Origin of the sequence: Streptomyces sp. F63 (assembly GCF_018070345.1) — a bacterium.
Classification (GTDB): domain Bacteria; phylum Actinomycetota; class Actinomycetes; order Streptomycetales; family Streptomycetaceae; genus Streptomyces.
This window is the reverse complement of the sequence record NZ_JAGPXX010000004.1, coordinates 287138-330102: the sequence shown is the minus strand read 5'-3', so window position 1 is coordinate 330102 and position 42965 is coordinate 287138. Positions and strand designations below refer to the sequence as shown.

Sequence of the window (42965 nt, the reverse complement as noted above, 5' to 3'; positions counted from 1 at the left end):
CTCCGGCCCCACGTCTCGTTCGCGGTGCCGCTGTCAGCTGATGTCGCAGACCGACTTGATGTCGCAGGACTCGAAACCGGTCTGGACGACGTACGGGTCGTGGTCGAGCAGGCGGATCTCGGTGGTGAACCGTCCGAGGTCGCCACCGGCATCCGTGTTCTGCCTGGCCGGGACCGCGGCACGGCCGCAGATCTCGTTCCACGTCGGATACGGATAGTTGTTGTCGAGCTTCAGCATCCAGCTCCCACTGGACTGCTTTTCCGCGTAGAACTGGGCGCAGTACTTGCCCGAGGACAGCGTCATCCCGCCGCTCTCACGGGATTTGGCGAACGGGTACTCGTCGCAACTGGTGCCGTCCGCGTTCGGATGCGGTTTCCATTCCGCGACCGCGAGCCTGCACATCTTTCCCCGGTTCTCCTTGGCCTTCGCATCGTCCGCCAGGCGGTGCAGTGGCTTGTTGTGCCGCTCGCTGCCGGGGTGCGAGGTCAGCTTCTCCATGAGCACCCAGTAGTACGCGGCGGCGGCCGGGTACTTCTTGGTGTTCAGCTGAAGCTTCGGCGTGTACCGGGGGAACACGCATCCGGTGTTGCCGCCCACCTTGTTGTCGCAGCGGACGTCGAAGGCGTTGTTGGTCCACTTCGGGACGGCCTGGACACCGGCGCTCGGTGTGGACCAGGCGGTGTTCCACGTGAAGTCCAGTTTCGATTCGCCCCCGGTGGTCTTCTTCCAGGTGTAGGTGTTGGTCCGGGTGGCGGTGTGCGTGTCACCGGGGGTCCACGTCGTGCTGCCGATCCAGGGCCCGGTGCTTTCGGTGCAGTCGCCCGTCGGCCAGCAGTCCTCCGCGAACGACGTCAGCGTGGTGGAGGTGAGCCCCGTCATGCTGACGAGCGACAGTTGGGTCCACGTGGTGAACTCGTTCGACTTGTGATTGAGGTCGATCTCCTGGATGACCTTCATGGTCGCGTTGCCGACAGGGACGCCGTCGCGGGTCGCCGTCAGCGGAAGCAGACCGCGCAGACAACCCTGCGTCCTGGTCTGCATGGCCGCGCCGTTGACGTTCGCGCACCAGCCGACGGGGCCCGCGGCCACGGAGGCGCGCTCCTCCTTCTCCAGGGACGCCGCCCTCTTCTCCGGGGACGCCGCCCTCTTCCCGTCCAGCGGCACGTAGGAGCCGCACCAGCGGATCCCGTCGTGGCCGTTCGCGCACCGCGGGCTCTCCGGCTCCGCGGCCGCCGAGGACTTCAGAGCGGCGCCCGCGGGGACTTCCTCGGCGTCCTGAGCGGCCACGAAGTCGATGTCGGGCGCGTTCGGGTCCGCCTCGGGGAAGACGATCTCGTTGAGACCGTCGTAGTCCCCGGGCACGAAGGCGATGGCATCGTAGGCGATGTCCTTGGAGCCGTCGCCGCCGTTGAAGTTGTCGAGACTGACCTGGGGCACGGTGTCGTTGAACCGGTACGCCCCCAGGTCGACCCACTTGTTGGACTGGTTGGCGTCCTGGGAGACCGCCGTGACGGTGGTGCCGTGCGCGTGCGTGATGCGGTACTCGGCCTTGGAGGTCTGCGCCCCGTGGTCGGGTATGTGCGCGTACACCTTGGCCTGGCCGTCGTGGGAGGTGATCCGGCTCCCGAGCGTCCAGGTGCCCGTCACCTTCATGCGGTCACCGGGCTCCGGATACGTCTCGGGGGAGCGGGTGTGGGTGAACCAGAAGTGGTTGCCGTAGGCCGCGCCGATCTGGTGCGTGTCGATCTTCCCCGGATAGGTGGTGATCGTCTCCCCGGTGTCGGCGTCGGTGATGTCGGAGGGCCGGTAGCTGAAGCTGAACGTACCGTCCGACTTCACCGCCCCGCATCCGCGCGCGTCCGATCCGGCCGGCGTGGTGCCGTCGGGCAGCTCGTCCACGACCAGCGCGTTCGAGGGCAGGCCGCTGGAGCAGCGCGGCGGATAGGAGTTGGCGTCCGGCTGTTCCGGATACGAGGTGTTGAAGCGGTGCACCTGGTGCCCGCACTCGGCCCCGGTGTCGCAGTTCTTCCACTCGGCCGGCTTGTCCCACCAGCAGTGCAGCCAGTGCGGGTTGCTCCCGGAGTCGCCCGCGTCGAGCTCGCAGGCGCCCAGGCCGGGATCGTTGGAGTCGTTGTCACCGATCTTGGACGGGTCGCAGTCGTTGGAGGCGTCGCAGAAGAGATCGAGCGGCGGCTTGACGGTGCTGCGGTCCGCGTTGCTGTTCCACCAGGCGGCAAGGTAGCCGGGCCGGAAGTCGCCGGGAGCGAACATCGCCGAGATCGGGCGCGCCGCCCAGCCGAGGACCTTCTCCTGGTACGGCCAGTCCTGCGGGTGCGCGGCATGGCTGTAGTCGTCCCGGGCCGGGTCCGTGGCGCTCTGCAGGAAGGGTACGCGGTTGGCCTTCCACAGCGGGTTGGCCGGGTTGTTGGTCCAGCCCAGCCCCTTGTGCCCGCCGGCGTCGGCGTTCGGGTAGAAGCCGGAGTTGTACGCCCACAGGGCGAAGAACCAGTTCTCGATCCACTGCGGGTGGCCGTCGTTGACCTTCATGCCGGCCCGGTAGGTCTGGTTCCACTTGTCCGAGAGGATCCGCACGCCGTAGGCGATGTTGGCGGTGTAGTCCAGCGCGACGGCCTCCTGGGTGTACGTGGACAGCGCCGTCTCACCGTCCTTCTCCTTGCCGGACAGCCGCATGCCGTCGGTGGCCTGGGTGATGCCGTAGCCGCAGTCGGCCTCGGAGAAGTTGATCCGCCACGGGTCGGCCTGCGTGCCGTCGGAGGTGTACTGGGTGCCGTAGTAGTTGCCGATGAGGCTGTTGGCGGTCACACCGGGGACGGCGAACCGCGTGGCCTGCCACATGTTGGACTCCTGCGCGGTGACGCCGAGCATCACCTGCGAGGGTATGTGCCAGCGGTCGGTGACGTCGGGGTCCTCGTTGTCGAGGGTGCCGTTGGGGTCACCGGCCAGCACCGTCGCCGGGAACAGACCGCCCTGGGGCTGATAGCCGCCCATGCCGGTGTTCTTCCAGTTCGGCGAGCGGTAGAAGTTCAGTTCACCGACAACGGCCTGGTCCACGGCCCATTCCACCTGCCGGGGAGTGGGCTGGAACGCCTGCTTCCTGACATCGTTGCGGGCGACACCGCAGTAACGCTCGTCCGTGCCCTCGGACGGGCTGTCCGCCCGTCCGGCGAGGGGCTGGGTGCGCACCGTCTGCGCGGACATGCCGCCTGCGGCGAGCGGCGCGGCGCCTCCCTGCGGCTTCGGCCCGCCCGGCTGCCCCGGCTCGCGCTGTGGTGCCGTCGTCAGTCCCAGGGCCGGTGAAGGGTCCCGCCCGGTGCGGGCGTTGCCGCCGGCGGCCTTCGGGGTGACGTCCAGGGTGACGGTCTTCCCGGTGGCGAGCACGCGCAGCGTGGTGCGGGCGTCGCGGACCGCGTCGGCCTCGCTGGGGGTGATCAGGCTGGTCTTTCCGTCCGCCCAGGTGGTGGAGACGGCGGCGTGACCGAGGCTGGACATGCGGGCGCCCTTGGCGAGACGGCCCGGGTTCCGCACCTTGTCCGGCAGACCGCCCTTCCCGGCCGCCTTGCCGGTGATGAAGACCTGCCCCGACGGGGTGCCCGTCAAGTCCCAGTCCCGGAGCCGCCCGGAGGCGACGGTGACCGGCGTGGCTGTCCTGCCGGCCTCTACCTGGCGGCTGGTCAGGTGCTTCGCCCAACTGACCGTCTCGGCGTCCGTCTTCTCCGGCTGCCGGTCGATGAAGGTGACGCCGCCGTCGCCGTCGGCCGTGATCTGGAACGGCACCGCCGTGGCCGCGGCCAGCACCCGCTCCCTGCTGCCGTTGATCCGCACCAGCTTGTTGCCGTGCGCCGCGACGATGCCGTCCCGGGTGGGGACGGCGGAGGTGACCTGCCCGGGGAACGACACCGCCCGGGAGGCTTTGCCCGTGGCCGCGTCAACGCTGATCAGCCGGGTCTTCTGTGCGGCGTCGCCGTCCCAGGAGAGCTGCGTGAACACCGCGTCCCGGCCGGTGCCGCAGCCGGGGGAGAAGTGGGCCAGGGACGCGGTGAACGGCAGCTTGGTGACCTCGCCGCTGCCGAGATCGACGACGGCGGTGAACGCTCCCCGCACCATCAGCTCGGGCTTGTTGGTGAAGGCGCGGGGCGCGTAGGCGACGGCCGCGTACTTCCCGGACCCGGTCCGACAGGCGTTGCCGATCCAGGTGTCGGCGTCGAAGCCGTCCTCGGACAGGGTCGCGGCGGCCTTCCACGCGTAGCCGTCGCGCTCGTCGGCGACGAGGAGATGGAAGCCGGTGCCGTCCCCGGACGTGGTGAACGCGGTGTCCTGTGACGCCGAGTGGCCGGGGCCGAGCACCGCCGTGCGGTCGCCCTTGGCGACGGAACGCGGCTTCGGCTCCGGCTTCTCGTCCGGTTTCCGGTGCGGTTCGGCATCGGCTTGGCCGGCCCAGCCTTGGGCCGCGTCGTCCGGCGGCGTGGGGGCGGCTGCCTGCGCGGGCAGGCTCAGGGGTAACGCCAGCGCGATCGCCATCACGGTGGTGATGGGAACACGCCAACGCGTGTGCGGGTGTCTCACAGGCATCCTTTGTCGTCGACTGAGCGTCATTCACTGCGCGTCGTCCTGCGTGCCGTCTCTGCGCGCTGTCCGGCAGCGCGTCGTCCGCAGCGTCGTCTACCGCGCGTCGGCCTTGGCGAGCACGGCCTTCTTCGACGCCTTCGCCGCGTCCAGCCTCGCCTTGTTGTCGTTGATCTGCCGGCGCTGGATCTTCGACTCCTCGTCGAACCAGACCTTCACCAGACCGGTCTTCTCCTTGCAGGCGATGTCGTCCAGGGCCATCCGGATGGACTCGGCGGTCGCCTTGCCGTCCTTGTCGAGGGCAAGTCCCGCGTCCATCGCCTTGTACGGGTCGGCCAGACCCGCGTGCCCCTTCGTCTTCATGCACGCCGACCAGTCCTCGATGACGGTCCGGACCGGCTCGGACTGCTGGGTCGCCACCAGGCTGTCACCGTTCAGGTCGCTCACCGTGAACGCGTCGGCCTCCTGCTGGGACACACCGAGCTGCTCGTCGCTCCATCCCGCGCAGCCTCCCTCGCGGAGCTTCTTGCCGTTGTGCTCGGCCCGCGCGGGCTTCGTCCTGGGCGGCGCGACGAAGTACGACCCGCCCGCCTCGGCGCCCTCCGGCAGCGCGGCCTCCTCCGGCTTGGTGTGCCCGGTGAGCACCTCGACCTCGACGTCCGACAGCTCCTGCTGGGGCTGGTCGACGTGGTGCGTCAGCTCCTCGGGGATGCCGTAGCCGTACGTCTTGGCCACCGTCTCGTCGGTGATGCCGTAGCGGCGCTCGATGTTGGCGTCGTTGTTGCTGGGCGGCGGATTCGCGCCGGGCTTGGGGAAGTCGACGGTGAACCCGTACTCGGCCATGCACTGTTTCTGGAGGGCGTTCTTGGCCTCATCGATGGCGACGGTGTCGGCGTAGGAGAGCATGTACTCCTCCAGCGGCAGCTTCAGACCCTTCGTCAGTCCCGTGACGGGGATCTCCTCGGGCCAGATGCTCTTGTCGACGATCTGCCGGTCCGCGCTCGCCGGCGACGCGTCCGCGGCCGTGCTGGAGGAACAGGCGGTCATCAGGCCGGTCGTGGCGACGGCCATAAGAACGAGCGCCTTCCTGCGGGGATTCATGCTGCCTCTTTCCAGGCGGGTTCAGGCGGGTTCAGGCGGGTTCCCGGACGATCTTCCGGGCCGGTTTCCGGCCGATGGCTAGGCGAAGTGCTGGGACGCGTTGTTGTTCTTCAGGGCGGAGATCAGATCGGTGTGGTTGCAATCCCCGTACGGGCCGTTCTTGCCGAAGTACTGCGATGTGCCGCCGTAGCCGGAGTTGTAGTAGACGCGGTAGTTGTCGTCGGGCGCGCAGTTCATGACGGACGCCGCGTTGTTCTTCATGTACTGCCAGGAGCCGCTGCCGTTCTCGTTGAAGACGTAGCGGTAGGTGCTCAGGCTGGAGCCCTGGTACCGGCTGGTGCCCCAGTAGTCGCTGACGTTGCCGTAGAACTTCGACCAGCTCGTCACGTATCTCGAGCCGTCCGCGTTGTACGAGTACGCCTTCGAGTTGTAGAAGAGGAAGATGTCCCCTTCGGTGCAGTTGATCCATGGGACACCGCAGTTGTCCGTCACTTTGTACTCCGCGGCCTGCGCGGGGACCGCTGCCGCCACCACGGCGGCGGCGGAAACGAGGGCGGCGCATGAAGTCCTGAGCACGGGGCGCAGGGAAAGGTTCTGCACCGGCTTCTCCTCATCAGTAGGTCGAGATTCTGTCGATGTAGATCTTCGGTCGCTGCGGAATGGGCCCGAGATGAGTTCCTCCCACGCTCTCGGATTCGCTCTTGCCGCCGTGGGCGGGGACGCCGTAGAGGCGGAAGGTGCTGGTCGCGACCCAGTCGACGCCGTTCCCGATGCTGACAACGATGTCGTAATTCACGGATTCGTCCGTGTCGTTGTGCACGGTGACCGTGGTGAAGACGCCGTTCTCCCTGGGGGTGGCCTTCACTTCCACATCGCCGTAGCGCAGAATGCGCGTCGTGCCGTCCTGGGAGAACGACGGCACCGGGTCCGACTCCTGCGGCGGAGTGCTGGGGCCGGGTGTCTTCTCCGGCGGCGTGGCAGTGGCCCCGGCGGACTCGGCCACCGTGGGAGGGGCGTCGGCGGTGCCGTCGTTCCCGCTCTCCGTGCCGCACCCTGCCGTCAGCAGGGCCAGGACGGCAGCGGTGGCCTGAAGCACGGTGCGTAAATGCACGGATCCCCCGTCAATGAAAGCGTTGAGCAGTCCATGCCAATTCGCACGACCTCCGCACTCTAACCACGGGCCGACACGACTTCAACACAGTATTCGGCGCGGGGGGAATCCCGACAAGGCGCCCTATTCGGGACGCCTTCGAGCCGGGGGCTGACCTCCCCGGCGCGCTGTCGGCAGATGTCCGGTGAGCGGCATCCTCGTACAGTTCGCGGTCCGTGGTTGATCCGCCCGTACCCGGCTCCCGGGCGCCGTGCCCGACCCAACGGCCGCTTTCCCAGCGCCGTTTGGCCGGTGTCCGGTGGATCAGGGGGCGAGGCTGAGGTAGGAGATGACGCGGAGCGGGCCGGCGATCAGGAGGCCGGGGACGAGCGCGGCGGTCACATAGCACCACGGGCGCAGGAACTCGGGCGCACCGAGGAGCGGCAGCAGCGGATGGACCGCCAGCGCCGCGCCCAGAGCGGCGAGGACGGCCGCCACCAGGCGCAGCGACTCCTTGAGGTGCTCCCGGGTGACGGACAGCGGGGCGGCGAGCGGTATCCCGGAGATCCCGGCTTCGCCGGTCTCCGGGGCCGCGTGCGGAGCCGCGTCAGGCCGGGTTCCGCCGGCGGTGTGCGAGGGCGTTGGCCGCGGACCGGCGGTGTTCGGCGACGGCGAGCAGGGCAAGCGTCACCGCGATCACCGCGATCACCGCGATCACCGCACAGACCGTCATCACCGGCGTGACATAGCCCGGTACGGCCGCCCGATAGGAACCGCCGGACGACGTACGGCAGGTGAGGGCAGGCGGCAGGTAGGACACGCTGTGGCCGCTGACCTGCCCGTACAGCGACGGGTTCGCGTTCTGGCAGGCTTGGGCGGTGCCGCTCTCGTCCAGGACGAGCGACAGCAGGCCCCAGGCGCAGGCGAGTGCGGCGGTGGCTCCGGAGAGCGCGGCGCCACCGCGCGCCACGGCCCCCCGGCCGATCGCCGGAAGGCCGTACCCGATGAGACCGAAGGCGGTCACAGCGGCGGCGACGATGCCGAGCAGCAGGGGCAGGGCGGCGGGATACGAGGACGTCATGGCGGGCCGTCAGCGGCTTCCCGGGGAGCCGGTCACGTGGAGTGCCATGGCCCAGAATACGGAGAGGGCAGCCAACCCCACCCACGCGCCGTGCATGCCCTGGAAGATCATCAGGAAGACGAGGAACAGCGCGAAGAGGAAAGAGGCGACGAGCCACATCCTCGGGAACCTGTTGTTCTCACCGGAGAACCTCATCATTCTCCACCCCTTTCCAGGAGAGCTGAGGGGACCGGCAACCGATCCGTCAGTCCCCGATAGAGCTTCCTTCTTGCCACACTGGGCCGGCCGGCTGCGCACTGACGGCATGTTGCCGGCGATTCGGCCTGTCAGCCGAAGATGTCCAGGAAGTCCGGCGAGGAGCCCGCGTCGCCGGAGGGACGGGGCCGGATCGGGCGCGGCTCCGGGTAGGTCTCCGTTGCGGCCCGCGCGCGGACGTTGTCGGGCCCTCCGCACGCCGCGACTGCGAAGGCGCCGAAAACCTTGGCGAACGCGGCGGGGTCGCGGAACTCCACGCCGAACGCCTGGCCGTCCCGCAGCGGCACCCAGACCACCCGGTCGAACCGTTTCCATTCCCCCACCGGCTGATCGTCACCAAGATCCTGCCGCTCCTGGAGGAGTACCACTACGGCGAGGGGATCGACGTCGCCGCCCGCTACGGCCTCGACGCCCTGCGCGAGCAGCACCCGTGACGGCACCCGGGGCGGAGGCGGGGGAGACACCGCGCGAGGCTGCCCCGCGCGAGGCGGTGCAGCCCGTCAGCACGCGGCCCGGCGGCGCGCAGCCCGGCGGCGCGATGCCCGGCGAGGCCGTGCGGCATGAGGCCGCGCCCCGCGAGGTGACGCCCCGCGAGGTGACGCTGCCCGGGCCCGCGCCCCGCGAGGTCACGCTGCGCGAATACGGCCCCGCCGTCTCCGTCCCGCTGGGCGCGGACGCCGGGCGGGCCCTGGCCGCCTCCGGCATCCTGCGGAGCGTCACCCCCGATCCCGGCCCCGGCCGGGACGGGCACTGGCTGCTGCGCGCGGGCCACCGGGTCGGCGCCGTGCGCGCGCCGGGCGGCGGCCCGGTCGTACGGATCATGCCCAAGACGCCCGTGCGCCGGCTGTTCTTCCTCCTCGGCTTCGGTCTCGACCCGGCCCGCGCCTGGCGCGACAGCCGGGAAGGCACCGTCGACACCGGGGCGTACGACGACGTCGTCCCCGCGCTCGCGCACGCCGTGGAGCGGCAGACCGACGCGGCGCTGCGGCAGGGCGTCCTCCACGGCTACCGGGAAGCCGAGGAATCCGCACGGGTGGTGCGCGGGCGGCTGCGCGAGGCCGAGCAGATCCGCCGGCACTTCGGGCGCACGCCGCCCGTGGAGATCGCCTACGACGCGTACACCGCCGACACCGCCGAGAACCGCATCCTGCGCGCCGCCGCCGAGCGGCTGCTGCGGCTGCCGGGCGTCCCCGGCCCCGTCCGGCGGCGCCTCGCCCGGCAGCGCGTCCTGCTCGCCGACGCCCTGCCGCTGGTACGGGGGCAGGAGCTGCCCCGCTGGCAGCCGTCCCGCCTCAACTCCCGCTACCGGCCCGCCCTGCGGCTCGCGGTGGACGGCTTCCTGCTCGACATGAACCAGCTGTTCGAGGACTTCGTCACCGTCGCCCTGCGCGAGGCCCTCCGGGAGCGCGGCCTGACCGCGCGCCTCCAGGACCCCCACCACCTCGACACGGCGGGCCTCGTACGGATGCGCCCCGACCTCGTCGTCCGCACCGGCGACGGCCGCACCCCGCTCGCGGTCGCCGACGCCAAGTACAAGACCGGCGAGGCCGGGGCGCTCCCCAACGACGACCTGTACCAGGCCCTCGCCTACGCCACCGCGCTCGGCCTGCGCGAGGCGCACCTGGTGTACGCGGCCGGACGGCGGCCCGAACGCCTCCACGAGATACGGGGCACGGCGGTGGGGCCGGGCGGACGCGGTCTGCGCGTTTACCAGCACAGCCTCGACCTCGACCGGGAACCCGCCCAGCTCCTGGCCTCCGTCCGGGAGATCGCCGCCCGGCTGGCCGCGGCCGCCCCGCGGCCGTGACCGCCGCGGCCCTTGGCGGAACCCCGCCGGTCCCCGCGGAGAGGAAGGAACCGGGTCCGGGCGCTGCTCGCCAAAGGGCTCGCCCCGCACGGGATCGGCGTCTGCGCGTGCTTCAACCTCTCCCTGGACGTGGCCGAGGAGAAGCCGGGTGTTTGTTCTGAGCTGGGCATGACATGGCCGGCTGGGGGTTTGCCCAGCTCAGAATTCGAACGGCGGTGTTGGGGGTGGCGGGGGCGGCTGGTCGACTGCTGCTTGGCGCCGCACCCGGCTCATATGCGGCGCGGTACGGCTCCGTCCTGCCAGCGGTAGAGGTCGCGCAGCAGAGAAATCTCGGCGCCGTGATGGATCAGCTCCCTGTTGACGTGCAGAACCCTGTTCTCCATGGGAAACCGCTCGGGACCCACCGTGGGCGGATCGTCCAGGTCGGCGTCCGAGAGCTCGCGGACCCCCGCGTTCCATCTCCCATACATCTCATCGAGCTGTTTCAGTGCCTCGTCAGCGGTCCCCGCGTAGGCGAATGTCTCGGAGTCGACGTCCTGGCCGCCGAAGTACCATCCGACCCGATAGCCCAGGCACGAGACGATGATGTGCGCCAGCCGCCAGGCGATCGTGGTCACCGGCGCCGGCTCCGGGCCAGGGGACGCGGAGTCCATCGTCCACTTCCCCGAACCTGCCGACATCGGTGCGGCCGACGTGCCACGTGGGCGGATACTCCAGCAGCCGCGCACCGGCTCCCAGAAGTACTCCTCGTCGGTGAGACCGTCCAGCCGTGGCCGCAGGTTCTTGCGCCAGTACCAGTCCAACTGCTCCGCGAGCCGCTCGCTTCCTGTCATTGCCGCACACTACAGACCCGTCGAGCGGAGCGTGCCGGCCTGGTGAACGCAGGACGACTCCGGCTATGCCGTCCGGCGGCGCGACCTGGGATTTCTGGGCAACAGGACACCGGTCTCGATGTTGCCGGTTGCGCTGATGAAGTCGTCGTGGTGGTGCGAGAACTGGGCGGGCTTCCGGGTCCCGGTGACCTCTTGGTGGCACTGACGGCGGTCAGTGCCGATCGGATCAGTCGCGGTGGGCCTCGCGGGAGGCCGGCTGTCCGCTCCTGCGGGAGTTCCGGCGGGTGATGCGCCTGGTCATCAGGGTGATTGCGGCCCAAGTGATGAGCGATTCCGAGTGCTGGATGAGCCGTTCGCAGTCGCGCGCGTGTCTGCGGGCGTGCACGACCCGGGCGTGTGAGCGTTCGACGACCCAACTCGGGACGGTCCGGGGACTCCGCACATCCCGGTACAGCTCAACCGGCCGGATGCTCACACGCGGGTCCATTGCTGGCCGGCGCGGCCGTCGCAGGTCCACAGGACGAGTGGGGTCCCGTTGGCCGTGCCGGACCCGTCGGTGTCCAGGCACAGCCCGGCGTGGACATTGCGGATCGACCCGTCGGGGCCGAGGGTCCACTTCTGGTTGTCCTGCCCGTTGCAGGGCCAGGTGACGACGCGGGTGCCGTCTGCGGTGCCCTGGTCGTAGGCGTCCAGGCACGTGTCGCCGAAGACCCTGATCTCGCCGCCGGCCCAGGTCGTCCAGAGCTGGTTGGCGGCCGTGTGGCAGTCCCAGATCAGCACCGTCGCGCCGGCCGCGGTGGACGCGTTGTCCACATCCAGGCAGCGGCCGGACCCGCCGCCGCGCAGACGGGACGTGGTGGCGGCGAGCGGACTGCCGCCGGTCACCCGGTACACGGCGACGCCGTGCGCGGGAACGCTCGCCGAGATCCGGCCGGAGGTGTCCGACGTGCCGCCGGTCCACAGGTCGGTGAGGGTGAACGACCCGCCGGCCAGGCCGGCTTCCGCGGCCGTGGTGGTGACGGTCGTGGTGCCGTTCCCCCGGTTGAACAGGCCCACGGCGACCGATCCGTCGGACAGGGCCTTGGCGAACACCTCGGTGTCGCCGTCGTCGCGCACTCTGCGGCCGCCCGCGCCCAGCGGGTCCTGGTTCACCGCCAGCAGGCGGGGGTTGCGCAGGATTTCGCTCACGTCCGCGGACATGGTGCGGATGTCGTTTCCCGACATGAGCGGGGCGGCCATCAGCGCCCACAGGGCGAAGTGGGAACGGGACTCGGTCAGGGACAGGCCCGGGCGGCCGACGACGAGCATGTCCGGGTCGTTCCAGTGGCCGGGGCCCGACTGCGCCGCCAGGGGCGCGGTGACGTCCAGGACGTTGCCGACGCCCATCGGGTAGCTGTTGGTGTTGCCGTTCTGCCAGATGTCGAGCAGATCCTCGGTCGTCCGCCACAGGTCGGCGACCTCGCCCCAGTTGTACGTGTCGCCTGTGATGGCGTGGAAGCTGTTGGGGTTGATGCTGTAGACGATGGGGCGTCCGGTCGCGCGCAGGGCGTCGCGCATGAGCGTGAACCGGGCGACCTGTTCATCCCGGGTGCCGCCGGAGGAACACCAGTCGTACTTGAGGTAGTCCACTCCCCATGAGGCGAACGTGGCGGCGTCCTGGCGCTCGTGTCCCTTGCTGCCCGTTGATCCCGGGTAGGTGCCCACGCCCTGGGCGCAGGTCTTCTCGTTCGGTGCCTGGTAGATGCCGAACTTGAGGCCCTTGTCGTGGATGTAGTCGCCGAGCGCCTTCATCCCGCTCGGGAACGTGGCCGGGTTGGCCCGCAGATGGCCCGCGGCGTCGCGCTGCGGGTCGAACCAGCAGTCGTCGACCACCACATACCGGTAGCTGGCGTCCCTCATGCCGGAGGACACCATCGCGTCGGCGGCCTGGCGGACCTGTGCCTCGGTGATCCCGCACCCGAAGCTGTTCCAGCTGTTCCAGCCCAGCGGCGGGGTGACCGCGGGACTTCCGGGCGCGGCCCGGGCGGCCGGGGCCGGGGCCGTGACCCATGCGGTGACCGTCAGTGCGGCGGCCGCACAGAGGCCGAGCAGTCGTCTGCCTGATCGTAGGGGCACCGTCCGTTCCTTTCGCAAGAGGGACAGGGCGCGGCACGGGTGGTGCGGGAACACGCAGATATTCGATACTTCGAACAGTATTCGAAGTGTCGTGCATTCATGGATGGTAGGGAGCTGCCGGGGGGTGTCAATACCTCCGGTGCGCGGGGAGGGGTCTCACGGTGTGCCGGGCCTGGTGGGGCGTCGTCCGGCGGAGGGTGGGATCCGCGAGGGTCGCGCACCCCGGCCGTGGGTCCGCGGGTGCCCGGTGGCCGGTGCTCAAGTCGCTGATTCCGCGGGGGTGTTGACGAACGCCGTGTGTCTCCTAACATGCATGACGTCCGACTCGTCGATTAACGGTCGAAGTATCGAACATTTATCGACGTCGCCGGTCGCGCGCCCCGCGGCCGGCATCGCAGCCCCCGCATTCCGCACCGCCCGCATGTGAGTACCGCTGAGGCTCCCCCCACGCCACTGCGCGGAAGACCGGAACGTCTGGTGAACGCGGGATGAGCCCCGGCGAGGAGCCGCACGGCCCGCACGGCCGGACGCGGGCGCCGGCCCGGCCCCGCGGGCGGCAGCCCGTCCACCCCCGCACGCCGTCCAGGCACTCGGCGGCTCGGTCCGCGTCGCGCGGTCCGAGCTGTCCACTCCCCGAGACGGCCTTGGGGAACAGCCCACAAGGAAAGGAAGGAGAACCATGAGACGCACATCCCTCGCCGTGTCCGCGTTACTCGCGGCACTTCTCGTCATGGTCCCCGCCGGCACCGCGCTGAGCAGCGGCCCCGGCGCTGCGGCGTCGCCCCCCGGCGCCCGTGCCGTCGCGGGGACCGCCGGATGCGGCAAGGCCCCGACGCTCGGCAGCGGTACGCACACGATCAACAGCGGCGGGCAGAACCGCAGCTACATCCTCAGGATCCCGTCCGGCTACGACAACAACCACCCCCACCGGCTGGTCTTCGGGTTCCACTGGCTGGGCGGCACCGCCCACGACGTCGACTCCGGCGGAGCCGACGGCTACAACTGGTCCTACTACGGGCTCAGAAGACTGGCGGAGAGCGCGGGCAGCCCCACGATCTTCGTCGCGCCCCAGGGCATCGACAACGGCTGGGCCAACTCCGGCGGCCGGGACGTGGCCCTCTTCGACGACATCCTCCGGCAGGTGGAGTCCGCCCTGTGCGTCGACGAGACACAGCGGTTCTCCACGGGCTTCAGCTACGGCGGCGCGATGACGTACGCGCTCGCCTGCACCCGGGCCACGGTCCTCCGCGCGGTCGCGGTCTACGCCGGCGCCAACCTCAGCGGATGCAGCGGCGGCACGCAGCCCGTCGCCTACATGGGGCTGCACGGCGGCAGTGACAACGTGCTGCCCATCTCCCTGGGCCGGTCGCTGCGCGACACGTTCGTCAGGAATAACGGCTGCGCCCAGCAGAACCCGCCCGAGCCGCCGAACGGCAGCCGGACGCACACCGTCACCGCCTACTCCGGTTGCCGGGACGGATACCCGGTCGTCTGGGCCGCGTTCGACGGAGGCCACACCCCGGCTCCGCTGGACGGGTCCACCGGGACCGGCTGGCAGACCTGGACCTCGGCAGAGGTGTGGCAGTTCTTCACCCGGTTCGCGTCCACCACCTCCACCGGAGGGCAGACCGCGGCCCGGTAGCCCGGTAGCCGTGCTGCCGGCACGGCCCGCGGGCGGCCCCTGCGCCACGGCGCCATGTGCCCGGACAGTGGAAAGCCCGTGCGGTGCGCGGCCTGCGCCGCCCACCGCACGGGCTGAATCCCGACTTCGGTGTCCGAGGGGGGACTTGAACCCCCACGCCCGATAAAGGGCACTAGCACCTCAAGCTAGCGCGTCTGCCATTCCGCCACCCGGACGAGGTGTCCGCCGCCGCGGCCGTGGCCTGTGGCGACGGGAAAACCATAGCAAACATCCGGGGGCGTTCGATCACCCGGCCGGGGCCGGGGTCCCGGCCGCGTGAGGGACGGGAAGGGGAGGCGGCGGCCCTCCGGCGGGGACCTTGGGGAGCGGGCCGGAGCGCGGGAGGATGGTGGGGAATCCCGCCCGGGGCCGGCCGCCCCCGCGGCCGGCCGGGACGCACTCAGAAAGGCAGGGCAGCGTGAGCGAGTCGCATGCCGACGCGAGCACCAGCAGGGGCACCGGCAGGACCACCGGCGAGGACGAGGTCGTGGACCTCTGCCGGGACCTGATCCGGATCGACACCAGCAACTACGGGGACCACTCCGGCCCCGGCGAGCGCGCCGCCGCCGAGTACGTCGCGGAGAAGCTCGCCGAAGTCGGCCTGGAGCCAAGGATCTTCGAATCGCACCCGGGCCGTGCCTCGACCGTGGCGCGCATCGCGGGCGAGGACCCCTCCCGGCCCGCGCTGCTCATCCACGGCCACACCGACGTCGTGCCGGCCAACGCGGAGGACTGGACGCACCACCCCTTCTCCGGCGAGATCGCCGACGGCTGCGTCTGGGGGCGCGGCGCCGTGGACATGAAGGACATGGACGCGATGACGCTCGCCGTCGTCCGCGACCGGCTGCGCAGCGGACGAAAGCCCCCGCGCGACATCGTGCTGGCGTTCCTCGCCGACGAGGAGGCCGGCGGCGTGTACGGGGCACGGCATCTCGTCGACCGGCACCCGGACCTCTTCGAGGGCGTCACGGAGGCCATCGGGGAGGTCGGCGGCTTCTCGTTCACCGTCAACGAGAATCTCCGCCTCTATCTCGTGGAGACGGCGCAGAAGGGCATGCACTGGATGCGCCTCACCGTGGAGGGCACCGCCGGCCACGGGTCGATGACCAACACGGACAACGCCATCACCGAGCTGTGCGAGGCGGTCGGCCGGCTGGGCCGGCACCAGTTCCCGGTCCGGGTCACCAAGACCGTGCGGTCCTTCCTCGACGAGCTGTCCGATGCGCTGGGCACCCCGCTCGACCCCGAGAACATGGACGAGACCCTCGCCAAGCTCGGCGGCATCGCCAAGATCATCGGCGCGACGCTCCGCAACACGGCGGCCCCCACCATGCTCGGCGCCGGCTACAAGGTGAACGTGATCCCGGGCCAGGCCACCGCGCACGTCGACGGCCGCTTCCTCCCCGGCCACGAGGAGGAGTTCCTCGCCGATCTCGACCGTGTCCTCGGCCCGCGCGTGAAGCGCGAGGACGTGCACACCGACAAGGCCCTGGAGACCGGCTTCGACGGGTCCCTCGTCGACGCCATGCGGTACGCGCTGAAGGCCGAGGACCCCATCGCGCACGCCGTGCCGTACTGTCTCTCCGGCGGCACGGACGCCAAGTCGTTCGACGACCTCGGCATCCGCTGCTTCGGCTTCGCGCCGCTGAAGCTCCCGCCGGAGCTGGACTTCGCGGGCATGTTCCACGGCGTCGACGAGCGGGTGCCGGTGGACGGTCTCACCTTCGGCGTGCGGGTGCTCGACCGCTTCCTCGACCGCTGCTGAACTCCCGTTCCGCACCGGAAAATCAACGCGGTGCGCCGGTCTCGCCGGAAAGAGTGAAGCGCCGCGGCGGCACGTTCCTCCCTTACTCCTTCCTCGTTACAGGGAGTGCGATCCGAGGTCGGGTTCGCACTGCCAACTAGGAGGAACAGATGATCAAGAAGGTCGTGGCTGTCGCCGCTGCCGCCGGCGGACTCATGCTCGCCGGCGGGGGTGTGGCTGCCGCCGACTCCGGTGCCATGGGCTCCGCCACGGACTCCCCGGGCATCGCTTCCGGCAACGCGGTCCAGGCTCCGGTGAACCTGCCGGTGAACGTGTGCGGCACGACGGTCTCCGTGATCGGCGCGCTGAACCCCGTCTTCGGCAACTCCTGCTCACCCTGACGCTGAGCGACGGCCCGGAAGGGTGTGATCGCCGGGGAGCCCCGGAGCGCACGCCACGCACTCCGGGGCTGTCCGTTTCCGGCGGGCGGGAGACAAGCCCGCGCGCTTTTCGAATGGCAGAGACAGAGGAACGAATCCATGCGACATGTCGCGAGGAAGAGCCTGATCACCGCAGCGGCCGCGGGCGGCGTACTCGCCGCCACCGCCGGCTACGCGTGCGCTGACTCCGGCGCCGAGGGAGGCGCCGCGAACTCGCCGGGGGTCCTCTCCGGCAACTCGGTCCAGGCACCGATCAACGCGCCCGTCAACGTCTGCGGGACGACGGCCAGCGTCGTCGGCCTGCTGAACCCCGCCGCGGGCAACGCCTGCGGCAGCTCGGGCAACAGCCCGCAGGCCCAGGGGACCACCAGTGACTCCGAGGGCATCGCCTCGGGCAACTCGGTCCAGGTCCCGGTCAACGCCCCGGTGAACGTCTGCGGCACCGGTGTGAGCGTCATCGGCGTCGGTGACACCGTCCGGGACAACGACTGCACCGGCACCGGCGACTCGGGCCCGGGAGTCCCGGGGCAGCCCGGTGGCCCCGGCACTCCGGACCACCCGGACGAGCCCGGTGAGCCGGGCGACCCCGGTGACCCCGGTGACCCCGGTAACCCGGGCGACCCGGGCGACCCGGGCGAGGAGGAGCCGGGCACGGGCGGTCCGGAGACCGCGGACGGCGAGGGCGACTCACCGGCCGGTGAGGAGACCACCCTGGTCGACCAGCCCGAGGGCGTCGAGACCCTCGCCGAAACGGGCAGCGACTCACTGGCGGTCACCCTGCCGCTCAGCGCGGGACTTCTCATCGGCGGCGCGCTGCTCTACCGGCGCTCGCGAGTGAAGGCCTGACGCATCCTGGAGCCCGGCCCTCGCGGGCCGGGCCCGCCCAGCGCGGCACAACCGGGGAGCGGGTCCCGTAACGGGGCCCGCTCCCCGCACGTGTGAACCCCGGATTACCAGGTGGCGCGGATCTGTCGGATGATCCGGCGGCGCAGCCGCACCCTGCGGCTGCCGTCGCGCATGAGGAGAAGACGGTCCAGTTCCCAGTGCCCGTACTCGGCGTGGTCGGTCAGCAGGCGGGTCGCCGCGTGGCGGGAGACCCCGCGCGGCACATACACGTCACGAAATTCATATTCCGGCATCGCATCTATTGTGCGGGCAAGGGCCATGTACGGATAGCGTCTGCACTATGTCTGATGCTGCGCAGCCATCCGCTGCCGAGGTACGCGCCGCCGCCGAGGCGGTCAAAGCCGCGCTGGACCGACACCTCGACGCGGTCGAGCGCCGGTCGGGCGAGGACGACCCGGCCGTCTTCGCCGCCTTCAACGAGCTGGCGGCGGCAGCCGAGGAGTACGACGAACTGCTGTACGAGGCGTACGACGAGGTCACCCCGTTCGAGATCCCCGGAGACGGCTCGCTGCCCGCCTACACCGGTCCGGAGAATCCCAGTGCCCTCAGTGTGCTGATCCGGCGCGACTACTCCGTCGCCGAGTCCCGCCGGCTCTTCGCCCAGGCCGAGCGGATCGTCGAGCTGGACCCGGACGCGGAGCCCGCCGTGAACGGGGCCCGCGCGGAGATCGCCGGAGTGGGCAGCAGTGTCCACACCGCTCTGGGGGTGCTGTTCGGGGAGTTCGAGCCCGACGAGATCGCCTCCCGGCACCAGGAGTTCGGACTTGAGGAGGGCGACTCCACCCTCTGGGTGACCGCTGCCGACGAGCCGGCCGAGCCGGGGGAGTGGCTCAACGCGCCCTTCGACGACGTGGACCCGCAGCGGATCCTCTGCCGCTTCGACGTCAGCTCCGTCTTCGACGAGGAGGCGGAAGAGGAAGAGGAAGCCGAGGACGACGAGGAGGCACTGCCCGACGGGCTGGAGATCCTCGCCCCGGACACCCCCGACACCGGGCGCTGAGCCCGAAGCCGGATTGAGCCGGGCCCGGCCCCGGGCCCCGGCCCCGCCGCGGAGCAGGGTCGCACCCGCCGGCCGGGAGGCGGCCCGGGGAGGGCCCGGCGAGGGGACCGGACCCGCCGGGTCCGCCGGGTCCGCCGGGTCCGCCGGGTCCGCCGGGTCCGCCGGGTCCGCCGGGTCCGGACCGCTCTCCGGGACCCGGCCCGCCCTGGGCGGGTGGGGCCGGGGAGCGGCTCAGCCCTGCGCGGGCGGCGGGGGGAGGGCCCGCAGCAGGGCCCGCAGCCTTGTGGTGCGCTCCGTGGCCGGTACTTCGGCGACCGCGCGGGGCAGGGCCCGGTCCACTCCGTGCACCACGGACAGATGCCGCTCCGCCCGTCCGAACGCCGTGTAGACCCAGGCCCGGGTCAGCGCGGCCGCCGCGTCACCGGGCAGGACCACCACGGCCGCCGGCCAGGTGGCACCGGCCGCCTGGTGGGCGGTGACGGCCCAGCCGTGCCGTACGGCACCGGTGGCGACCCGTTCGCGCGGCACGGTGATCCGGCCGTCGTCCCCCTCCAGCAGCAGCCCTTCGGCGTCGGCGGAGACCACGGTGCCCATCAGGGCCCGGCCCGGAGCCGGGCTGTAGACCACCCGGTCGCCCGGATCGAAACCGCCGAACCGCCCCGGTCCCGGGTTGAGCCGCTCCTTCAGAGCCGCGTTCAGCGTGCGGGTGCCGGCCGCTCCGCCGTGGCCGGGGGTGATGACCCGGGTCTGCTCCGGCGGCACCCCGAACGCGCGCGGTACGGAGTCGGCGACGAGCTGCACGGTGCGGTGCACCGCCTCCCCGGCGTCCCGGACCGGCACGATCACCACCTCCTTGCCGGGGGCCTCCACCGAGGGCAGCTCACCGATGCCGACGGCCGACACCAGTTCGCCGATCGGGCCCGGGTCCGGGGTGCGCGAAGTGATCCGTGGACAGAAACCGGCGGACAGCAGATCGGCGAAGACCTTGCCCGGGCCGGCCGACCAGAGCACGCCCGGGTCACCGCTGAGCACCAGCCGGGCGCCGTCCGGCAGTGATTCGACGAGCATCGCGGCCGTCTCCACATCGAGCTGCGGCGCGTCGAGGACGACGAGCAGATCCAGCTCCAGGGTTCCCTCCGGGCTCCGCCCCGGCCCCTCGGCGCCCGCGAGCAGCCCGGCGACCGTCACCACGGCGCCGGCCGCGTCCGCCGTGCCGTCCGGGCCGGCCGCACCGCTCGCAGCCGCCGCGCCCTTCCCGCCGGCCGTGCCGTCCGTACCGGCGGCGGCCGGTTCCGCGGAGCGCGCCGCGTCCGCCGCCCCCGGTGCGGCGGAGCCGGGGCGCCCGGCCGCGGCGAGCGGTTCCCCGGCCCGTCGGCGCCCCGCCGGGGCGTGCACGGCGGCCCAGGCGCGCAGGCCCATACCGCGCGCGGCGGCGACCAGGGCCAGCGGCTCGGCGCGCGCCGTCTCCCCGCCCGTGTGCGCCACCAGCCCGTGGCGGGCGGCCGCCCGGATCAGCTCGGCGGCGGACGGCGACGGCGCGGCCCCCGCGGCGGCCTCCCAGGCGGCGGCGTCCGGGCCGGAGTCCGCGGTGCCGTCCGCGCCGGCGTCCCCGCTGCCGTCCGGGGTCCCGGCAGGGGTTCCGGCCGGGCTGCCGTCCGGGGTGACGGCGTTCGCGATCCGGGCCAGCCCGTCCGCGAGGCTCTCCTCGGCCAGGGCGTAGCGGTCGAGGCCCAGCAGCACCCGGACCGGCTGCTCGGCCTCCTCGCCCTCCGGCTCACCGGCGGGACGGGGCGAACCGCCCGGTGACCCGCCGGGGGTGTCCAGGGCGTCCTGGAAGACCAGCACCGCGCCGTCGGCGATCGCGTCGCGCAGCGCCGCCTCGGGATCGGGCACCGACCGGCGGGCCAGCGCCTCGCGCAGCGCCGGGGGCTCCAGGGCCGTGTGCCCCCGGAGCGCGGCCCGCTCCAGGAGCCAGGTGATCAGTGCCCGGGTCCGGCGCTCGTCCCCCGGGCCCGCCTCCGCCCCCAGCAGGGCCCGCGCGAAGCCGTCCGCCTGCTCCGGCTGCACGCCCGGTACGGCGAGCAGCTGCCAGGGGTCCTCGCGGAGGGCGGCCGCGGCCCGCTCCCCGAGGAGGTCCGTCACCGGCTCCGCCAGCGTCTCCGGGGCCCCGCCCGCGGCCAGTACTTCCCGCGCCGTGGCGCTCGCGGCCGCCCGCTCCGCCGACGGCGGCCGGACCCCGGGCGCCGCGGGGCCGCCGGGCACGGAGACTCCGGGCCCCTCCGGCCGCGGCGCGGGCCCGGAGCGGCCGGGCGCCGCCGCGGGCCCGCGGTCCGCCGCAGGGGCGGGGCGCCGGGCGGCGGGGGGCCGCGGTTCGCTGAAGAAGGACGCGGCGGACCGCTCCCCGCTTTCCACGGCCCGCACGGCGGCGGCGAGCGCCTCGGCCGCCGGCGGCCGTCGGGAGGTGCCTTCCCTCGTGCCGCCCTCTCCGGCACCTCCCTCCCCGGCGGGCGGTGCCGGGGCCGGGGTGCCGGGGGAGGCCGGGCCGTCCTCCGGCGCCGGGGCGGCGGCAGCGGTCTCGCCGGCGGGGCGGTCCGTGGTCACAGCGTGCTCCAGTCCTGGTCGGGATAGTGGTGCAGGGGCGCCGACACATCGTCGAGCGCGCGGCGGATCTCGTCGGGAAGACTAAGCGCTTCCACTGACAGCGCCGCCGAGAGCTGCTGCGCGTTCCGCGCGCCCACGAGGGGGGCCGCGACCCCCGGCCGGTCCCGGACCCAGGCCAGGGCCACATGCAGGGGGGTGGTGGCCAGCCCGTCGGCCGCGGTGGCGACCGCGTCCACGATCCGGCCGGCGGCCTCGTCGAGATACGGGGCGACGAAGCCGGACATGTGCGCCGAGGCCCCGCGCGAGTCGGCCGGCGTGGTGTGCCGGTACTTGCCGGTGAGCACGCCCCGGCCCAGCGGGGACGAGGGCAGCAGCCCCAGCCCCAGGTCCCGGGCGGCGGGCAGTACCTCCCGCTCGACTCCGCGCTGCACCAGCGAGTACTCCATCTGCGTACTGGCCAGCCGGGTGCGGCCGGGGACGGCGAGCTGCCAGGTCGCCGCCTTGGCGAGCTGCCAGCCGCTGTAGTTGGAGACGCCCACGTACCGGGCGCGGCCGCTGTTCACCGCGATGTCCAGCGCCTGCAGGGTCTCCTCCAGCGGGGTCGCCGGGTCGAAGGCGTGGACCTGCCACAGGTCGACGTGGTCGGTGCCGAGCCGTTCCAGGGAGGCGTCCAGGGCGGCCAGCAGATGGCCGCGGGAGCCGTCGAAGCGCCGCTCCGGGTCGGGGACACTGCCCGCCTTGGTCGCGATGACGAGGTCGCGGCGTGGGACGAGTCCCTCCATGAGCTGTCCGAGGAGGTACTCCGCCGCGCCGTCCGCGTAGACATCGGCCGTGTCGACCAGGGTCCCGCCGGCGTCCCAGAACGTCTTGAGCTGCTCGGCGGCGTCGTGCTCGCCGGTGTCACGGCCCCAGGTGAGGGTGCCGAGGCCGATCCGCGATACCCGCAGGCCGGTTCGGCCGAGATGCCTCTGCTCCATGGCCGCAGAGAGTACTGGCCGCCGGCCGGGGCGCGGTGACGCGCGTCATACCGGCGGGCGGGCACCGGGCCCCGCCCGGCACTGCCGGAGGGCGGGGCCCGCGCGCTAGAGTCCGGCCGGAGAGACGTTACCGACCAGTAAAGGGAGCGATATGCGGCTCGGCATCAACCTCGGCTACTGGGGCGCCGGCATGGACGCCGACAACCTCGCCGTCGCCCGCGAGGCGGACCGGCTCGGCTACTCCGTCTGCTGGGCGGCGGAGGCGTACGGTTCCGACGCTCCCACGGTGCTGGCCTGGGTCGCGGCGCAGACCGAACGGATCGACATCGGCTCGGCGATCCTCCAGATACCGGCGCGCACCCCGGCCATGACGGCGATGACGGCCGCCACCCTCGACTCCCTCTCCGGCGGCCGTTTCCGGCTCGGCCTCGGGGTCTCCGGCCCGCAGGTCTCCGAGGGCTGGTACGGCGTGAAGTTCGACAAGCCGCTGGCCCGTACCCGCGAGTACGTCGAGATCGTCCGCAAGGCGATGTCCCGCGAACGGCTGACCCACGAGGGCGAGCACTGGACGCTGCCGCTCCCCGGCGGCCCGGGCAAGGCGCTCAAGCTCACCGTGCACCCGGTGCGCGAGGAGATCCCGCTCTACATAGCGGCGATCGGCCCGAAGAACCTGGAGCAGACCGGGGAGATCGCCGACGGCGCCCTGGTGCTCTTCTTCGCGCCGGAGCACGCCGAGGAGACCACGCTGAGCGCGGTCCGCGCGGGCCGCGAGAAGGCCGGCAAGACCCTGGACGGCTTCGACCTGGTGCCCACCGTCCCGATGGCCCTCGGCGAGGACGTGGACGCGCTGGCCGACATCTTCCGCCCGTACACCGCGCTCTACGTCGGCGGCATGGGCAGCGCGAAGCAGAACTTCTACAACAAGCTCGCCCGGCGCCTGGGGTACGAGAAGGAGGCCGCCGAGATCCAGGAGAAGTACCTGGCCGGCGACAAGCAGGGCGCCGCGGCGGCCGTCCCCCGCGAACTCATCGACTCCACCTCGCTGCTGGGCCCCGTGGAGCGCATCGCGGACCGCATGCAGGCCTACGCCGCGGCCGGGGTCACGACCCTGTCGCTCACCCCGGCCGGCTTCACGCTCGACGAGCGGATCAGCGCGCTGCGCGCCGGTGTCGAGGCCCTGGAACGCGCGGGCCTGGCCTGACAGTGAGGACGTGACGGGGTGACGCGCGGCCCGTCCCGCCCTGCCGGACCGCCCGGCGGGGCGGGGATGGGCCGAAGGTCCCAAGGGGAACGGGCCGAACCTACGCTAGCGTAGGTTTTCGGTGGCGGCGGCTGACGGCCCCGTCCCCGGCGACCCCTGGAGGAACCGTGGACATCCCTGCGCCGGACAGCCCCGCGTCCGGCCGGCCCTGGCTGATCCAAGGCGGAATGGGGGTCGGGGTCTCCGGGTGGCGGCTGGCCCGCGCCGTGGCGCGCACCGGGCAGCTCGGCGTCGTCTCGGGCACCGCGCTGGACACCGTGCTGATCCGCACCCTGCGGAGCGGCGACCCGGGCGGGCACCTGCGCCGTGCCCTGGCCGCCTACCCCGTGCCCGGCGCGGCCGAGGCCGTGCTGGAGCGGTACTTCGTCGAGGGTGGTGCCGGGGACGGCGAGCGGTTTCCCACCACGCCCCGGCTGACCGCGGCCCCCGGGTGCCGCGGCCGCGCGCTGACCACCGTCGCCAACTTCTGCGAGGTGTGGCTCGCCAAGGAGGGCCACCGCGGCCCCGTCGGCGTCAACTACCTGGAGAAGGTCCAGCTGGCCACCGTGCCCGCGCTGTTCGGCGCGATCCTCGCCGGGGTGGACTACGTCCTGGTCGGCGCCGGGATCCCCGCGCACATCCCCGGCCTCGCCACCCGGCTGTCCCGGCTGCTGCCCGTCACCGCGGAGGTGGCGGTCGAGGGCGACGCCGAGCCCCTGCGCGTCCCCTTCGACCCCGCGGCGGAACTGGGCGGGGCCGCGGTGGGCCGGCTGCGCCGCCCCCAGGTGCTCGCCATCGTCTCGCTGCCGGCCCTCGCCGCGTACCTCCACCGCTCCGAGCGGACCCGGCCGGACGGCTTCGTGGTGGAGGGCCACCGCGCGGGCGGCCACAGCGCCCCGCCCCGCGGACCGCTGCGGCTGGACGGGGACGGAGACCCCGTCTACGGGCCGCGCGACACCCCCGACTTCGCCAGGATGGCCGCCCTCGGCCTGCCGTTCTGGATCGCCGGCGGTGCCTGCGGGCCGGAGCGGCTCGCGCGGGCCCGGGCCGCCGGGGCGGCCGGCGTGCAGGTCGGCAGCGTCTTCGCGCTCTGCGAGGAGTCCGGTCTCGACCCCCGGCTGCGGCGGGAGCTGGTGGAGCGCCGGCTGAGCTCCGCACTGACCGTGCGCAACGACCCGGCTGCGTCACCGACGTCCTTCCCGTTCAAGGTCGCGGAGCTGCCCGGGACGCTCGCCGATCCGGCCGTGGCCGCCGGCCGCCGCCGCGTCTGCGACCTCGGCTATCTGCGCACCCCGTACCGGACGGCGGGCGGCGCCGTCGGCTACCGCTGCCCGGCGGAACCCCCGGCCGCCTACGCGCGCAAGGGCGGGGACCCGGCGCGGACGGAGGGCCGGCAGTGCCTGTGCAACGGGCTGCTGGCGGCCATCGGGCTCGGCCAGCGCCGCCCGGGGGGCGGGGTGGAGCCGCCGGTCGTCACCATCGGTCAGGACCTGGACTTCCTTCCCCGCATCGCGCCCGGCGGCGAACCGTACAGCGCGGAGTCGGTGGTGCGGTGGCTGTCGGCCGGCCTGGCGGAGAGGGCCGGGGCGGACGCGGCGGTGTGAGCGGCGCGCCCGGCACCGTCCGGCGCCGGGCGCCACGGGGCCCGGGCGGTTTCGGCTCCGCGGCGGCGGGGTGTGCGGGGCCGCTCGCCCGAAGCAGCCGCCGCGGGCGGGGCGGGGGCCGTTTCCCCCGGTCCGGCCCCACACGGAGCGGGCGGTGCCGTGGAAGGACGACACCCGGGGCGGCCCGGGAGCCGGGGCGGCTCGGGGCGGCTCGGGGCGCGGCGGGGCGCTGCGGGGCAGCGGCCGGCGCGGCGGGGCTCAGCGCGGGACCAGGCGCCCCAGCAGCCGGCCGAAGGAGATCAGCCGCGCTATCTGCCCCGGTCCGCCGTCCTCCAGCGACTTGCTGAAACGGAACGCCTCGGGGCGGAACCGGGCCGCGGCGATCGGCGCCTCCGGATCGCCGCCCGGCACGGGGTTCAGCTCGTGCGGTGTGGAGGTGGCCAGTACCAGATGCACCCCGCGGTCCACCCGCCGGCCCGCGGCGTCCCGGCCGACCATGGTCCGCATTCCCACATGCCGGATCGACTCCAGCGGCAGCACCTGCACCGATGAATCGAGAACGGTGCCGCCCGGCGCCTGGTCGTCGGCGACCTCCTCGCTGTGCCAGAGGATCAGACGGCGGCCGTCGCAGACCGCGGCCTCCTGCCAGACCGAGGCGCCCGACTCCGTGAGGTCCACGACGCGTTCGAACGTGAAACCGCGGACCCGGCGCCGGCCCAGCACTCCGCCGACCGCCTCCAGCGCCACGTCGGCGTGGAGGAAGTACGCCCGCGCCGCCTCGTCGAACCGCTCGTACGGCGACCAGTCCGAGCCGGCCGGACCGAGGCGCGGCCGCGCGAGACCGCCGCGCGCCGCTCTGCCGAACAGACTCACCCGCTACCCCCTCCGGTGCACTGTCACCCTACCGAGAGCCGCGGACAGCGGGCCGACCGGCCGCAGGGAAACGATCAGCCGGCCGGCCGGGGCGGCCCGGCCCGGCGCAGCCCGGCGCGGCGCCCGCCGGGGTCCCGGCTCAGAGCCAGCCCTGCCGTTTGAACGCCCGGAAGAGACCGGCGATGGCGAGCCCCATCAGCCCCAGCACCACCGGATAACCCCAGGTGCTCTCCAACTCCGGCATGTGCTCGAAGTTCATCCCGTAGATGCCCGCGACCATCGTGGGGATGGCGGCCATCGCCGCCCACGCCGAGATCTTCCGCATGTCGTCGTTCTGCCGGACCCCGGTCTGCGCGAGATGCGCGGCGAGGACGTCCGACAGCAGCCGGTCCAGTCCCTCGACACTCTCGTTGGCCCGGGTCAAGTGGTCGCCGACGTCACGGAAGAACGGCCGCGCCGACTCGTCGACGAACGGCAGCGGGGCCTGAGTGAGCCGCGTCATCGGGTCGCTGAGCGGGCCGGTCGCCCGCCGGAACTCGACGACCTGCCGCTTGAAGGTGTAGATCCGCGCCGCGGTGTTCCGGGCGTCCGCGGCCTCCGGCGCGAAGACCTCGGTCTCCAGTTCCTCCAGATCGAGCTGGAGTTCGGCGGCCACGTCGATGTAGTGGTCCACGACCGCGTCACTGATCGCGTACAGCACCGCCGTCGGCCCCTGCCGCAGCACTTCGGGTTCCCGCTCCAGCCGGTGGCGCACCGACGCCAGGGGACTGCCCTCGCCGTGCCGCACGGTCACCACGAAGGAGTCGCCGAGGAAGACCATCAGCTCCTCGGTCGTGACGGTGTCCGCGGCGGCGTCGTAGACCACCGGTTTCAGCACGAGGAACAGCGAGTCGTCGTACACCTCCAGCTTCGGCCGCTGGTGGGCCTTGAGCGCGTCCTCGACCGCCAGCGGATGCAGCCCGAACTCCCGGCTGACCTTGCCGAACTCCTCCGGGGCCGGCTCGTGCAGTCCCAGCCAGAGGAAGGAGTGGCGCGCGGTGCGCGCCTCCCGGAGGGCGGCGGTGACGTCCGGCGCGCCCTCGGCACGGCGTCCGTCCTGGTAGATGGCACAGTCCACGATCACTCGGTTGCTTGTTCCCCGTCTGCGGGAGTCATGCGCGCGACCGCCCGGGAAACCGCCGGGGAGGGGCGCGGGCCGGGCGGCGGACCGGGCCCGCGGGGGCGGAGACCCGGCGCGGGACGCCCGCCGCACGCTCTAGGCTGGCGGGCATGCCCACGCTGCTTCTCGTCCGGCACGGCCGGTCCACCGCCAACACCGCCGGGATCCTCGCCGGATGGACCCCGGGCGTCGGACTCGACGAGCGCGGCGCCGCCCAGGCCGCCGCACTTCCGGCCCGGCTGGCGGGGCTTCCGCTGGCCGCCGCCGTGACCAGCCCGCTGCAGCGGTGCCGGGAGACGCTGCGCCCGCTGCTGGACACCCGGCCCGGCCTGCCGCTCCACCGCGACGAGCGGATCGGCGAGTGCCACTACGGCGACTGGTCCGGCCGGAAACTGGCCGAACTGGCCGGGGAGCCGCTGTGGACCACGGTGCAGCGGCACCCCTCCGCGGCCGCGTTCCCCGGCGAGGACGGTGAGTCCCTGCGGGCCATGCAGGCGCGCGCCGTCGACGCCGTCCGGGACTGGAACGCCCGGGTCGAGGCGGAGCACGGCGCCGACGCCGTCTACGTCATGTGCTCGCACGGCGACGTCATCAAATCGGTGGTGGCCGACGCCCTCGGCCTGCACCTCGACCAGTTCCAGCGGCTCGCCGCCGAACCCGGCTCCGTCACCGCCATCCGCTACACCCCGCTCCGCCCCTTCCTGCTGCGGCTCGGCGACACCGGCGACCTGGCCGGCCTGGCGCCCGCCGACGCCGTCCCGGACGGCACCGCGGAGGGGGACGCCGCGGTCGGAGGCGGTGCGGGCGCACCGTGATCGCCGGTCACAGTAGGGTGGGCAGCCCGCGGGCGAACGGCCTTCCGCGCGACCGCCCGGCAACCGCGGCCGCCGGGCACCGCCGACATCCCGAGACCACCGAGCAGACATGGAGCAGGACGTGCCCCGTCAGGTGTTCCTCTACGACCAGCCGGACCGGTTCGTCGCCGGTACGGTCGGACTGCCTGGGCGCCGGACCTTCTTCCTCCAGGCGAGCGCGGGCAGCCGGACCACGAGCGTCGCTCTGGAGAAGACGCAGGTCGAGGCGCTCGCCGAACGCATAGACGAACTGCTGGACGAGGTGGTGCGCCGCACGGGCGGCAACGCGCCCGTACCGGCCGTCGCCCCCGCCGAGGAGGCCGACACCGAGCCGCTGGAAACGCCGGTGGAGGAGGAGTTCCGCGTCGGTACCATGGCGCTGGCCTGGGACGGCGAGGGCGAGTGCATGATCGTGGAAGCGCAGGCCCTCGTCGAACTGGAGGCCGGGTCCGAGGAGGATCTGGCCGAGGCCGAGGAGAAGCTCCTGCAGGACGAGGAGAACGGCCCGCCCGTGCTGCGGGTGCGCCTCACCGGAAGCATGGCCCGCGCGTTCGCCAAACGGGCGCTGGACGTGGTCAACGCCGGACGGCCGCCCTGCCCGCTGTGCAGCCTGCCGCTCGACCCGGAGGGACATGTATGTCCGCGCCAGAACGGATACCGCCGGGGCCTGTGACCTCCCCGGAGGCGGCTCCCCCCGGGGGCGCGCCGGCCGGCTCGCCCCCGGACGCCCTCGCTCTCCTCGAACGCGGCGAACTGACCGTGGACGGCCGGGTCGGCGGTGCCTCGAACGCCGTGCTGCGCTGCACCGCCGAACTCGACGGGCGGCGCGTGGCCTGCGTCTACAAACCGGTCGCCGGTGAGCGCCCGCTCTGGGACTTCCCCGACGGCAGCCTCGCCCGCCGCGAGACGGCCGCCTACGAGGTCTCCCGGGTCACCGGCTGGGACCTCGTCCCACCGACCGTGCTGCGGGACGGCCCCTATGGCGAGGGCATGTGCCAGCTGTGGATCGAGGCGGACCCGCAGGCGGCGCTGCTGGCCCTCGTCGAGGAGGAGGAACCCGCACCCGGCTGGCGGGCGATCGGCTTCGCGGAGGTGGGTGAGGGGCGCACCGCCCTGCTGGTCCACGCCGACGACCCGCGGCTGCGCCGGCTCGCCGTCTTCGACGCGGTCGTCAACAACGCCGACCGCAAGGGCGGCCATCTGCTGCCCGACGCCGGCGGCCGGCTCCACGCCATCGACCACGGTGTGACGTTCAACGCGGAGGACAAACTCCGCACCCTGCTGTGGGGATGGGCCGGGGAGCCGCTGCCCGCGGAGGCCGTCGCGGTGCTGGAGCGGCTGGCGGTGGAGCTCGCCCCCGGCGGCCCGCTGGCCGGCCGGCTCGCCGCGCTGATCACCCCCGCGGAGACCGACGCCGTCCGGACGAGGGTGGCCCGGCTCCTCCGCACGGGGCGTCACCCGGAGCCCGGCGGCGACTGGCCGCCGATCCCCTGGCCGCCGATCTGACCGCGGGCGCCCCTCCGCGGAGGCGGCGCGGAGGGTGCATTCCGGTGTGCCCCCGCGCAAGACCGCCGATCCGGCCAGGTGCGGCGGCCGGTTCGTATCCGGACAGTGCATCCGGTTACGCTCATGACATGTATGCCTGGCCCGCTTCCGAGGTCCCCGCCCTGCCCGGCCGTGGCCGCGACCTCCGGATCCACGACACCGCGACCGGAGGGACGATCACCCTCGCCCCCGGTCCCGTAGCCCGCATCTACGTCTGCGGCATCACCCCGTACGACGCGACCCACCTGGGTCATGCGGCGACCTACACCGCGTTCGACCTCGTTCAGCGCGTATGGCTCGACACCAAGCGGCAGGTCCACTACGTCCAGAACGTCACCGATGTCGACGATCCGCTGCTGGAGCGGGCCGTCGCCAACGGGGACGACTGGACGGAGCTCGCCCGGCGCGAGACCGCCCTCTTCTGCGAGGACATGACCGCCCTGCGGATGCTCCCGCCGCGCCACTACATCGGCGCCGTGGAGGCCATACCCGGCATCGTGCCGCTCGTCGAGCGGCTCCTGGAGAGCGGCGCCGCCTACGAGCTGGAGGGGGACGTCTACTTCTCGGTCCAGGCCGACCCCGACTTCGGCGAGGTCGCCGGGCTCGACGCGGAAACGATGCGCCGGCTCTCCGCCGAGCGCGGCGGCGACCCGGACCGGCCCGGCAAGAAGGACCCCGTCGACCCCCTGCTGTGGAGGGCCGCGCGCGAGGGCGAGCCCAGCTGGGACGGCGGGAGCCTCGGGCCCGGCCGGCCCGGCTGGCACATCGAGTGCGTGGCCATCGCGCTGGACCACCTCGGCATGGGCTTCGACGTCCAGGGCGGCGGCTCCGATCTGGCCTTCCCGCACCACGAGATGGGCGCCTCGCACGCCCACGCGCTCACCGGCGAGCGCCCCTTCGCCAAGGCGTACGTCCACGCCGGGATGGTCGCCCTGCACGGCGAGAAGATGTCCAAGTCCAAGGGCAATCTCGTCTTCGTGTCGGCGCTGCGCCGCGAGGGCGTGGACCCGGCGGCGATCCGGCTGGCGCTGCTGGCCCACCACTACCGCTCCGACTGGGAGTGGACCGACGAGGACCTGGCCGCGGCCACGGCCCGGCTCGACCGCTGGCGCGCCGCCGTCTCCCGGCCCGACGGGGCCCCCGCCGACGCTCTCGTCGAGGAGGTCCGCGCGGCACTGGCGGACGACCTGAACGCTCCCGCGGCCCTCGCCGCGGTGGACCGCTGGGCCGCGGGGCAGGAGGCCACCGGCGGTACGGACCCGTCGGCGCCCGGACTGGTGTCCCGCGCCGTGGACGCGCTGCTGGGCGTGGCCGTCTGAGGCCGGCCGTCCGCGCGGTGGGCGCGGTCGGCTCATTCCGCTCATGAGGAACGGGGCGCTCCCGCCACCGGGAGCGCCCCGTTCCGCGTTCCGCCGCTCCGTGATCCGCCGGCCGGCTACGTGTCCTCGGAGCCCGGGCCGTCCTCCGTGCCGTCGCCGGAGCCGGCGTTCCCGCGGCCGGGTTTCCGGGGGCCGGACGGTCCGCCGGCCGTGTCCCCGCGTCCGCGCGGCCTGCCGCTCCGGCCGCCCCGGCCGCCTTCGGTCCGTCCGCGGCCGCCGGCTCCGCTCTTCCCGGCACCGCCCTCTCCGGCGTCGTCCTTCGCGGACGGCCTGTCCTCCGCGGAGCTCCGGCCGCCGCCGGTGCCTTCGCCGCCCGCCGGGCGGCCGGACGGGCCGCCGCCCTCCTCGCCGGGGGAGTCCTCCCGGGCGCCGGACGCGTCCCCGCCCGTCTCCTCGGGGGTGACCGGCTTCGCCGGCCGGCCGGTCCCCGCCGAGGGGTCCCGCAGATACGAGCCGCTGTCCCGCCCGTCCGGCGCGGAGCCGGTCTCGGTGGCGTGGCCGCCCGGCGCACCGCCCGGCCGGCCGTCCCGCCGCCGCAGATAGCGCTCGAACTCGCGGGCGATCGCCTCACCGGACGCCTCCGGCAGCTCGGCGGTGTCCCGGGCCTCCTCCAGCGTCTGCACGTATTCGGCCACCTCGCTGTCCTCGGCCGCCAGCTGGTCCACACCGAGCTGCCAGGCCCGCGCGTCCTCCACCAGCTCGCCCGTGGGGACGCGCAGCCCGATCAGGTCCTCCAGGCGGTTCAGCAGGGCGAGCGTGGCCTTCGGGTTGGGCGGCTGGGACACGTAGTGCGGCACGGCCGCCCAGAGGCTGACCGCGGGCACCCCGGCGTGCGTGGCCGCCTCCTGCAGGACGCCGACGATGCCGGTGGGGCCCTCGTAGCGGGTCTCCTCCAGGTCCATGGTGCGGGCCAGCTGGGGGTCGGAGGTGACGCCGCTGACCGGGACCGGCCGGGTGTGCGGGGTGTCGCCCAGCAGCGCGCCCAGGATCACGATCATCTCCACGCCCAGCTCGTGCGCGAAGCCGAGGAGCTCGTTGCAGAACGAACGCCAGCGCATGCTCGGCTCGATCCCGCGGACCAGCACCAGGTCGCGCGGCTTCTCCCCGCCCACCCGGACCACGGAGAGCCGCGTGGTGGGCCATGTGATCTTGCGGACCCCGTCTTCGAGGAAGACGGTCGGCCGATTGACCTGGAAGTCGTAGTAGTCCTCGGCGTCGAGTGCGGCGAAGACCTCGCCCTTCCACTCCCGGTCGAGGTGGACGACCGCGGCGGAAGCGGCGTCGCCCGCGTCGTTCCAGCCTTCGAACGCGGCCACCATGACCGGGTCGATCAGCTCGGGAACCCCCTCGAGCTCGATCACCCAGCGCCTCCTTCCGCCGGGGCCGGGGCGCTACCCCCGCAGCCTCGGCTGCTGTTCCGTCACGTGCGGCACCCAGCCTACGGCTTCCGGCGCGGCCGCCGGCAGGCCATGCCGGGGGACGCGGCATCCGCCCGGTCCCCGGGGCCGGACGGCACCGCGCCCCGGCGCGGGCCGGGGTGCGGTGGCCGTTCCGCACGGGAGGAACCTGCCCGGCGAGCGGGCATTCAGTCGCCGACGGGGATCCGCAGCACCTGCCCGGGGACGATCACGTCCGGGTCGGTGAGCTGCGGGTTGGCCCGTACGATGCGCGGGTAGAGGCGGGAGTCGCCGTAGTGGGCCCGGGCGATGGCCGACAGGGTCTCGCCCCGCACCACGGTGTGCTCGCGGTAGCCGATGTAGCCGGGCACGATCCGCGGACCGTAGATCACCGGCACGGTCACCAGGTTGAACTCCTCGCCGTTCTCGGCGCTGACCTCGAAGACCTGGACGTACAGCCGGTCCAGCGTGAAGGCCGCCGCGCTGACGTCGGCCCGGACCTGGAACTGCCCGTGCTCACCGGTCCCGCCGCCGACCTGGAAGTACCCGGTCACCTCGTCGTGGCCCTCGCCGACCCGGTAGTGCGCGGTGCCCTCGAAGCCGTTGGCCACTCCCGCGATGAGGACCGGGTCGCCGACCAGATCCCACTCCCGCGGCTGGTCGATGCGGTTCGTCATCGTGAACGCCCCCCTCTGCCGTCGTGACGTTCCCTCACCCTTGGGGTACCGAACGCACGGCCGGTCAAACGCCGCCCGTGCCACGGTTGTTCGAGGCGCGCGGCGAAGGCCCCGGCGGGAGGCGGAGGGACGGCGGACGGACGGACGGCGGACGGACGGCGGAGGGGAGGCGGTGGGAGGCCCGCACCGTCAGGAGCGGCCGCCTCCCCTCCGGGCGGCGCGGCCGGCTCAGTCCCTGCGGGCGGCGAGGATCTCCTCCACCCGGGTGCGGACCTCCGGGGTGTCCAGGCCGCGGACCGTGAGGGTGGTCCGGCGGCGCAGCACGTCCTCGGCCGTCTCGGCCCACTCGTGGTCGCGGGCGTAGACCACCTGGGCCCAGATCTCCGGCCCGTCCGGATGGATGCGCTCGCCGAGCGCCGGGTCCTCGTCGGCGAGCCGGGCGATGTCGAGCGCCAGCGAGCCGTAGTGCGTGGCCAGCTGGCGCGCCGTCAGCGGGTCCATCCGGGACCCGGGCTCCCGGCTGACCAGCAGCCGGTGTGCCACCGCGTTCGGGTTGGCGATCCCGGGCAGCGGCACCCGGCGCGGCAGTTGCGAGAGCGGCTCCATGTCCTCGGCGAGCGCCCCGTCCGGCAGCGAGGCCAGTTTCCGCATGACCACCCGGCCGATGTGGCGGTACGTCGTCCACTTGCCGCCCGCGACGGACAGCATGCCGCCCCGGCCCTCGGTGACCACGGTCTCCCGCTTGGCCTGCTCCACCCCGCCGGGGCCGCCGGGCAGCACCCGCAGGCCGGCGAAGGCATAGGTCAGCAGATCGGGCGAGAGGTGCTCGTCGCGCACCGAGTGGGCGGCCTCGTCCAGGATCTGGGCGATGTCCGCCTCGGTGGCCCGGACGTCCGCGGGATCGCCCTCGTACGGCTCGTCGGTGGTGCCGAGCAGCAGCTGGTCCTCCCAGGGGAGGGCGAAGGTGATGCGGTACTTGTCGATCGGCGTGGCCATGGCGGCCCGCCACGGCACCTTCCGCCGCAGCACGAGGTGTGCGCCCTTGGAGAGCCGGATGCTGGGGGCGGCGTGCTCGTACTCCATCCGCCGCAGCCGGTCGATCCACGGGCCGGTCGCGTTGAGGACGAGGCGGGCGTTCACACCGAACTCGGTGCCGTCCAGCCGGTCCCGGAGCTCGGCGCCGGTGACGCGGCCGCGGGTGAACCGCAGCCCGGTGACCTCGGCGTGGTTGAGGACGGCGGCCCCGGATCCGGCCGCCGCCCGCACGGTCATCACGGCGACCCGGGAGTCGTTCATCTGGTGGTCGCCGTAGACCGCCACGGCCTTGAGGTTCTCGGTGCGCAGCGCCGGGTTGGCGGCGGCCGCGCGGGCCGGGGATATGACCCGGCCCACGCCGTCGCCGAAGGCCGAGAGCGCGGAGTAGGCGAAGACGCCCGCGCCGAGCTTGGCCGCGCCGTGCGGCCCGCCCTTGTAGACCGGCAGATGGAAGGTGAGCGGGTTGACCAGGTGCGGGGCCACGTCCTTGGCCAGCACCCGCCGCTCGTGGTGGTTCTCCGCCACCAGCTTGACCGCGCCGGTCTGCAGATAGCGCAGACCGCCGTGGACGAGCTTGGAGGAGGCGGACGAGGTGGCGCCGGCGAAGTCGCCGGCGTCCACCATCGCCACCCGCAGACCCGACTGCGAGGCGTGCCAGGCGACCGAGGTGCCCAGGATGCCGCCGCCGATCACCAGCAGGTCGTAGGTTCCCCGGGAGAGCCGGTCGCGGGTCTCGGCGCGGCCGCCGGGCCGCGGGGCCGCGGCCGGGGAGCCTCCGGTGGCCGGAGGGCTCTGCGGGATGGGGATCGTCATCGGACTCAGTTCTCCTGTTCCTCGTTCTCGAGCCAGCCCATGGTCCGTTCCACGGCCTTGAGCCAGTTCTTGTACTCGCGCTGCCGGTCCGCCGCGTCCATCCGGGGCGTCCACTCGGCGGCGCGGCGCCAGTTGGCGCGCAGCGCGTCGGTGTCCGGCCAGTAGCCGACGGCGAGACCGGCCGCGTAGGCGGCGCCGAGACAGGTGGTCTCGGCGACGAGCGGGCGCACCACGGGGGCGTCGAGGACGTCGGCGAGGGTCTGCATCAGCAGGTTGTTCGACGTCATGCCGCCGTCGACCTTGAGGGAGGCCAGCTCGGTGCCGGAGTCCTTGCGCATGGCGTCGGTGATCTCCCGGGTCTGCCAGGCGGTGGCCTCCAGGACGGCGCGGGCGATGTGCGCCTTGGTGACGTAGCGGGTGAGGCCGGCGATCACGCCGCGGGCGTCGTCGCGCCAGTACGGGGCGAACAGCCCGGAGAAGGCCGGCACGAAGTAGGCGCCGCCGTTGTCCTCGACGGAGCTGGCGAGGGTCTCGATCTCCGCGGCGCTGTTGATCAGCCCCATCTGGTCGCGCATCCACTGGACGAGCGCGCCGGTGATGGCGATCGAGCCCTCCAGCGCGTAGACGGGCGCCTGGTCGCCGATGCGGTAGCCGACCGTGGTGACCAGCCCGTGGTACGAGTTGACGGGCGTTCCGGCGGTGTTCATCAGCAGGAACGTTCCCGTGCCGTAGGTGGACTTGGCCTCGCCCTCCTCGAAGCAGGTCTGGCCGAACAGCGCCGCCTGCTGGTCACCGAGGGCCGAGGCCACCGGCACCCCGGCGAGGGCGCCGCTCCTCGCCTCGCCGTACACCTCGGCGGAGGAGCGGATCTCCGGGAGCACCGCGGCGGGCACACCCATCGAGTCGAGGATCTTCGGGTCCCACTGCAGGGTGTGGAGGTTCATCAGCATGGTGCGGGAGGCGTTGGTGACGTCGGTGACGTGGACGCCGCCGTCGGGTCCGCCGGTGAGGTTCCAGATGACCCAGGAGTCCATGGTGCCGAAGAGGATCTCGCCGGCCTCGGCCCGCTCGCGCAGGCCGTCCACGTTGTCCAGCAGCCAGCGGATCTTCGGGCCGGCGAAGTAGGAGGCCAGCGGCAGGCCGGTCTCGCGGCGGAACCGGTCCTTGCCGACGTTGCGGCCGAGCTCGCGGCAGAGCGCGTCGGTGCGGGTGTCCTGCCAGACGATGGCGTTGTGCACCGGCTCGCCGGTGGCCTTGTCCCACAGCAGGGTCGTCTCGCGCTGGTTGGTGATGCCGATCGCCTTGACGTCGGCGGCGGTGATCCCGGCCTTCTCGACGGCACCGTCGACGACCTGCCGGACGTTCGTCCAGATCTCGGCGGCGTCGTGTTCCACCCAGCCCGGCTTGGGGAAGATCTGCTCGTGCTCCTTCTGGTCGACGGCGACGATCCGCCCGTCGGTGTCGAAGACGATGCAGCGGCTGGAGGTGGTGCCCTGGTCGATGGCGGCGATGAACGGGCCGGCGGTGTGCGCGTCGGTCACGGTGTGCTCCTGGGATCCGGTGACGGGAGGGTCGTACGGGGCGTTCGGGACGGGGGTGGCGCGATGCTCCGGTGCGTGTGGTGCGTGTGGTGCGTGTGGTGCGTGTGGTGTCCGGGTCGGGGCCCGGGCTCAGGCGAAGGCCAGCTGGTAGATCCCGCCGGCGAGGGCGCCGCCGAGCAGCGGGCCGACCACCGGGACCCAGGCGTAGCCCCAGTCCGAGCCGCCCTTGTTCGGCAGCGGCAGCAGCGCGTGCACGATCCGGGGGCCGAGGTCGCGCGCCGGGTTGATGGCGTAACCGGTGGGACCGCCGAGCGAGAAGCCGATACCGGCCACGACGAGGGCGACGATCAGCACCCCGGTGCCGGACACGCCCAGGCCCTTGGTCAGGCCCAGGGTGAGGACGGAGAGGACGAGCACGGTGGTGGCGATGGTCTCGGTCATCAGGTTCTGCACGGCGTTCCGGATCTCCGGACCGGTGCAGAAGATGCCGAGCACGGGCCCGGCGGCCGGCGCGTTGTCCTGCTCCACCAGGCCCTCCGGGCCGGTCTGGGCCTCGGCCAGAACCTCCGGGTCGGTCAGGTGGTCGCGGAAGTGGCCGTAGTAGGCCAGCCAGACCAGGACGGCGCCGATCATCGCGCCGAGCAGTTGCGAGGCGATGTAGAGCGGTACGTCCGACCACTCGGTGGTGCCCTGGATGGCCAGGCCGACGGTGACCGCCGGGTTGATGTGGGCGCCGGAGAGACCGACCGCGATGTAGGCGCCGGTGAGGACCGCGAAGCCCCAGCCGAGGGCGATGGCGGTCCAGCCGGCGTTGAGGGCCTTCGAGCGCTTGAGGGTGACGGCGGCCACGACGCCGCCGCCGAGCAGGATGAGTACGGCGGTTCCGATGGTCTCGCCGATGAAGATGTCGGAGCTGGACACCCGCGACTCCTTTGTCCTTGTCCAGGGGGGCACGGCGGGCCCCGGGGTCCCACCCGTGGCCCGTGCCCTCGGTGAGGGCGGTCACCGGTCGGCCGTTGGCGGCACCGTGATCAATATTGTCGTTAGGTGTTCGACAATGCCGACCGGAGAACGGCAGTTTTCTTCACGGGTCCCAGCACGTCAAGAGTCCGCGAACGAAAAAGCCGCCGATTCGACCAGTGCGTAGAGCAAGGGTGACAGAGGGTGTTCAGAATCGCCCGGCGCCGAGGTCCCGGGAGACTGCCCGGGCGCAGTCCCGTACCGCCGCGACCAGCCGCGATCGCAGCTCGGTGCCGTCGCAGACCCGCTCCACCGCTCCGGTGACGCCGACCGCGCCGACGGGCATCCGCCGCCGGTTGTGGATGGGCGCGGCCACGGAGGCCACCCCGGCCCAGGTCTCCTCGATGTCCGAGGCCCAGCCCCGGGCCCGGGTGAGGTCGAGAAGGGCCTCGAACTCCTCGGCCCCGGTGACCGTGCGGTCCGTGAAGGCCTCCTTGGCGCCCTCCACGGCCTCGGCGTGCGCCACCGGGTCGTAGGCCGCCAGCACCTTGCCCAGCGCCGTGCTGTGCAGCGGCTGCATGGCCCCGACCTCCAGGACCTGCCGGCTGTCGTCCGGCCGGAAGACGTGGTGCACGATGAGCACGCCGCTCTGGTGCAGCACCCCCAGGTGGACGCTCTCCCCGCTGGACCGCGCCAGGTCGTCGGTCCACACCAGGGCCCGCGCCCGCAGTTCGTTGACGTCCAGATAGCTCTGGCCCAGCCGCAGCATCTCGGCGCCGAGCTGATAGCGGCCCGAGGCCGGGTCCTGCTCGACGAAGCCCTCCTGCTGGAGCGTGCGGAGGATGCCGTGCGCGGTGCCCTTGGCCAGTCCCAGCGCGGCGGCCACCTCGGACAGGCCGAGCCGGCGCTCGCCGCCCGCCAGGAGCCGCAGCATCGCCGCGGCCCGCTCCAGGGACTGGATGGTCCGAGCCATCGGGCAACCTCCATCGTTACGGATTCGGCAATGCTGAACAGTATCGGCCTATGCCGACCCCGGGTAGCTTGCCGGAAGCAGCCGGCGGGATCCTTCGGCCGGCACATGGCCGGAACATAGTCCGCCCACTGAAACACTCCGGAGACCGGGCCCCATCACGGCTACGCTGGCCGGGTGCGTTCTTCGCAGGGAGGGCGTAAAGCCGACAGCCGTCGCACCTCAGGGAGTTTTCCATGGGCTCGATCCAGCCATCGACGAGCAGCACCGACCGCGTCGCCGCCCTGAGGGAGGCGCTCGCCACCCGCGTGGTCGTGGCCGACGGGGCGATGGGCACCATGCTCCAGGCACAGGAGCCGACCCTGGAGGACTTCGAGCAGCTGGAGGGCTGCAACGAGATCCTGAACGTCACCCGCCCCGACATCGTGCGCTCCGTCCATGAGGCCTACTTCGCGGCCGGGGTGGACTGCGTGGAGACCAACACCTTCGGGGCCAACCACGCCGCGCTGGCCGAGTACGACATCGCCGACCGGATCTTCGAGCTCTCCGAGGCCGGGGTGCGGATCGCGCGCGAGACGGCCGACGCCTTCACCGCCGGGGACGGCCGCCTTCGCTGGGTCCTGGGCTCGATGGGCCCCGGCACCAAGCTGCCCACCCTCGGCCACGCCCCCTACGACGTCCTGCGCGACGCCTACCAGCGGAACGCCGCGGGCATGATCGCCGGCGGCGCCGACGCCCTCCTGGTGGAGACCACCCAGGACCTGCTGCAGACCAAGGCCGCGGTCATCGGCGCCAAGCACGCGCTCCGGGAGACCGGGACCGACCTCCCCGTGATCGTCTCCGTGACGGTGGAGACCACCGGCACCATGCTGCTGGGCTCCGAGATCGGCGCGGCACTCACCGCCCTGGAACCGCTGGGCATCGACATGATCGGCCTGAACTGCGCCACCGGCCCGGCCGAGATGAGCGAACACCTGCGCCATCTGGCCCGCCACTCCCGGGTCCCGCTGTCCTGTATGCCCAACGCCGGGCTGCCCGTGCTGGGCAAGGACGGCGCCCACTACCCGCTCACGCCGGCCGAGCTGGCCGACGCGCAGGAGACCTTCGTCCGCGAATACGGGCTCTCCCTGGTCGGCGGCTGCTGCGGCACCACACCCGAGCATCTGCGCCAGGTCGTCGAACGGGTCCGGGACCTGACCCCCGCCCCGCGCGATCCGCGCCCCGAGCCGGGAGCGGCCTCCCTCTACCAGAGCGTGCCGTTCCGGCAGGACACGGCGTATCTGGCCATCGGGGAGCGCACCAACGCCAACGGCTCGAAGAAGTTCCGCGAGGCCATGCTGGACGGCCGCTGGGACGACTGCGTGGAGATGGCCCGGGAGCAGATCCGCGAGGGCGCCCACCTGCTGGACGTGTGCGTGGACTACGTCGGCCGGGACGGCGTCGCCGACATGGCGGAGATCGCCGGCCGCTTCGCCACCGCCTCCACCCTCCCGCTGGTGCTGGACTCCACGGAACCGGCCGTGATCCGGGCCGGACTGGAGAAGCTCGGCGGCCGCGCCGTCATCAACTCCGTCAACTACGAGGACGGCGACGGACCGGAGTCGCGCTTCGCGAAGATCACCCGGCTCGCGGTGGAGCACGGCGCGGCGCTGATCGCCCTGACCATCGACGAGGAGGGCCAGGCCCGCACCCCCGAGCACAAGGTCGCCGTCGCCGAGCGCCTGATCGCCGACCTCACCGGCACCTGGGGCGTGCACAAGAGCGACATCCTCATCGACTGCCTCACCTTCACCATCGCCACCGGCCAGGAGGAGTCCCGCAAGGACGGCCTGGCCACCATCGAGGCCATCCGCGAACTCAAGCGCCGCCACCCGGACGTCCAGACCACCCTCGGCCTGTCGAACATCTCGTTCGGGCTCAACCCGGCCGCGCGCGCCGTGCTCAACAGCGTCTTCCTGGACGAGTGCGTCAAGGCCGGCCTCGACTCCGCCATCGTCCACGCCTCCAAGATCCTGCCCATCGCCCGGCTGGACGAGGAGCAGCGCGAGGTCGCCCTCGACCTGATCCACGACCGCCGCCGGGAGGGCTATGACCCCCTGCAGCGGTTCCTGGAGCTCTTCGAGGGCGTGGACACCAAGTCGATGAAGGCCGGCCGGGCCGAGGAACTGGCCGCCCTCCCGGTGGACGAGCGCCTGCAGCGCCGCATCATCGACGGCGAGCGCAACGGCCTGGAGGCCGACCTCGACGAGGCCCTGCGGGAGCGCCCCGCCCTGGAGATCGTCAACGACACGCTGCTCGCCGGTATGAAAGTCGTGGGGGAACTGTTCGGATCCGGCCAGATGCAGCTGCCGTTCGTGCTGCAGTCCGCCGAGGTCATGAAGGCGGCGGTGGCCCACCTCGAGCCGCACATGGAGAAGGTCGAGGGCGAGGAGGGCAAGGGCACCATCGTGCTGGCCACCGTCCGCGGTGACGTCCACGACATCGGCAAGAACCTGGTCGACATCATCCTCTCCAACAACGGCTACACCGTCGTCAACCTCGGTATCAAGCAGCCGGTCTCCGCGATCCTGGAGGCGGCCCGGGAACACCGGGCCGACGTCATCGGCATGTCGGGTCTCCTGGTCAAGTCCACCGTGATCATGAAGGAGAACCTGGAGGAGCTCAACCAGCGCAAGCTGGCCGCCGACTATCCCGTCATCCTCGGCGGCGCGGCCCTCACCCGCGCCTACGTCGAGCAGGACCTCCACGAGATCTACGAGGGCGAGGTCCGCTACGCCCGCGACGCCTTCGAGGGGCTGCGGCTGATGGACGCCCTGATCGCCGTCAAACGCGGCGTGCCCGGCGCCGCCCTGCCCGAACTGCGGCAGCGCCGGGTCCCCCGGCGCGACCTGGAGATCAGCGAACCCGAGCCGGGGGAGGGCGTCCGGTCCGACGTCGCCACCGACAACCCCGTGCCCACCCCGCCGTTCTGGGGCACCCGGGTGGTCAAGGGCATCCAGCTCAAGGAGTACGCCTCCTGGCTGGACGAGGGCGCGCTCTTCAAGGGGCAGTGGGGGCTCAAGCAGTCCCGCACCGGCGAGGGCCCCACGTACGAGGAGCTGGTGGAGCGCGAGGGCCGGCCCCGGCTGCGCGGCTGGCTCGACCGGCTCCAGACGGAGAACCTGCTGGAGGCCGCCGTCGTCCACGGCTACTTCCCCTGCGTCTCCAAGGGCGACGACCTGATCATCCTGCGGGAGGACGGCACGGAGCGCACCCGCTTCACCTTCCCCCGGCAGCGCCGCGGCCGCCGGCTGTGCCTGGCGGACTTCTTCCGCCCGGAGGAGTCGGGGGAGACCGATGTGGTCGGCCTGCAGGTCGTCACCGTCGGTTCCCGGATCGGTGAGGAGACGGCCAAGCTCTTCGCCGCCGACGCCTACCGCGACTACCTCGAACTCCACGGCCTCTCGGTCCAGCTGGCCGAGGCCCTGGCCGAGTACTGGCACGCCCGGGTCCGCGCCGAGCTGGGCTTCGCCGGGGAGGACCCCGCGGCCATGGAGGACATGTTCGCGCTCAAGTACCGCGGCGCACGCTTCTCCCTCGGCTACGGCGCCTGCCCCGACCTGGAGGACCGGGCGAAGATCGCCGAGCTGCTGGAGCCCGGCCGGATCGGCGTCGAGCTCTCCGAGGAGTTCCAGCTCCACCCCGAGCAGTCCACCGACGCCATCGTGATCCACCACCCCGAGGCCAAGTACTTCAACGCCCGGTAGCGCGGGCGGCGCGGTCCGGCCCCGTGCGGGCAGGCCCCCCGGAGCGGCGCCGGGCGCTCGCCACGACGCTCCGTAGCGGCTCGACGTACACTGGTCGGTCCGGCACGGCCGGGCGACCTTTCACGAGAGGGGCAAGGATGACCAGCAGCATCCCCGCGCTCGGCACCCGGACGGCCGAGGGGTCCACCACCCTGCAGGCCGTACTGCTCGACATGGACGGCACGCTCGTCGAGACCGAGGGCTTCTGGTGGGACGCCGAGGTGGAGGTCTTCGCCGAACTCGGCCACATCCTCCACGATCACCACCGCGAGGTGGTGATCGGCGGCCCGATGAGCCGCAGTGCCCGCTACCTCATCGAGGCCACCGGCGCCGACATCACCGTCCCGGAGCTGTCCGTGCTCCTCAACGACCGCTTCGAGGAGATGATCGGCCGCGGTGTGCCGCTGATGCCCGGGGCGGCCCGGCTGCTGGCCGAACTGGCCGCGCACCGGGTGCCGACCGCGCTGGTCTCCGCCTCGCACCGGCGGATCATCGACCGGGTCCTGGAGTCGGTCGGGGCCGGCCACTTCGACCTCACCCTGGCCGGGGACGAGCTGGAGCGGACGAAGCCGCACCCCGACCCGTATCTGACGGCTGCCGCCAAGCTGGGGGTGGACCCGGCCCGCTGTGCGGTGGTCGAGGACACCCCGACGGGGGTGGCGGCGGCGGAGGCGGCGGGCTGCCCGGTGGTGGTGGTGCCGTCCGTGGCATCGGTCGCACCGGCGCCGCGGCGTACGGTGGTCAGTTCCCTCGAAGAAGTCGACCTCCCCTTTCTGCACGGATTGATCACGGGAATGCACTGAACCGCACACGGTGCGTATGGCGGCGGAAAGAAGACGACCGTCGGCGCCCGTCCGGTCATTTTCCGTGACGAATGCGCGCGGGAATTCCCGGTGATCCCACCGGAAATCCATGACG

General features: G+C 72.7%; 34 protein-coding genes, 1 tRNA gene and 2 pseudogenes. 14 read left to right on the top strand and 23 right to left on the bottom strand.

Annotation, left to right across the window (positions count from 1 at the left end; all coding sequences use genetic code 11):
* Nucleotides 1–33: 33 nt before the first annotated feature.
* The 8 genes from KBZ10_RS07435 to KBZ10_RS07400 form a co-directional block, all read right to left on the bottom strand.
* Nucleotides 34–4539 (bottom strand): hypothetical protein, encoded by a 4506-nt coding sequence (locus tag KBZ10_RS07435; protein ID WP_210986681.1) that lies wholly within the window; start codon nucleotides 4537–4539, stop codon nucleotides 34–36.
* 141 nt (nucleotides 4540–4680) lie between these two features.
* Nucleotides 4681–5685: a hypothetical protein gene (locus tag KBZ10_RS07430; protein ID WP_247701931.1), complete on the bottom strand. Its 1005-nt coding sequence runs from the start codon at nucleotides 5683–5685 to the stop codon at nucleotides 4681–4683.
* A 78-nt stretch (nucleotides 5686–5763) separates the two neighbouring features.
* The gene (locus tag KBZ10_RS07425; RefSeq protein ID WP_210986680.1) at nucleotides 5764–6285 is read right to left on the bottom strand and encodes a hypothetical protein; all 522 of its coding nucleotides are present in this window, start codon (nucleotides 6283–6285) and stop codon (nucleotides 5764–5766) included.
* Between the two features lie 13 nt (nucleotides 6286–6298).
* Nucleotides 6299–6796, bottom strand: coding sequence for a hypothetical protein (locus KBZ10_RS07420; RefSeq protein WP_210986679.1), 498 nt, complete (start codon nucleotides 6794–6796; stop codon nucleotides 6299–6301).
* Nucleotides 6797–7099: 303 nt separating this feature from the next.
* Entirely contained in the window at nucleotides 7100–7273 is a 174-nt protein-coding gene (locus tag KBZ10_RS07415) for a hypothetical protein (protein ID WP_210986678.1), read from the bottom strand.
* A gap of 109 nt (nucleotides 7274–7382) precedes the next feature.
* Entirely contained in the window at nucleotides 7383–7856 is a 474-nt protein-coding gene (locus KBZ10_RS07410) for a hypothetical protein (RefSeq protein WP_210986677.1), read from the bottom strand.
* A gap of 9 nt (nucleotides 7857–7865) precedes the next feature.
* Nucleotides 7866–8051 (bottom strand): hypothetical protein, encoded by a 186-nt coding sequence (locus KBZ10_RS07405; RefSeq protein ID WP_210986676.1) that lies wholly within the window; start codon nucleotides 8049–8051, stop codon nucleotides 7866–7868.
* 131 nt (nucleotides 8052–8182) lie between these two features.
* A complete protein-coding gene (locus KBZ10_RS07400; protein ID WP_247701930.1) occupies nucleotides 8183–8539 on the bottom strand; it encodes a hypothetical protein in 357 nt (118 codons plus the stop codon).
* Nucleotides 8540–8706: 167 nt separating this feature from the next.
* On the opposite strand from KBZ10_RS07400, the gene KBZ10_RS07395 reads away from it, so the two are divergent.
* Nucleotides 8707–9918: a restriction endonuclease gene (locus KBZ10_RS07395; RefSeq protein ID WP_307847256.1), complete on the top strand. Its 1212-nt coding sequence runs from the start codon at nucleotides 8707–8709 to the stop codon at nucleotides 9916–9918.
* 269 nt (nucleotides 9919–10187) lie between these two features.
* On the opposite strand, the gene KBZ10_RS07390 is transcribed toward KBZ10_RS07395, so the two are convergent.
* The 3 genes and pseudogenes from KBZ10_RS07390 to KBZ10_RS07380 all read right to left on the bottom strand — a co-directional run bounded on the left by KBZ10_RS07390 (nucleotide 10188) and on the right by KBZ10_RS07380 (nucleotide 12866).
* On the bottom strand, nucleotides 10188–10751 hold the full coding sequence (locus KBZ10_RS07390) for a DinB family protein (protein ID WP_210986675.1): 564 nt from the start codon (nucleotides 10749–10751) through the stop codon (nucleotides 10188–10190).
* A gap of 269 nt (nucleotides 10752–11020) precedes the next feature.
* Nucleotides 11021–11166, bottom strand: a pseudogene (locus tag KBZ10_RS07385) (IS5/IS1182 family transposase); the annotation flags it as partial.
* A gap of 56 nt (nucleotides 11167–11222) precedes the next feature.
* Complete coding sequence (locus KBZ10_RS07380; RefSeq protein WP_210986674.1) at nucleotides 11223–12866, bottom strand: RICIN domain-containing protein; 1644 nt, start codon at nucleotides 12864–12866, stop codon at nucleotides 11223–11225.
* A gap of 679 nt (nucleotides 12867–13545) precedes the next feature.
* On the opposite strand from KBZ10_RS07380, the pseudogene KBZ10_RS07375 reads away from it, so the two are divergent.
* Nucleotides 13546–14484: pseudogene (locus KBZ10_RS07375) on the top strand (PHB depolymerase family esterase); the annotation flags it as partial.
* Between the two features lie 154 nt (nucleotides 14485–14638).
* On the opposite strand, the gene KBZ10_RS07370 reads toward KBZ10_RS07375, so the two are convergent.
* Nucleotides 14639–14723: transfer RNA gene (locus KBZ10_RS07370), tRNA-Leu, on the bottom strand.
* 242 nt (nucleotides 14724–14965) lie between these two features.
* On the opposite strand from KBZ10_RS07370, the gene KBZ10_RS07365 reads away from it, so the two are divergent.
* From KBZ10_RS07365 to KBZ10_RS07355, 3 genes are all read left to right on the top strand, one after another.
* Nucleotides 14966–16312, top strand: coding sequence for a M20/M25/M40 family metallo-hydrolase (locus KBZ10_RS07365; RefSeq protein ID WP_210986672.1), 1347 nt, complete (start codon nucleotides 14966–14968; stop codon nucleotides 16310–16312).
* A gap of 149 nt (nucleotides 16313–16461) precedes the next feature.
* Complete coding sequence (locus tag KBZ10_RS07360) at nucleotides 16462–16692, top strand: chaplin (protein WP_210986671.1); 231 nt, start codon at nucleotides 16462–16464, stop codon at nucleotides 16690–16692.
* A 138-nt stretch (nucleotides 16693–16830) separates the two neighbouring features.
* Nucleotides 16831–17577, top strand: a complete 747-nt coding sequence (locus KBZ10_RS07355; RefSeq protein WP_210986670.1) for a chaplin — start codon at nucleotides 16831–16833, stop codon at nucleotides 17575–17577.
* 104 nt (nucleotides 17578–17681) lie between these two features.
* Here KBZ10_RS07355 and KBZ10_RS07350 read toward each other — a convergent pair whose 3' ends face one another.
* Entirely contained in the window at nucleotides 17682–17870 is a 189-nt protein-coding gene (locus KBZ10_RS07350) for a DUF5703 family protein (RefSeq protein WP_210986669.1), read from the bottom strand.
* Between the two features lie 47 nt (nucleotides 17871–17917).
* Between KBZ10_RS07350 and KBZ10_RS07345 the strand changes: the two genes are divergently transcribed.
* The gene (locus KBZ10_RS07345) at nucleotides 17918–18637 is read left to right on the top strand and encodes a hypothetical protein (RefSeq protein WP_210986668.1); all 720 of its coding nucleotides are present in this window, start codon (nucleotides 17918–17920) and stop codon (nucleotides 18635–18637) included.
* Nucleotides 18638–18868: 231 nt separating this feature from the next.
* Here KBZ10_RS07345 and KBZ10_RS07340 read toward each other — a convergent pair whose 3' ends face one another.
* Together KBZ10_RS07340 and KBZ10_RS07335 are read right to left on the bottom strand one after the other, a co-directional pair.
* Nucleotides 18869–21238 (bottom strand): helix-hairpin-helix domain-containing protein, encoded by a 2370-nt coding sequence (locus tag KBZ10_RS07340; RefSeq protein ID WP_374223319.1) that lies wholly within the window; start codon nucleotides 21236–21238, stop codon nucleotides 18869–18871.
* A complete protein-coding gene (locus tag KBZ10_RS07335) occupies nucleotides 21235–22215 on the bottom strand; it encodes an aldo/keto reductase (RefSeq protein ID WP_210986667.1) in 981 nt (326 codons plus the stop codon). Before KBZ10_RS07335 ends, KBZ10_RS07340 begins: the two co-directional genes overlap by 4 nt.
* A 151-nt stretch (nucleotides 22216–22366) precedes the next feature.
* Here KBZ10_RS07335 and KBZ10_RS07330 point away from each other — a divergent pair, with 151 nt between their 5' ends.
* Together KBZ10_RS07330 and KBZ10_RS07325 are read left to right on the top strand one after the other, a co-directional pair.
* A complete protein-coding gene (locus KBZ10_RS07330; RefSeq protein WP_210986666.1) occupies nucleotides 22367–23416 on the top strand; it encodes an LLM class F420-dependent oxidoreductase in 1050 nt (349 codons plus the stop codon).
* A gap of 167 nt (nucleotides 23417–23583) precedes the next feature.
* A complete protein-coding gene (locus KBZ10_RS07325; protein WP_210986665.1) occupies nucleotides 23584–25059 on the top strand; it encodes a nitronate monooxygenase in 1476 nt (491 codons plus the stop codon).
* A 258-nt stretch (nucleotides 25060–25317) separates the two neighbouring features.
* Here the strand turns inward: KBZ10_RS07325 and KBZ10_RS07320 are convergent, their stop codons facing one another.
* Nucleotides 25318–25932 (bottom strand): hypothetical protein, encoded by a 615-nt coding sequence (locus tag KBZ10_RS07320; protein WP_210986664.1) that lies wholly within the window; start codon nucleotides 25930–25932, stop codon nucleotides 25318–25320.
* A gap of 139 nt (nucleotides 25933–26071) precedes the next feature.
* A complete protein-coding gene (gene corA / locus KBZ10_RS07315) occupies nucleotides 26072–27055 on the bottom strand; it encodes a magnesium/cobalt transporter CorA (protein ID WP_210986663.1) in 984 nt (327 codons plus the stop codon).
* A gap of 146 nt (nucleotides 27056–27201) precedes the next feature.
* Here corA and KBZ10_RS07310 point away from each other — a divergent pair, with 146 nt between their 5' ends.
* The 4 genes from KBZ10_RS07310 to mshC all read left to right on the top strand — a co-directional run bounded on the left by KBZ10_RS07310 (nucleotide 27202) and on the right by mshC (nucleotide 30809).
* A complete protein-coding gene (locus KBZ10_RS07310) occupies nucleotides 27202–27906 on the top strand; it encodes a histidine phosphatase family protein (protein ID WP_210986662.1) in 705 nt (234 codons plus the stop codon).
* A gap of 121 nt (nucleotides 27907–28027) precedes the next feature.
* Entirely contained in the window at nucleotides 28028–28618 is a 591-nt protein-coding gene (locus KBZ10_RS07305; protein ID WP_210986715.1) for a DUF3090 domain-containing protein, read from the top strand.
* Nucleotides 28582–29451: an SCO1664 family protein gene (locus KBZ10_RS07300; RefSeq protein WP_210986661.1), complete on the top strand. Its 870-nt coding sequence runs from the start codon at nucleotides 28582–28584 to the stop codon at nucleotides 29449–29451. The genes KBZ10_RS07305 and KBZ10_RS07300 overlap by 37 nt, the downstream gene beginning before the upstream one ends.
* A gap of 128 nt (nucleotides 29452–29579) precedes the next feature.
* Entirely contained in the window at nucleotides 29580–30809 is a 1230-nt protein-coding gene (mshC, locus tag KBZ10_RS07295; RefSeq protein ID WP_210986660.1) for a cysteine--1-D-myo-inosityl 2-amino-2-deoxy-alpha-D-glucopyranoside ligase, read from the top strand.
* Nucleotides 30810–30925: 116 nt separating this feature from the next.
* Here mshC and KBZ10_RS07290 read toward each other — a convergent pair whose 3' ends face one another.
* From KBZ10_RS07290 to KBZ10_RS07265, 6 genes are all read right to left on the bottom strand, one after another.
* Nucleotides 30926–32230, bottom strand: a complete 1305-nt coding sequence (locus KBZ10_RS07290) for a PAC2 family protein (RefSeq protein ID WP_307847250.1) — start codon at nucleotides 32228–32230, stop codon at nucleotides 30926–30928.
* A gap of 224 nt (nucleotides 32231–32454) precedes the next feature.
* Complete coding sequence (locus KBZ10_RS07285; RefSeq protein WP_210986659.1) at nucleotides 32455–32943, bottom strand: Gmad2 immunoglobulin-like domain-containing protein; 489 nt, start codon at nucleotides 32941–32943, stop codon at nucleotides 32455–32457.
* Between the two features lie 228 nt (nucleotides 32944–33171).
* On the bottom strand, nucleotides 33172–34791 hold the full coding sequence (locus KBZ10_RS07280) for a glycerol-3-phosphate dehydrogenase/oxidase (protein ID WP_210986658.1): 1620 nt from the start codon (nucleotides 34789–34791) through the stop codon (nucleotides 33172–33174).
* A gap of 5 nt (nucleotides 34792–34796) precedes the next feature.
* Nucleotides 34797–36332 (bottom strand): glycerol kinase GlpK, encoded by a 1536-nt coding sequence (gene glpK, locus KBZ10_RS07275; protein WP_210986657.1) that lies wholly within the window; start codon nucleotides 36330–36332, stop codon nucleotides 34797–34799.
* 129 nt (nucleotides 36333–36461) lie between these two features.
* The gene (locus tag KBZ10_RS07270; RefSeq protein WP_210986656.1) at nucleotides 36462–37253 is read right to left on the bottom strand and encodes an MIP/aquaporin family protein; all 792 of its coding nucleotides are present in this window, start codon (nucleotides 37251–37253) and stop codon (nucleotides 36462–36464) included.
* A gap of 247 nt (nucleotides 37254–37500) precedes the next feature.
* Nucleotides 37501–38265: an IclR family transcriptional regulator gene (locus KBZ10_RS07265; protein WP_210986655.1), complete on the bottom strand. Its 765-nt coding sequence runs from the start codon at nucleotides 38263–38265 to the stop codon at nucleotides 37501–37503.
* Nucleotides 38266–38498: 233 nt separating this feature from the next.
* Here KBZ10_RS07265 and metH point away from each other — a divergent pair, with 233 nt between their 5' ends.
* Both metH and KBZ10_RS07255 read left to right on the top strand, forming a co-directional pair.
* Nucleotides 38499–42008 carry a methionine synthase gene (metH, locus tag KBZ10_RS07260; RefSeq protein ID WP_210986654.1) on the top strand — a complete coding sequence of 1170 codons (3510 nt, stop codon included), beginning with the start codon at nucleotides 38499–38501 and terminating at the stop codon, nucleotides 42006–42008.
* 137 nt (nucleotides 42009–42145) lie between these two features.
* Nucleotides 42146–42850, top strand: a complete 705-nt coding sequence (locus tag KBZ10_RS07255; RefSeq protein WP_210986653.1) for an HAD family phosphatase — start codon at nucleotides 42146–42148, stop codon at nucleotides 42848–42850.
* Nucleotides 42851–42965: the final 115 nt, after the last annotated feature.

Coding starts and splice junctions, on each gene's coding strand:
- KBZ10_RS07435 (WP_210986681.1), bottom strand. CDS start 4,539: ATGGCGATCGCGCTGGCGTTACCCCTGAGCCTGCCCGCGCAGGCAGCC.
- KBZ10_RS07430 (WP_247701931.1), bottom strand. CDS start 5,685: ATGAATCCCCGCAGGAAGGCGCTCGTTCTTATGGCCGTCGCCACGACC.
- KBZ10_RS07410 (WP_210986677.1), bottom strand. CDS start 7,856: ATGACGTCCTCGTATCCCGCCGCCCTGCCCCTGCTGCTCGGCATCGTC.
- KBZ10_RS07405 (WP_210986676.1), bottom strand. CDS start 8,051: ATGAGGTTCTCCGGTGAGAACAACAGGTTCCCGAGGATGTGGCTCGTC.
- KBZ10_RS07390 (WP_210986675.1), bottom strand. CDS start 10,751: ATGACAGGAAGCGAGCGGCTCGCGGAGCAGTTGGACTGGTACTGGCGC.
- KBZ10_RS07360 (WP_210986671.1), top strand. CDS start 16,462: ATGATCAAGAAGGTCGTGGCTGTCGCCGCTGCCGCCGGCGGACTCATG.
- KBZ10_RS07355 (WP_210986670.1), top strand. CDS start 16,831: ATGCGACATGTCGCGAGGAAGAGCCTGATCACCGCAGCGGCCGCGGGC.
- KBZ10_RS07350 (WP_210986669.1), bottom strand. CDS start 17,870: ATGCCGGAATATGAATTTCGTGACGTGTATGTGCCGCGCGGGGTCTCC.
- KBZ10_RS07345 (WP_210986668.1), top strand. CDS start 17,918: ATGTCTGATGCTGCGCAGCCATCCGCTGCCGAGGTACGCGCCGCCGCC.
- KBZ10_RS07335 (WP_210986667.1), bottom strand. CDS start 22,215: ATGGAGCAGAGGCATCTCGGCCGAACCGGCCTGCGGGTATCGCGGATC.
- KBZ10_RS07330 (WP_210986666.1), top strand. CDS start 22,367: ATGCGGCTCGGCATCAACCTCGGCTACTGGGGCGCCGGCATGGACGCC.
- KBZ10_RS07310 (WP_210986662.1), top strand. CDS start 27,202: ATGCCCACGCTGCTTCTCGTCCGGCACGGCCGGTCCACCGCCAACACC.
- KBZ10_RS07300 (WP_210986661.1), top strand. CDS start 28,582: ATGTCCGCGCCAGAACGGATACCGCCGGGGCCTGTGACCTCCCCGGAG.
- mshC (WP_210986660.1), top strand. CDS start 29,580: ATGTATGCCTGGCCCGCTTCCGAGGTCCCCGCCCTGCCCGGCCGTGGC.
- KBZ10_RS07285 (WP_210986659.1), bottom strand. CDS start 32,943: ATGACGAACCGCATCGACCAGCCGCGGGAGTGGGATCTGGTCGGCGAC.
- KBZ10_RS07280 (WP_210986658.1), bottom strand. CDS start 34,791: ATGACGATCCCCATCCCGCAGAGCCCTCCGGCCACCGGAGGCTCCCCG.
- KBZ10_RS07265 (WP_210986655.1), bottom strand. CDS start 38,265: ATGGCTCGGACCATCCAGTCCCTGGAGCGGGCCGCGGCGATGCTGCGG.
- metH (WP_210986654.1), top strand. CDS start 38,499: ATGGGCTCGATCCAGCCATCGACGAGCAGCACCGACCGCGTCGCCGCC.
- KBZ10_RS07255 (WP_210986653.1), top strand. CDS start 42,146: ATGACCAGCAGCATCCCCGCGCTCGGCACCCGGACGGCCGAGGGGTCC.